Here is a 57,671-nt window from a genome sequence, read left to right on the forward strand (position 1 = left end):
ACTTCGGACAGCGGGTTTTGTACTGGCGGCTACGCTCATTCGGCCGGCAGGCGGCTATTTGGCAGACCGGTTCGGCAGCAGGAAAGTATTAACGTATGTCTTCTGCGGAGTTATGGTTGCAGCGGCGCTTTTATCTTTTTCGCTTAATCAGTTTGTCTATTTCAGCTCCTTATGCTTGTTTATTTCCTTACTGCTTGGTTTAGGTAATGGGGCTGTGTTCAAAATGGTGCCCGAGGTATCTTCCGGCAATACGGGAGCGGTTACGGGAATTGTCGGCGCCGCAGGCGGCATTGGCGGATTTTTTCCGCCGATTGTACTCGGAATCGTCAAAGATATGACAGGACATTACAATTTGGGCTTTATTTTTATGATGATATTTGCCACGGCATGTTTAATCCTTAATTACACTGCCCTGAGGCCGAAACAAACGGGAGTAAAGAAGGGCATGGAATACACAGCATAGATGCCCGGTGCCGGCTGCGCGTACCGGAAAAACCGGATTGCGAACGGGACCGCTCTTTTTGATAAGGGCGGTGCTGTCGTTTCGATCTAAATGGAGGTTTCATGATGGCGAAAAGAAAATTAGTGGTGATCGGAAACGGAATGGCCGGCGTACGCTGCGTCGAAGAAATATTAAATATAGACCCGGAAGCTTTTGAGATTACGATTTTCGGCAAAGAGCCCCATCCGAACTATAACCGCATTTTGTTATCGAAGGTGCTGCAGGGCGATACGACTATAGAAGACATCACGATCAATGACTGGCAGTGGTACAAAGATAATCATATCCAGCTTTTCACGAATGAAACGGTTACGAATGTAGACATTGAACGCAAGAGGGTCGTTACCGAATCCGGGAAAAGCGTCATCTATGATGAGCTTATTTTTGCAACGGGCTCTTTGCCTTTTATGCTGCCCCTGCCGGGTGCAAATAAAAAGGGCGTTACCGCTTTCCGGGATATTCGCGATTGTGAAACGATGGTCGAAACCTCCAAAAAGTATGAAAAGGCTGTTGTCATCGGCGGAGGATTGCTTGGGCTCGAGGCGGCTCGCGGATTGTTAAACCTCGGCATGAGAGTGGATGTCGTTCATATATTTGACAGTATTATGGAAAGACAGCTCGACCGCACAGCAGCCAAAATGCTGCAAGCTGAGCTCGAAAAGCAAGGGATGCGTTTTTTGCTTGAGAAGCAATCGGAAGAGATTATCGGACGGAGCCGCATCGTGGGGCTGAAGTTCAAAGACGGCACCAAAACCGATGCCGACCTGCTTGTTATGGCAGTAGGCGTTAGGCCTAACGTGCAGCTGGCAAAAGACGGTAAGATCGAAACAAACCGCGCTATTGTGGTTAACGATTATATGCAGACGAATGTACCTAATGTTTATGCGGTCGGCGAATGCGCGGAACATCGCGGTATTGTGTATGGGCTTGTCGCACCGCTATATGAGCAGGGGAAAGTACTTGCAAAAACGATTTGCGGTACGGAAAACGAAGGCTATCATGGCTCAGTGCTGGCAACCCAGCTGAAAGTATCGGGAGTAGACGTATTCTCTGCCGGCGAATTTATGGACAGCGACGAGGTAAAGTCGTTGAAATGGATTGACGGTATCCGTAACACATACAAAAAAATTGTCATCCGCGATAATAAAATTGTCGGAGCGGTTTTGTTTGGCGATATTAGCGAGGGTACGAAGCTGCTCGGCATGATCAAGCAGCAGACGGATATTTCGGTCTACGAGAAAGAAATGAACGGTGCCGGAGCACGCGGCCAGGAAGCGGGGGACTCTTTAATCGCGGCCATGTCCGATAAGGAACTGGTGTGCTCTTGCAACGGGGTAACTAAAGGGACGATTATGCAGGCAATTAAAGAGCAAGGCTTGCAAACGGTCGATGAAGTGAAAAAATGTACGAAAGCATCCAGTTCTTGCGGAAGCTGCAAAACGATGGTCAGCAGCATTTTGGATTATGTGCACCTTCACGGCTTCGAGCAAACGGTCGAGAAAGAGACCGTCTGCGCCTGCACAACATATAGCCATGATGAGCTTATGCTGGAGATTCAGAACCGCCGCTTCGCAGATACGGCTGAAATTAGAAGCGCATTGGATTGGCAAACGGAGTCGGGTTGCGATGTATGCCGCCCTGCGCTGCATTACTATCTAAGTGTGCATGGTTCGGCTGTGCTGCAAGCAGACGAGAATGTGACGACGGGAAGGCAAGCCGACGGCACCTATGCGGTTATGCCTAAAATGTATGGAGGCATAACGACCGCGGAACAGCTGCGGCAAATTGCCGACATCGTTGAGAAATTTGGAATTCCGCTCGTGAAGCTGCTGGAAGGACCACAGCTTGGCCTGCTCGGCATTGCTGCTGCGGATGTTAAGGGCGTAATGACAGATCTGAATTTACCAAACAGCGGACCGTTATACGGTAAATCAGTGGGCACGGTTGGAACATGCAGCGGTATTAAATATGCCGTAGATGCTATGCATGATTCGATCGCACTAGGTGTCGCTTTGGAGAAGAAATTAGAACGGCTGCAAGTGCCGCATGAAATAAAAATCGGGGTATCTGCGAGCCCTCATAACCATGCAGGATCGCTTACGAAGGATATCGGAATCGTAGGAGCGCCCGGTGGATGGGAAATTTATGTAGGCGGCAGCGGAGAACGGCATGTTAAACCGGGTCAGCTGTTATATACGGCCGCAACGGATGAGGAGCTGCTGACGCTTGCAGCTGCCTTCCTGCAATATTACAGGGAGACGGGATATTATGCGGAACGGGTGCCGCAATGGATCGAACGGCTCGGCCTGATGCAGATCAGAGAAGCGTTATTTGATCCGTATCTCTTGCAGATATTAGGAAGCCGCATGGAAAAGGCGCTTTCAGATTCGCCGGAGCAAGCAAATCAGCAGCCGACAGCTGCAGTGATAAGGTGATCAGATGAAACCATTAACGGTACTTACTAATAAAGCAGAAGCTGGCGCACAATATGATCATATCATGGACACACAGTGCCCTTTTTGCAGCGTGCAATGTAAAATGCAGGTCATGGAGCATTTTGGCGAAGAACGAAATACGTATACCGTTGTTCCAAAGCCGAATGCCGCTTCGGAAGGCCGGTTATGCATCAAAGGCATGAACGCTTATCAGCATGCTCTCAGCAGCGAACGTATTACTTACCCGATGGCCAAAGTGGATGGAGCATTCGTGAGAATCAGTTGGGAGGAAGCATACCGGCTGATTCAATCCAACTTTACGGAAATTGGACAGCAGTTCGGAAACGATACGATTGGCGTATACGGCGGAGGATCACTGACTAATGAATCCGCATATTTGCTTGGAAAATTCGCGCGGGTCGCGCTGCGAACCAAATATATCGATTACAATGGCCGGTTTTGTATGTCCGCGGCAGCGTCGGCCGGCAATAAGGCGTTCGGAATTGACCGTGGTTTGACCAACCAACTATCTGAAATTTCATCTGCAAAGTGTATCATTTTGGCGGGGACAAATATTGCGGAATGCCAGCCTACGTTAATGCCTTATTTCACAAGGGCGAAGGAGAACGGCTCTTACATTATTGTCATTGACCCAAGAAATACAGGCACAACCGAGTTGGCGGATTTGCATTTAAAAGTAAAACCGGGGATGGACGCCGCTTTAGTCAACGGCATGCTGAAGGTGCTGATGGACGAAGGTTATGTGGATGAATCGTTTACCCGCGACCGAACCAATGGCTTTAATGAGCTGAAGGAGCATCTTGCGGCTGTTGACTTAAACGAAATCGCGGAAATTACGGGCGTTCCGCTTGCGCAAATTCGCCAAGCAGCTGAAGCTTTCGGCAAAGCAGCAACCGGTATGGTGTTTACCGCTAGAGGCGTGGAACAGCAGACGGATGGTTATATGGCCGTGCGGAACTTCCTTAATATGGTGCTGATAACCGGCAAGATCGGGAAAGAAGGCTGCGGTTACGGCGCGGTTACCGGCCAAGCTAATGGCCAAGGGGGCAGAGAGCACGGACAAAAGGCCGATCAGCTTCCGGGTTACCGTTCGATTGAAAATCCGGCTGATCGTGCTTATATCGCCGATGTATGGGGCGTGCAGCCTGAAGATTTGCCTGGAAAAGGCGTCTCCGCTTATGAAATGATGGAGAAAATCCACGAAGAGGAGATTCGTGCGCTGTTTGTCATGGGCTCCAATCCGATCGTCTCCAATCCTAACGCAAACTTGGTGGAAGAGGGTCTGCGTAAGCTGCAGTTCCTTGTGGTTGCCGACATGTTCCTTTCGGAAACGGCGCGGTTGGCTGATTTAATTTTGCCGACTTCCTCTTATTTGGAGAATGAAGGCACGTTAACGAACTTGGAAGGCCGTGTTCTGCTGCGAGAGGCTAGCCGGGCAGTGACGGGCGAAGTGAAGCATGATTGGGAGATTTTATGCGGCGTTGCCCATGCACTTGGAAAAGGAGAGTATTTCTCCTATCAGGATGCAGAGCAGATCTTCGAGGAGCTTCGGATTGCGAGCCGCGGCGGAATTGCTGATTACTATGGCATCACCTATGATAGGCTGCGGCGGGAAGAAGGAGTTTATTGGCCTTGCCCGAGCCTCGATCACCCCGGTGAGAAACGGTTATTCGAGAAGTCATTCGCGCATCAAGGCGGTAAGGCGGAGCTGATTGCTGTCAATAATCATTTCCCTGACGAGCAGGTAAGCGGGGAGTTTCCGCTATATTTGACAACCGGTCGCGTCCTCTCCCATTATTTGACCGGCGTTCAAACCCGGAGAAGCCAAACGCTTGCGGCGCGCAGCTTTGAATCTTTCATGGAAATTCACCCGAAAACAGCTCGGAAATACCGGATCGAGGATGATTCGTTAATACGGCTGGAGTCGAAGCGCGGAAGTATCGTAGTCCGCAGCAAGCTGACAAGGGAGATTCGGGAGGATACCGTATTTGTTCCCATGCATTGGGGCGATATTCAAAACGTTAACAAAATTACGAATCAAGCGTTGGATCCGACATGCAGAATGCCTGGCTTTAAAGTGTGCGCAGTAAATGCAAGGCCGCTTGTGCAATCCATGTAAGATCTGGTGAAAAAGTGAATGTGAAATATCCAAAGCCCCGAAGGAATACTTCCTTTGGGGCTTTTTTACATACAACAAAAGAAGGCGGCGGCATTTACTTGGTTCCTAATGCTGTAACAGCGCTATACCCGATTCAACTTCCGGTATTCTGAGGGGCTAATCTTCATTTTTTTTGAAAAAATACGGCTTAAATAAAATCCGTTACTGTAGCCGCATGCCTGGGCAATCTGCTCCAGGGACAAGTGGGTTTCGGTCAGCAGCGATTTGGCCTTATCTAATCGAAGAGCGGTCAGGTAACGGGACGGCGCTGATCCTACACTCCTCTGGAACCTGCGGCTAAGCTGTACCGGGCTGATGCCGAGCTCAGCTGCAAGATTGTGCATGCTAATATCCTCGTAGCGATTTTGCTGAATAAAGCTCATGGCCTGTTCAATAAGCGGATCAGGTTTCATCTCCTGAATGACTGGGGCGGTATCCGTCTGCCGGCAAAATTGCCAAATATCGTTCAACACATGATTTTGCCAATATGAATTCCGGTTTTCGGTATTTAGGGCATACTGCTTCAAGCTCTTCAAGTTATCGGCCAAACGATTGCGTTGCTGAATGTTCAGCTTGTACGCCGATTCGGCTAGCTGAAGTTGAACGCTCTGTTCGCATTCAGCCTTGCCGGGCATACCGCTTGAAAGCGAGCCGAGCGTAAAACCGATGAAATGAAAAGTTAACGCATGGATTATGCAGCGATGAAAGCTGAGGCCCGGCGGACAGACGATAACGTCTCCCATACGGGCTGTTCCCTCCGCTTCGCCTATCCGATAGTCGAAGCTCCCGCTTTCGACTGCAAACATCACCCAATGCTCATACGTATCCACGCTTAATTGAAACCGGGATTTGCTATTCCAAAATATATGATGCGAAAGAACAGGATAAAAGCTCGAGCTTTGAAGTGTCATTTATCTGCACCTCCAAGTGTGAAATAAAGTATATGGTTATATGATAGCGCAGTGCATGTTAAAGCACTAGCCTTCCATATTATGATGAATTCAAATCTATGTAATGGAGGTATAGCCTTATGAGGAGTGAACAAATTGTATCCGATATTACCGTTATTGGCGGAGGGCTTGCAGGGGTATGCGCCGCTGTCGCGGCTGCCCGTCTTGGGCAGACCGTATCCTTAGTGAATAACAGACCGGTTCTCGGAGGCAATTCCAGCAGTGAGGTCCGGGTATGGGTATGCGGCGCAACGGCGCATGGAACGCAGCGTTTTGCAAGAGAGACCGGCATCATGGGCGAGATGTTTGTCGAAAACCAATACCGCAACCCCGAAGGGAATCCATATTTATGGGATCTAGTCGTGCTTGAGACCGTTCGCGCAGAGAAAAATATCCGATTGTTTCTCAACACGGATGTTCATGAGGTGGAGGCGGACGGACCGGAGAATGATCGGGTCATACAATCCGTAACAGGCTGGATGATGGGCTCGGAGCGTAAAATCCGGTTCGACAGCAGGATGTATATCGATTGTACCGGAGATGGTCTAGTCGGTTTCCTTGCCGGAGCGAAATATCGAATCGGCCGTGAAGCGAAGGATGAATACAATGAGGATTGGGCGCCGGAGGAAGCTGATGACATTACGCTCGGCAGCACGCTGCTCTTTTATACGAAGGAGGCCGACCGGCCGGTCAAATTTATCCCGCCCGGCTTTGCCAAGGACATAACGCAAACGACGATTCCGATGAAGCGGGTAATCCGCAGCGGGGATTCGGGATGTCACTATTGGTGGATCGAATGGGGCGGAGAATTGGATACGGTCCATGACAATGAAAGAATACGCGACGAGCTGTGGTCGGTTATTTACGGGATATGGGATTATATTAAAAATTCAGGCCAGTTCGATGCAGAGAAGATGACGCTCGAATGGGTCGGATCGATTCCCGGCAAGCGGGAATACCGGCGTTTTCTCGGGGATTATGTGCTGAACCAAAACGATATTATCGCGCAGGAGCCATTCGAAGACCGTATCGCCTTCGGGGGCTGGTCGATCGACCTTCATCCGCCGCAAGGCATGTACTCGGCAGAAAGCGGTTCCAAGCATCTCTATTCGGACGGTATCTATCATATCCCGTTCAGAAGCTTATATTCAAGCAATGTTCGCAATATGCTGTTCGCTGGCCGGGACATTAGCGCGACTCATGTCGCCTTCGGCACGACAAGAGTGATGGCGACCTGTGCTGTTATCGGGGAAGCGGCAGGCAGCGGTGCTGCGCTTTCCGTGCAGAAAGGGATTACTCCGCGTATGCTTCACCGCGAATATATGAATGAATTCCAGCAGGTTATGCTGAAGCAGGATGCGTCAATTATCGGAGTGGCCAGTGATGATCCGAAGGACCTGGCGAAATCCGCCGGTGTTACCGCATCCAGCACGCTGGAACGCATTGCGATAGAAAACGCTGCAGATCGAAATCCGCTCGATAAGGATATCGGCATCTTGTTCCCGGTTCATCCCGAGCTGGCTTCGCTTGAGCTGCTCGTCGATGCAAAGCAAATGACGACGCTTGAGGCGGAGCTGTGGCATACAGGCAGGGGGGAGAATTATGTGCCCAAACAATTGGTGAAGTCAGCTTCCGCAGCGGTTGCCGCGGGCAATAACCAGTGGGTTAAGCTCGACCTGGATTGGCAGCCGGGGTCAGCTTGCAATGCTTTTGTTATTGTCAAAACGAATGAGGCCATATCGCTGCACGTATCGGATGAACCGTTAACCGGCGTGCTTTGCTTCGAGAAGGGACCCCGGCCGGTCGTATCCACGCTGCTGGAGGATCATCAGCCCGATCAGCCGGTGGCGCAATGGAGCATGCGTAATTGGAACCGCCGGCCGGTATGTTTGCGTGTAACGCCAAATACGGAAGCATACGCGGCAAATCAGGTTACCGACGGCTATATTCGGCCTTTTGCAGGCCCGCATATCTGGATATCCAGTCCATTATCCGTAGGTTCTGAGGAGTGGATACAATTAATTTGGGAGAAGGAGCAGGAAATTGGCGAGATTCATCTAACTTTTAATGATGACGTAAATGAAGATTTAATTAATCTTCATCATCATCGAACACCGTTTGCGGCCATTCCCGAAGTTGTGCAAAGCTATCGGATTCAAGCTTACATGGGCGGAGAATGGGTTACGATCCTAACGGAGCAAAATAATTATAAACGAAAAAAAGTTCATCGCCTCAAAGATGCGATTATATCTGACAAAATAAAACTATGCGTTGAAGCAACGAATGGTAGTCCGCATGCGGAGATTTCCGAGATCAGAGTCTATGGTTTATCTTAACCTTTACTATTAGAATCGCTTGCGTCATAAACTAGTAAATGGCTTTAGCGAATTGAAAGGAGAGGGTATCATGACTGCGAAACCGTTGAACGTTCTAATTGTCGATGACGAGGCTCCACTAAGGCAGGAGCTTCGCCTTTTCCCATGGGAGAGCTGCGGCGCCGTCTTAATCGGCGAGGCCGGCAATGGCGAAGAAGCGCTTCAAATGTGCGGGGTCTGCGCGCCGGATGTCGTCGTTACGGATATCACGATGCCGATTATGGACGGAATTACACTCATACGGGAGCTTAGGCAAAAATATCCTGCCATTCAAATTATTTTGCTGACCTGTCACAGCGATTTTCATTATGTTCAGGATGCGCTCCGGCTTGGAGCGCTTGAATATCTATTAAAGGTATCGATGGAAGAAGAGGAAATGAAGCAGGCGTTGATCAAAGTAAGAGAAGTGATCGGCAAGGAACGCCGTTTGCGGGAAAATGATAAATTTGAACGCCGGCTGCTGCAAGCGGCATCGTTCGGAATGCTCCTGCACGGTCATGAGCTCAGCAGCGCGGATTGGAAGCTTATCGGGCTGGATGGAGCGGTGCCTTATTTGTTAGCACGCCTGATCATTGATGCGCCGGATGCGGCTTACATTTCTGCGAGGCAGCGAATGGAGCAGACTTTGAATGAGAGAGAAGAAGTAGATCCCAACTGGCTGACTTGGCTGTCGACTGGCGAGAAGGAATATTTCATCCTTGTGGCGGTGCAGCAATCCGAAGCTGTAGAGCATACGGTTGAATCACTCAGCGGCGTCGTGCATGCGCTCACCGTCATCATGAAGGAATATGCGGAGCTGCCTGAACCATTCGTAACGGTGCATGCGGTTGTCAGCGAACCGTTCACTTCGCAGGAAGAGCTTGCCTATTCACTAGCCGATACGACCGAATGGAAGGAAGCGCTTTTCTATGACGGCTCGCCTGTGAGCGGCGTGTTGATAGGCAGACCGCTTCCTTTGACAGAGCTGACGGATAAGCAAACGAAGGAAATGAACGAGCTGTTAAGAATGGCCAGCAGGTCTGCTGCACTTCTAAAGGACTGCCTGCAAGGGGAGTTTCCCGAGTGGTGTGCAGCGCGGCGCATCCGGCCTCAGCAGCTCAAGCAGCGCATGCTGAATTGGCAATTGGAATGGCTGAAGGTGCATGAGGGTGCCGAGCTCGACAGCCGGGCCATTACGCATTTGATGGGAGCGCAATCCTTGAAGCAAATGATTGCATGCCTGGTTCATAATATTTCCGTAACCGAGAGCGGCGGGACGTGCTCGCGCATCGAAATCCGCTCCGCGATACAATGGATTCAAGCGAACATGAAGCAGCCTATTTCACTTCCGATCATTGCTGAGCAGGTCGGCTTAAGTCCGCATTATGTCAGCCGTTTATTTCGTGAAGAGACGGGCGACACGGTTAATCAATACATTACCCGTCTGCGAATGGAAAAGGCGGTCGAGCTGCTGAAACGAACGAACAAAAAGGTGTACGAGATCGCGGAAGAGGTCGGAATTCCGAGCTATCGCTATTTTACCGTTACGTTTCGTAATTGGACAGGGGTGTCTCCGACGGATTATAAACGGAATCCTTAAACGGCCTGCGAGCTCGGATACGGGGGGATAGCGGATATGTTTAGGTTGGTCAATTGGTACAGCGGCCTCGGTCTTGCCACGAAGCAGTTTATCTATTTATTCGTTGTGACGCTTGTGCTCGTGATGGTGCTTGCGTGGCGCAATCTCAGCGAGGCTGAAAATCTGTTGAAAAATCAAGTCATTCGCGATGCCGAGCTGCTTGTAGGCCGGACGAATCAATATATTGATGCCAGCCTCGACAATGTTGAAAATATGCTCCTGCAGCTGTCTACCCGTTCCGATCTGCTCGAGGATGGCAACGAGGCGCTTGCCGCCGACACCTTGCGAAAATTTGCGAGTTATAACAGTTCGATAGCAAAGACGCTTTATTTGATCCGTACCGACGGAAAAGTGTTTTCGAATGCACAGGTAAATTACGATATTATAGGCAATCCGATGCTGCCGGAGCTGTATAAGTTTGCGCTGGAAAATTACGGAGCGATTAATGTAAGCGAGCCCTATTATTCACCGATGTCCGGCCAAACGCTGGCCTATGTTTTGCCGGTTACCGATTTAAACAGACAAGTGAAGGGCGTTATCGTTGCCGAGGTGAATCTGGGTATTCTTACGGAGCGAATCGCTCCGATGATCTATCAATCGTATGCTTTAATTACGAGAGACGGAAATATTATTAACCAGCTTGAACCCCAAGATAAGCTGCTTCCTTTTAAACCGGGAACATATCCCCCTCTGCTGCAGGATGGCTTTCGGAAGCAGCTGGCTTCACTTAAGATCGGGGTCAGCGGAATCGAAGGAACCGGCTCCGAGCTGCTTGTGGTCGTGAAGTCGGCGAAAAATCGTCTCGGCTGGTCCTTGGCCGCGTTTATTGAGGAAGACTATTTCTATCAGGATTTGCAGAAGCTTTATAACAATTACCGTACGGCCAGCATCGTGTGGATGATTGTACTGCTATTAAGCGCCTACCTGCTCAGCCGCTCGTTTACGAAGCCGATCCGCCGGTTCGTGGAGAAGATGGACCGGTTGAACGATGTCCAGGTTGTCGCTAAGCTGCCGGTTACTAGAATGGATGAAATCGGCCGGCTGACGCAGAGCTATAACGGCATGCTGGAGCGGATTCAAACGCTGCTGCAAAAGACGAAGTCGGCGGAGGAGCAAAAAAAGGAATACGAGCTGAAAATGCTGCGGAGCCAAATCGCGCCTCATTTTCTGTATAACACGCTTGCCTGCATAAGCAGCCTTGCCAAGCAGCAGAGAATTCATGAGGTGCGCGAGACGATCCGATCGCTGGTCAAGCTGTTAGCTTTCAGCTTCGATAAACAATCGGAATACGTCTCGATCGAAGAAGAACTGGAAGGGCTGCGCATGTACATGCACATCCAACAGGTGCGGTACGGCAAGCAGTATAAATACGAGCTGGATATCGAGCCCTGCCTGCTGCAGTACCGGATACTTAAACTGACGCTGCAGCCGCTTGTAGAGAATGCCTTGTTTCATGGCATTTTGCCGCATAAGGGAGGGCTCATTACGATAAAAGGGAAGCTGGAGCGGGGCATAATCAGGCTCTATGTTCGGGACAACGGCATCGGTATTGCACAAACCGAGGTTCGCAAAGCGCTGCATGACCATTTTGAACAGGAACGCTCCAAATACCGGTTTACCGGAATCGGCTTACACAATGTGCATGAAAGGATCCGTATTCATCATGGCGAGCCATATGGCTTGCGAATAGGAAGCGCTCATGGTGTTGGAACCGTTATCCGCGTGGACATCCCTGTAATTACCGAAAATGATGAGCTGTTAGGCGTTATCAGCTAAACGGCATTCATAGATTTGAAGCTGTCCATCGGACGGCTTTTTTTGTTGGCACAAAATAAAAGAACAACGTAAAGCTTGTCATAAATTCATACACTTTTTACGTTATTATGTATATCGGCAGTTTGCAGCAGTGCTTATACTTAAAACATAGATTGGAAGCGCATTCATAAAAGGAGGGATTTCATGCAAGCCAATCGAAGCTATATAACCACCGCACGGATACAGCCTGTCCGGCAAACGAAGCTGCATTCGGTTCTGAGAACCGTCTGGCGTTTCCGGGCTTTCTATATCATGCTGCTCCCGGGTGTGATTTATTTTATAATTTTCCGGTATTTTCCGATGTACGGGGTCATTATTGCTTTCAAAGACTTCTCGATCATGGACGGCATAACGGGAAGCGCCTGGGCGGACCCTTGGTACAAGCATTTCCAGGATTTTTATCAGTCGCCCTATTTCAGCCAGCTATTGACTAATACGTTGTTAATTAGCTGCTACAAGCTGATCTTCGGAACCTTTCCGCCGATTCTGCTGGCCCTGCTGCTGAACGAATGCCGCATTCGCTGGCTGAAGTCAATTGTCCAAACGTTCACTTATTTGCCGCATTTCTTATCGTGGGTCATTATTTTCGGTATTTTGCTGACGCTGTTATCCCAGAATGGGGGGCTCGTAAATCGATTGATCGTGGATGCAGGCGGACAGTCCATTCCTTTCTTGACCTCGACGGACTATTTCCGGAGCATTCTGGTCGGTTCCGAAGTGTGGCAAAATCTGGGCTGGGGCGCAATCATCTACTTGGCAGCTATGGCAGGCATCGATCCTACGCTTTACGAGGCGGCTAAGGTCGATGGCGCAAGCCGGCTGCGGATGATATGGCATATCTCGCTTCCTGGCATTCAAAGCATCATTATTCTGCTCTTCATTTTGAAGCTGGGCCAGCTGCTCGACGCCGGCTTCGATCAAATCTATATCTTGTACAACATTCAGGTGTACCCGGTTGCCGACATTCTGGATACTTGGGTATATCGTACAGGCTTGCAGCAATTAAACTTCAGCTTGGCTTCGGCGGTCGGATTGTTCAAATCTCTCATCGGACTGATACTGGTGCTCGGAGCTAACCGGCTGGCGAAAAAGTGGGGTGGCGGAATATGGTAAAAAGCTTGGACGATAAAATATTCAATGGCATCGTATATATCATTCTCGGGATTTGCGCTCTTGCCGCCATTCTTCCGATGCTTTATGTAATATCGGTATCCATCACTCCATTCGGTGAAGTACTGCGCAACGGCGGATTTATTCTGTTCCCGAGGGAGATCACTTTCACCGCTTACCGCACGCTGTTAACGGAGTCGAATATTCCGAAGGCATTTCAAATCACGGTTCTTATTACGGTTATCGGCACGGCTGTCAATATCGTATTGACCGGATTAATGGCTTATCCGCTCAGCCGTAAAAATCTGCCGGGCAGACAGTTTTTTCTTCTCATGATCGTGTTTACCTTATTGTTCAGCGGAGGAATTATTCCAACCTACCTGGTTGTAAAATCGATGGGACTGCTCGACTCGATCTGGGCGATGATCCTGCCAAACGCTGTATGGAGCTTTAACGTGCTCATTATGAAGAGCTTCTTCGAGGGGCTTCCCGAGGAATTGTTCGAATCCGCAAGGATGGACGGCGCCAAGGAATTCCGGATTCTGCTCCAGATCATCATACCGCTCTCGATTCCTGTACTGCTAACTGTCGGATTGTTTTATTTAGTCGGTCATTGGAACGAGTTTTTTCAAGCGATCTTCTATGTGACGGACCGGACACTGTTCCCGCTGCAGGTCATCGTCAGAGAAATTTTGATACAAAGCCAGCAGCCGCTTGAGAATGCAGAGAACATGATGCCTACCCAGACGATGCAGATGGCTTCCGTCATGATTGCGAGTTTGCCTATTATCGTTATTTATCCTTTCCTTCAGAAGCACTTTACGAAGGGAATGCTTCTCGGATCGATTAAAGGTTGATCTAGCTGCCGTATAAATCAGCTATACGGAGCTATTCAATAGATAGGGATAAGAAAGGGGATAAAATAATGAGAAAAGTGTTTTCTTTCCTGTTAACCATTTCACTGTTAGGGGCTCTGCTTGCTGGCTGTTCTGGAGGCGGCGATACAAAGACCAATAGCAACGCTTCAAGCAGCGCAGGCGATCCGGTCAAGGAAGCAAATGGCAAGCCGGTTAAGCTGGAAATTATCGGGATCGGCAATAACCTCCCAACGCCAGATAAGGATATCATTAAGCAGGAGCTGGACAAGGCGCTAAACATTGACCTGGGCCTGACCGTCTATCCTTCGAAAGATGATTATGTTAACCAGTTGAATGTCCGCATGTCCTCCGGCAATTTTCCGGACTTGTTCATTGTGGACAACCGGCAGCAGCTCGTTCAATATGCCAATCAAGGCTTGCTGCTTGATTTGACGCCTTATATGGATAAATTGCAGCAGACGGTCAACTACATCGGCGAAGACAGCGTTAAGAAGGGCATGGTGGACGGAAAAGTTTTTGCCATTACCAAATCGCCGCAAATTCCTTATAACACCCTTTGGGTCCGCAAAGATTGGCTGGATAAGCTGAAGCTGCAGGTACCGACGACGATCGAACAATTAAAGGACGTAGCGGTCGCTTTCACGACGCAGGATCCGGACGGAAACGGAAAGCCGGACACGTACGGTTTGACGGGAAGCAAGCTGCTCGCATTTTCTACCGTATTCGGAGCTTTCGGCGTCGGTATGCCTGTCGACGTCGGTATGCCTGGAAATTTCTACGAGAAGGATGGAGCTGTCGTTAATGCCTTATACGATCCGGCGATGAAAGACGCACTATCGTTCATTCAGCAGATGATCGCTTCGGGTGCGGTTGATCCTGAGCTGATGGCCAACAACGCGCTTCAGCATCAGGAGAAGGCGATTAAGGGGCAAGCGGGCATTGTCTATATCGATTGGCCGAATATGACGAAGCAGCAATTCGTTGATCAAATCAAGACCGTTAATCCGAATGCGGAGTGGGTGCAGATTGCCGCGCCGAGCGGACCTGGCGGACAATTCGACGGCCCGTGGGATATTGGCGCGGCACCGGGGCGGGTTGCTATTCCGAAGGCATTGGAGAAGGATCCGGAGAAGCTGCAGCACGTCTTCGATCTGCTGAACTATATCTCGAATCCGGACGGCGGCTCGATGCTCGTTCAATTCGGAGTGAAGGACACGCATTTCACCCTCAACAACGGAAAGCCGACAATGACGGATAAGGCAGGCGACGTCGGCTATTCCTGGCTGTATCAATTTACCGGAAGGCCGGAAATGGAATATTTGCAGGCAAAATTCGCCACGCAGTCCGATTTCATCAAGTTCGCGAACGACGAGCCTCGCATCAAAGCGCTCAACGGATTCATCGATAATCCCGAAGGCTTTAATTCGGCTGACGCCATCCGGTATATCGAGGAAGAGATCGCGAAATTTATTTATAACAAGCGTCCGCTTAGCGAATACGACGCGTTCATCAAAACGCTGGAGACATCCATGAATTATAAAGCGTACCTGGATAGCGGATTCGAGCAGTTGAAGGCGCTCGGATACGGCAACTAAGCCGAATGAAGCGGGACGAACGTAAAGCTTTAGGTTAAGCAGGTGAAATAAGCGCCTATCCATACGGCAGTTTGCCGATGGGTGGGCGTTTTTTATTTGGAAAGAAAAGCATGAACCAAACACTTGCAGCAGATGATTATTAAACCGCATTTTTTGGGAGATATTAACGTTAGAGAGGGTGGATAAAGCTCCGGATAGTAGTGCGAAGATTAAGCGCTGCCAAAACTTAAGCGGAAAAGGGCAGGAAATCGCAGTAACGGTGCACATCTAAATCTATGTATGGTATCATGATAAATATATTAGTAAAATAAGCTAAAGCCAAGCTGCCATGATGAAGGAGTTTTTATCTTGAATGATGCAATGATCATGTTAAAGAAAACGAGCCGAACTTTTTATATTCCCATTAACCGTTTAAAAGAAGGATTAAAAGAAGCCGTCGCGTCTGCTTATCTATGCATGAGGGCTATTGATGAAATCGAGGATCATGAAGTAATTGCGGATGATTTGAAGGTGGAGCTGTTACTCAGAATCCATGATATATTCCAATCCACAGACGTTATCGCGGGCACGCAAAAGCTGATGGCCCCATATAGCAAAGTGCTGCCTGCCGTTACCTTGCAGTTGGACGAGTGGGCACAGCTTTGTCCTCCTTCTGTTGCTGAAGTCGTATACCGTTATATTGCAATGATGGCCAAGCAGATGGCTGATTGGGTTCATGTGAGCTGGAACATTCGGACGGAGGATGATCTGGACCGTTACACCTATAGCGTAGCCGGTATGGTAGGCGAAATGCTGTCTGAAATATGGTTCTGGTATGACGGTACGAAAACCGATAATATAAAAGCGGTTGCTTTTGGCAGAGGGCTGCAAGCCGTTAATATTCTCCGCAATCGCAAAGAAGATTTGGAACGCGGCGTAGACTTCTTTCCTGACGGCTGGGGGCCGAAAGAGATGATCCAGTATACGCGCCGCAATCTGAAATTGGCGGATGCTTATATCGTGGAATTAAATGGCGGACCGGCCTTGGATTTCTGCAAAATTCCGCTTACCTTAGCGCATGCAACGGTTAATTTAATAGCGGCCGGCGGCAATAAATTAACGAGAGATGCCGTTATGAAGCTTGTGAACAGCATCAATTAAACAGCTTGCCTAACAAAAAAACGCAAAGCCCATCGTGGTCATGGGCTTTGCGTTTTTTTGTTTTTGCTTGGGCGACGGGCAATTAAGCGGACGAGTTCAACCAATAATAACGGCAATGAGACGGAAGAGGGATAGGCGAGATAGCGCGGCTCCCAGTCCGGAGAAAATTTTTGCTTATACCTTCTTAGACCTACGAAGCCATACCAGCTGCCGCCATATTGGAATAGGATGCGTGCCAGCTTTTCTTCCTTAATCGCCTTCTGGCTTTGTCCTACACTCGAAAGGGGAGCCATGCCCAGATTAAAGCGGGTATAACCTTGAGACTTGGCCCACTCGAGCAAACAGATGAAGAGCTGATCCATCGTTCCATTCGGTGTGGCCTTCAAATAGCGCATCAGATCGACGGACAGCGTAGCGTCGTCATAACCTGGAGCTAATGAAGCGAACGCGATAATGTCATCGTCAGTATTTTTCAGCAGCGCGACTGGCGCCGTCTGCATGTAGCCTGCCTCGAACCACCCAAGGGAATAGCCCTTTTCATGCTTGCCATCCAGCCATTGGTTTGAAATATATGCCAATCTTTCCACAAGTAATGGATTATGCGGCGGCTGAGCGACTTCAAACCGAAAGCCTTCGCGCTCAAAGCGGTTTTTGACCGTCCGCAGGTTCGTATTTTGTTTTCCTGCTAGTGTAAAGCTATCCAGATGAACGAGAGCTTCCTCGCCCAGCTTGAAAAAGCGGTAGCCATTTTCATGATAGAGCGGCAAATAATCCGGCGCAGCCTGATAAAACACGACCTCTAAAGCAAATTGATCCGAAAATTTTTGGAATTGCTGTACAGCCGCGTTCAGCAGGGTTTTGGGACCAATCGGATCACCCAGTACGACAAGCTTATTTCTAATTTTGGCATATGGAATTAATACGCGGTTATCCATAGCCCAGAAGAAGCTTTTGTCGCCAGTAAAGAGCATATGCGTCAATAAATTTCCTTGTTCATGTTCCAGAAAAGTTTTTAATTTGGCTTGTTCTTCCGGAGAGGCTCCGTTAATCGTTAAACGCTTTGGCCGGAATAGATAAAGCAGCGAAAGCATTAGCCAAGCGACTAAGAGACCGAATACCGCAACGATAGTATGCTCGTCAGGCTCTAACAGCCATGCAGCATTAGCCGTGGCAGGCAGATGCTTTAGAAATGCCGGATGCGTATGTGAGCCGATCAGATAATAGCCATAGACGATAAGGAGAGTGATTAAGCCCCAGCTGGCGACATTATATTTTCCGAGCGGCACTGCAAGACGGTAAAACCGGTGCCTCGCTATCCACAGCAGCAATGCTACGATAAGGAGAAAGAGCGCCTCCTCGTAATCGAACGCTTTGGCTAAAGTGAACAAGGAGCCTGCGCACAGCAGCAAGAGTGTCCAGTAATAGGCTCGTTTGACCCTAAGCGATATTCCGCGGGACAGCACGATGAGCATGATGCCGATAATGACGCTGAGCTGATGGGAAAGCCTCATAATGGGGAGCGATAATAGTTCTTCCGCATAATGAAGCCGGTAGAGCATACCGGGCGTTGCAGCGGACAGCAGCAATATGACCCCGCTTGCGAATACAAGCTTGCCGAGCGACCAAGCGCCTATTTCGCCAATAAACCCGAACTGCCCCGGCCAGCGCCAAACCGTCTGCCATATATTCAGAGCGCGTTCCATTATGCTTCCGTCCGCCTGGTCATTGCGTTTGAGGCTGATGGGGAACTCGAACGCAGCCATCATGAGGCCGATTAACCAAGGCACGATGTAATAGAGCAGCCTGAATAATACAAGAACGACAGCGCATTTGTCAGGAGAGAAGCCTAACAGCTGCAAACCGAGCATGGCCGTTAGGTCAAAGCCTCCAATCCCCCCGGGTGCCATACTGATGATACCGGCTATTGCAGCGATCGTATAAATGCCGAGCGCATGCGTAAAGGTGAGATCTGGAAGCAACATCGCCCCGATAACCCAGAAGGTCATCCCTGCAAAAAACCATTCCAAAAAAGAAGCGCCGACTGAAGCGGTCATTGTTCGCCAGCCCAGCTGCCCTTGATTCCGGTTAAACCATTTGGAGAACAGCGACGTTCGCTGCAGCAGCACGAATAGCGGTAAATATAGTCCGATTGCCCACAGGGCATAAGCGAGCCATCGATGAGCTGCGATCATTGGTTTTATTGGAAAAATACCGATGATGCTGCACCATGCCAGCAGAGATAAGCCGGTAAACGTAATCGTAGAAAGAAAAGCAACCGATGCAGCAATGCTTGCAATCGGGATATCGCGATTGCGATAGAGGATGGTTCGAAGCCCAGCCCCTGTTAGACCCGCGAAGCCTATGAGATTGTTGGAGGTGTTCGCAATCCATCCATAACGGAATGTATCCCATAAGCCTATGGAAAATTGAAAATGTTTTCGGATCAAAAAATCATATGTACTCATTACAGATACTGCAAGCAGGGAAAAGATTAACATAAGAAAGATCGTCTTGGGATGTATATGGTGAAGATGGTGCAGCGTTGTGCCCCAATCGATCGCTCGGAATTCTTTCTGCCCTTCCCAGTAAACAAGAGCGATAATAGCGAAGGGGATGAGAATCCGCAGCAGCCTAGCGCGGTATAGGATAGAAAGAAGCTTAATGAGTTGCAGCTTTTGCGCTATTTCACGAAACCAGTTCATTGAATATCCCCTTCTGTGTGATTTGACCATTATTATTTATTATCTTGCCATGCCGGAATCGTGTGGTCATATGCTTTCTAATCATTCGCTTTCTACGCGAGGCAGTGTTTTTATAAACGCGTGCAGGGCGCTGCTTACAAAAGAATCCTTGCGCGTAATAAATTCCGTCTTCATATGCTTGATCGACTCCGGAATGACATGCGTTCGGATAGAGCCCTCCGCTTCTTGCTTCGTAACGACAATCTTCGGCATCAATGAAATGCCTAGTCCAGCTGACACGCCGCCAACGATCGCTTCAAGCGTGCCAAATTCCATGATCGGCGGATGAGTTAAGCCGCTCGCTTGCAGCCATTTTTCCAAGACGGCCCGATAGGAGCAGCCAGTACTATACACAAGGATGGGCTTCGTCATCGCTTCTTCAATACTGCTTACGGATTCATGAGATACAATGACCAGCTCTTCATTAAAAACGGGAAAGGACTGGAGCTCCGGGTGATCGCACTCGCATCCGATAAAAGCGCCGTCAAGCTCATATTGAAGCACTTTCTCCATTAAAGCTTGCGTATGTCCTGTCGTCAAGGAGAGCAGCACCTTTGGATGCTGTCCGTAATAGGAAGCCAGCAGCGCAGGCAGCCGAACTGCTGCTGCCGTCTGCGTTGAGCCGATCGTAAGCGGGCCGCTGGGTTCGTCCGAGGAGGTCAGCGCCTGCGTCGCTTCCTCTAACAGGCCGATAATTTTGCCAGCGTAAGCAAGCAGCGTTTTGCCGCTTGAGGAAAGGGTCATTCCCCTGTTATGGCGGAGAAAAAGAGCTGTGCCAAGCTCGGATTCAAGGTTGCGAATTCTTGCGGTTACGTTGGATTGCACATAGCCGAGCCTAAGAGCTGCCTTCGTAATGGAGCCTTCACGAGCAACCATATGAAAAACGCGTAAATCTGCACTCTCCATCGTTACCGGCCTCCTAAAGGTTGATTTTGATGTGGAAGTCGCCGCTAGCTATCATAAATTATGATATCCAGTATCTTTTATGATCATTATACATAAAACCAATGACTGATTACAATGAATGTAGAACCAATGAGAGCTCTAGGATAAAGCGGATTTGTATTAAAAAAGTCAGAGGAGAGGTATGGATGGAACTAATAAATAAGGCAGCTTTAGTTACCGGCGGGGGGACTGGAATCGGAAGGGCTACAAGTATAGCTCTTGCTGATAGAGGTGTCAAAGTTGCCGTCAACTATTCCCGTTCTATTGACGAAGCGGAAGAAACAGTCGAGCTGATCCGGCATAGGGGGGGCAGGGCGATCGCGATACAAGCAGATGTGTCAAAAGATAGGGAGGTACGGGAAATGGTCCATACCATGGCGCAGCAATTTGGGACCGTTGATTTACTCGTTAATAATGCAAGCATAACGCGCCATATTCCGCTAGATGATTTAGAGGGGGTAACAGAGGAGGCTTGGGATGAGCTCTATGATGTTAACGTGAAAGGCATGTTTTATTGCGCGCGGGCAGTTAGTCCTTATATGAAGGCAAATAAACAGGGAGCCATCGTTAATGTCGGCAGCATAGCCGGTTTAACCGGTTTGGGATCATCGCTTCCTTATGCCGTTTCCAAAGCCGCGGTGCATGGCTTAACGAAATCGTTGGCTCGCGCTCTTGCCCCTGAAATACGGGTATGCAGCGTCGTTCCAGGCGCGGTTGCTACAAGATGGTGGGAGGGAAGGGAAGAGGCCATGCACCTTCTAGCGGGCCATATTTTGCTGCAGCGAATTTCGACACCCGAGGATATCGCCAGCTTAATTAGCTCGGTGTTGCAGCAAGAATCCATGACCGGCCAACTCATTACCGTGGATGGCGGACAAACGCTATAATTTTACGCACCTCCCTTTTATAGAGCGGAGACTGTCAGTTTACATTGACAAATTATCCGCTCCATTTTATTATTAGTTTGAATTCAAACTAGTTTAAGGCGGTGAAGCTCCATATGGGAAAACAAAGTCATATAACCCGTTTCCCTTGGGAGCTTGAGGATAGCAATACGCTGCTCATCAAGCTTGCTTTCATTAATATTCGGCGTGAAATTGAAGCAGCCCTCAGGCCGCTTGGATTAACTCCTCAGCAATCGCAGTCTCTCCATTTGCTGTCGATGATGCCTGGCGCGATGAATGCCGATTTGGAGAAGCTGCTTTTCATAGATAAATCGAGCGTTACGAGCTTGATCAACGGAATGGTGAGGAGGGAATGGGTCGTTCGGCGTGACCACGACCAGGATGCGAGAATGAAAAGGATCTATTTGACGGAACAAGGGAAAGAGATGCACCAGAAGTCATCTAACGCTGTCAAGCAGGCGAAGGATAAATCCAATCAACTGCTGACGGATGAAGAATCCGCTACTCTGCAGGCGTTGCTGAGAAAAATCATTAACGCTTACGAGTAGGCTTATTTCTAATTATGAATTTTTTTTGCCGATTTAGTTTGAATTCAAACAATAATGGATTTTTATCTGGAGAGGGTGTTTAAGGGAGATGGAAACTGCCAGCGTACAAAACAACGGCGAGAAGCTCTTGCCCGTATTGGCGTTCACATTAGTGTTCTCGATTATGAATGCTTCTATGTTTAATGTCGTTATGCCGGTCATCAGCAAGGAGTTTGGCATTACGCCCTCGCAGGTGAGCTGGCTGCTTACCGGTTATATGATCGTATACGCTGTTGGCTCCGTTACATACGGAAAGCTTGCCGATAAGTACCGTTTGAAGGACTTACTGACCTTCGGATTGATTTTCTTTGCGCTTGGCTCAGTCGTAGGGATGACAGCAACCGAATATTGGATGATTGTGTTTGGACGAATATTGCAAGCCAGCGGAGCCGCCGTTATCCCTGCTACGGCAATGATCGTTCCCGTAAGATACTTCTCTCCCGAGAAGCGCGGCAGGGCACTTGGCACTGTAGCTTCAGGATTGGCGCTCGGTACCGCGCTGGCTCCCATTGTATCGGGATTAATAACGGGCTTCGCCAGCTGGAGATTCCTGTTCCTGCTATCGTTAATTCCGCTGCTTGCACTGCCGTTCTTCAGAAAATATTTAGACGATCAAAAAGGCGAAGCGAAAAGGATTGATTTCTACGGGGGCATTCTGCTAGGAGGATCGGTCGCTTTACTGCTGCTATCGATCTCGCTGGGAAATGGGTTGTTTTGCATCAGCGGCGTCGTATCGCTTATTCTGTTTATCATTCGTATCCGGACGGCAGCGGAGCCCTTTATCCAGCCTAAGCTGTTCAGCAATAAAAAATATTCCTTCGGTTTATTTATTACCTTTCTCGCGACTGCTATGAGCTTCGGCATGCCATTTGTTACTCCGCAGTTTTTGGCGGGTCTGAATAATCTGTCTCCGGCTGTTATCGGTCTTGTTATGTTTCCGGCTGCTATTACCTCGGCATTCATGGGACGAAGAGGGGGCAGACTGGCGGATGAGAAGGGTAACTCTTTCTTAGTTTACACGGCAATTTCGCTTAGCTTTGTTTGCTTCGTTCTGCTCTCTGTATTTGTTGGAGCTTCGCCATATCTGATTTTATTTTTGCTTATATTCGGCAACATGGGCCAAACCTTCATGCAAATAGCCATGTCAAACACCATCTCGCGGACCCTGGCGAAGGAACAGATCGGTGTCGGGATGGGGTTGATGTCTTTGCTTAACTTTATCTCGGGCGCGATGACGACAAGCATTATCGGCAAGCTGCTGGACGCGAAGAAAACGGCATTCCATCTTAACCCGCTCGCTGTCCATGGCGGGGCTTATCTGTACAGCAATATTTTCTTTGCACTGGCCATCCTGGCCGCAATCATTGTCGGCATTTATTATTTTTCATTCAGTTCGTCCGGCGGTAAAGCGGGGATGAAGGCAAAGCTGAAGGAGAGTAAGTCATCCTCCAGAACGGCGTAGTACATGGCAATTTAATCGGCAGCGCGAAGAGAACATTTTGAGCCTAGCGGTTCAGAATGTTTTTTTTGGTTGACATCTCTAACTGTATAAACTAATATTACAGTATTGAAAAAAGTTACAGTTAAGGGCTTCGTATGAATAAACAGCATAACGGGAGAGAGGTATAGAATGAATTCAAATTATAAGCCATTATTCGAATCGATTGCTTTTAAGAGCGGCGTTCAATTAAAAAATCGTGTTGTGATGGCGCCTATGACCAATTTCTCCTCTAACGAAGATGGAACAGTGTCGGGTCCTGAGCTGGATTATTATGGACGCAGATCGGGCGGCGTTGGTATGGTCATTACGGCCTGCGTCTATGTATCGCCGAACGGCAAAGGATTCCAAGGTGAATTTGCAAGCGACAGCGATGAGATGATTCCCAGCCTGCGGCGTTTGGCCTCTGCGATCAAAGAAAAAGGAGCTAAGGCGGTGCTTCAAATTTTCCATGGCGGCAGAGAATGTCCGCCTGGTCTTGTGCCGCATGGCGATGTGGTCAGCGCCAGCGCGGTAGCTTCCGAACAAAACGCCGGCGTTGTTCCCAGAGCATTGCTGGATACGGAAATCGAGGCAATCATTCGCGACTTCGGAGAAACGACAAGAAGAGCGATCGAAGCGGGTTTTGACGGTGTTGAAATCCATGGCGCCAACGGGTATCTCGTGCAGCAGTTTTTCTCTGCCCATTCGAATACGCGGGATGATCGCTGGGGCGGGAGTATTGACAAGCGTCTGAGCTTCCCGCTTGCCATCGTTGATGAAGTGAAGCGAATCGTCGCTGCTCATTCGAAGCAGCCGTTTCTTGTCGGCTACCGTTTTTCGCCGGAGGAAGCGACGACGCCTGGCATAACGATGGAGGATACGTTCAGACTCGTTGATGAGCTGGCAAGCAAAGAGCTCGATTATCTTCATGTGTCTTTACAGGATTTCTGGTCGCTGCCTAGACGCGGCGCGGATGAGACCAAAGCTCGCATTGAGTGGATACAAGAGCGGGTAGGACATTTGGTGCCTATCATCGGTGTCGGTTCCATTCATACGCCGGATGATGCGGTAAAAGCTCTGGGCACAGGCATTCCGCTTGTTGCTATTGGCCGGGAACTCATTATAGAGCCGGACTGGGTCGAGAAGGTGACCGAAGGACGGGAAGCAGAAATCAAAACAACGCTTAGCAAGGACGATCAGGAACGTTTGGTCGTACCGGCACCACTCTGGGAGACTATCGTTCATATGCCAGGTTGGTTTCCGCTAGGCGATTAATATAGATATGCGTAAGAAGAACGGGTCAGAGTTTTCTCTGGCCTGTTTTTTTATGTTCTTATGAGCGGTCATTTAATGTTTTGCCCTTTTAGAAACGATTTGGCAGTTGTTTTAGTACTAAAGTTATTGTATCATCATATAATAGGTAGGCAACCTAATTAAATTTTCAAAAAAAGTAGTTTGGCTGCCAATCGGTCATAATAAATTAAGTGGTTTAGGAGTGTAAGACATATGGAGCAATTGACTCAAAAGAAGAAGGTTACCATCATGATTGCTCTGATGGCAGCAATGTTCTTTGCCGCCATCAATCAGACGATCGTAAGTACGGCAATGCCGCGCATTATTGCAATGCTGGGGGGAATCGAGTATTACACTTGGGTAATTACCATTTATATGCTCACCTCTACGATTGCCACCGTTCTTGTAGGGAAGCTGTCTGATATTTATGGACGTAAGCCTTTTCTGTTAACCGGGATTGTGTTTTTTATAATCGGCGCTTTTCTTTGCGGGACATCGACGACGGTCTTTCAGCTTATTGCTTACCGGGGCATTCAAGGCTTGGGAGGCGGTATTCTGATGTCTGCTACCATCACAGCGGTTGGTGATTTGTTCGCGCCGAGGGAGAGGGCGAAATGGACCGGCGTGATGATGGCTGTGTTTGGCTTCTCAAGCGTAATCGGCCCGACACTCGGCGGTTTCATGGTTGATCATATCGCATGGAAATGGATTTTCTGGATTTTCCTGCCGCTTGGACTTGTTGCATTTGGGATGATTTGGTCGATGTTTCCGAAAACAGCGCGGAAAACGACGGAATCGATTGATTACTTTGGCTCATTGTTTCTTACGCTGACGCTTATCGCCTTGCTACTCGGCTTCTCGTGGGCGGGCACAAAATATGATTGGGATTCGCCGCAAATTATCGGTATGCTGGCAGCTGCGGCCGTTTTCTTAGTTATACTGCTTCTCGTCGAACGTAAAGCAAAAAGTCCGGTACTGCCATTGTCCATGTTTAAAAACAGTATCGTCACGATTTCCAATACAATCGGCTTCCTTATGAACGCCGGGATGATGGGCGCAATGATGTATTTGCCATTTTTCGTACAGGGGGTTCTGGGCATTTCGCCAACTTATTCGGGCTTCGTTAATATGCCGATGTCGATTGCGATGATTTTCCTCAGCACCTTATCGGGACGTTGGATTTCGAAATCAGGCAAGTACAAACGTTTTGCGATAGCCGGTATGCCGTTTATGGTCATAGGAATGCTCATGATGGCCCTTATGAATAATGTGGGCGTTGCGGTTGCTGCCATGATTGTTTTCGGTATCGGCCTCGGCATTTCAATGCCTGTATTTACGTTAACGGTTCAAAACGCAGTTGCTCCAGCGCAGCTAGGCGTAGCTACGGCAACAGCTACCTTGTTCCGCAACTTAGGCGGTACGATCGGAATCGCTGTAATGGGTACAGTGATGAACTCTGCCATGACAAGCAGGCTGGAGTCTGCCGTTAAAGCCGGCGAAGGCCCGGATTTGTCAAAAGTAGATGCTGCGACGGCCGAGAAATTGTCGAGCTTCCTCAACCCGCAAATGCTGCTCGATCAACCGAAATTAAAGGAACTGCATGCGACGCTGCCGGAGCAGATTCAGCCTATATTTACGCATATCATTGACATGGTGCGTTCGGTATTAAGCGAATCGCTAACGGTTGTATTTCTATTCGGCATGTCTTTACTGATCGTTGCGTTCGTTCTCGTACTGTTCTTGAAAGAAATTCCGCTCCGTTCCTCGAATGATATGAAAGCCAAAGTGAACGAGGAGCAGAAGGAACAGATGAAAAATGAGCCTGCTCTTAATTAATGTTTAGAGAGGATCATCTTGTAGGGATTTCGCTAGCTGCCGCAGCCGCAGCAGGCGAAATCCCCTTTCTGCATTAAAGCTCTTCGTTATTTTGTGCGGACTCGAGATATTGAAAAACCTGATTCAGCAAGCCGACAAGCTGATCGCTTTGCTCTTTCCCCAAGTGATCAATCATCCCTGTGAATATTGCAAGGTACCGCTCTGTCGCTTTCTGGGCAAGCTGCTCGCCTTTTTCGGTTAATGTGATCTCCGTCATTCTCCGGTCTGTCTTATCAGCGGAGCGAATCACATAGCCGGCGGCGATTAAGCTGTTAAGCATTTGCGTAACGGTAGGCGAGGTTACCTGGAGCATTTTGCTGATTTCCGACACGGTCGTGCCGGATGCGCCTTTGTCATTGCTCTGCTTCACGCATACGAGCATTCTAATTTCGCTGGCTTTAAGTCCGCCCCACATCGTTTTTTTACGCCAGTCTGCTCTTGCAAACCGTTGGAATACATCTATTAAATCTGTAACATTTTCATATTTATCGGTGCTCATTCGATTCACCTCGGTGAATTTATTTTTTAGATTAATTAGGTTACCAACGCAATTATAGTTAGGATGTGACCCGGAAGTCAACCAAGCATGAGAGATGAGGTGCAGGATGAACAACTATGAGGAATGGAAGGAGCTGTTTCCGCTTTTAAAGGGTGTTTATAAAAAAATAAAAACGGAATGGTTTAAGGACATTGATTACAGCTTCTCTGTTAATCAAACGAGAATGATTCAATATTTGAATAGGCAGAGTCCGATGAAGTCTACGGACATTGCGGAATTGCTTTTTATTACGGCTGGCGGAGTTACGCTAATGGGAGATAAGTTAGTTGAAAAAGGGCTTATCCGCAGATATCGCGGCGATGAGGACAGGCGTGTCGTTTATGTAGAAATTACAGATGAGGGCAAGCGGTATATCGAGTCGTTTAAAGCAAATGACGAAGCTATCATCCGCTATATGAGCGAGCGAATTTCTTTGGAAGATTTAGCGCATTTAAAACGTATATTTACACTTCTCAATGAATAGCTGCCAAACAAGGCAGCGATGCGACAGCCGGCTAAAATAATAGTCGTGAACCTTTTATCAGCGACATAGAGTGAAAGTAGTGCGATAAATGCTACCGAGCGCAAAGCGTTGATGAAGGGTGGACATGCGGCGATGGTCATTTCTAGCTTTCAAGCATTCATTCAGGTGTTTGGTTTGTCAATCTCGATGAGCTTAGTGGGCGGTCTAATTGGACATTTCGTTAAAAATGGCATTATCGAAATGCCAAAGCTCGTCATAGAATATGATGAAGAAGATTTGAAGCTTTCTTCAAATTGGTTTATAAAGTGGTTTCAACGGCTTTATTATTTTGTGATCTTCGTTATTGGCTTTAGAAACCATAGCAACGCGAAGAAAAAGATTTTTTTCGATCTAGGCTTTCTAGGCGATCTATTAATCGCAATAGGAACGGGCATCCTTGCAAAGACGGCGCTATCCATGGCGGATACGACGGACAATTTTGCAGTAGTGAGCAGCTCGCTGCTGGCGGGCTATGCCGGCTTAGCCTATCTGAAGAACAAACAGAATAAAGAGCTAGCAGAACTGTTTCCGGAAGAAATAGATGACTCAAATCCGCGAACGGATGCCAAATAATATGCAAGTTTGCTTGCGTACTGCGTATAATGACCATAGAAAAAACGTTAAGGAGGGTGATGCGCATGGGGAAAATAACGGTCAAAGTGACTTCAGAAGAGATGCAGGAGCTTAAGAAGCTAGCTAAGATTGTCAAAAACCCGTACCTTCCGATGTCGGACCGCCGTATAGCTAAGACGCAATACGAATCCATTATTTATTTTGCAAGAAAATGCAACCGCGGCATTATATCATCTGTTTAGTGGAGAAGTTTTTAAGCTAAAGGGACTGCTTCAAGAGGTCAATGACCAAATGACGCAGTCCCTTTGTTATTAAGGCAATTCGATCGCAACCTCACGTTTGCTTGCAGCCGAGCGGAGCACACCGTCGATGATCGCCTGGTTATACAAGATTTCCGCTCCGGGAATAGGGGCTGGACGATTGTCGGCAATGGCTGCGACAAAGTCCTTTACCTTCTCGTCGAATAAATTCAGACCGTGCGTTATAACCGGAATAGTAGACTGTATATGCTGATCGACGACATCATGATAAAGCGTCATGCTGCCCACGCTTCCGTCCCATACGCCGCTCCAAGGTCCGCTGCCTGCCGGCGTAACCTTGAGGCCGCCTTCTGTTCCAAGAAACATCGTTGCTCCGAGCGAATCCATATGCATGGCCCAGCTAATTTTGTAATTCAGCACGATGTCGCCCTCAAGGCGAATCATCGCTACGCCGAAATCCTCCACGTCAAAATTGTCCGCTTCTTTATGGTATTTCGGGTTTGTTCCAAAATGGTTCGACGTATATGCCGACACGGTTAGCGGTTTAGGATAGCCAAGCGCATTAAGCGCCATATCGAGCGAGTAGCAGCCGATATCGGCCATGGCGCCCGCACCCGCAAGCTCCTTGCGGATGAACGTGCCGCCGGGCATGCCGCGGCGTCTTCCGCCGCCAGTCTCCACAAAATAAACGTTGCCGAGCTTGCCTGATTGAACGATTTCTTGAATCAAGGACATATTTGGGTCGTATCTGGGCTGGAAGCCTACGGTCAGCATTTTGCCGCTGCGTTCAGCCGCCTCGACCATTTCGATGGATTGCTGCAGCGTGACGGACATCGGCTTCTCGACCAGCACATGCTTGCCGGCGTTTAAAGCGTTTACTGAAGTCTCATGATGAGCAATGTTCGGCGTACAGATGCTGACACCGTCAAGATCAAGCTCCAGCAGCCGCCTATGATCCTCGAATGCCGCTGCATGTACAAGCTCCTCCTGCCGGATGAACGCCTGCGCTCTTCCCGCCAGGCTGTCTGCTACCGCAACGATCTCTACATGAGGTATTTTCTTATAAGCCGAAGCATGCGCTCTAGCAATGCCGCCGCTTCCTATAATTCCAATCCGTATCGTTCTTGCCATGATTTGTCCCTCTTTTCATCGTGTTGCTTCTACTTTAGCACAGCCTTACCGGGCTTTAAATTGCGAGAAAAGGACAAATCAACTACAAAATCATGACATGGGTCAGACGCCATACAGCTGCCGGTACAAGGTAGGCGTCATTCCTTCATGCTCCATAAACCTTTTGTTGAAATAGCTGACGCTTGGATAGCCGGCATCGCCTGCTATCTGACCGATGTTGGCCTCTTTGCGCTCCAGCAGCCACTGCTTCGCCATCTGAAGCCGGCAGCGCGTAATGAAATCCATAGGTGTCATTTCCATGACGCTGCGAAATAATTTACAGAAATAGTACGGGCTGACACCCGCCTGCTCGGCCCATTGCTCAAGAATGAAAGGCTGCGTCGCTTCCTGCTGCATGAGCGGGAGCAGCTCCAGTATGCGGTTGCCGGACGAGCTCGCTTTGCTTCCCGAGATGGGCACGGCTTGCTCGACAAACACCGCGACGACCGCATAGGTCAGCGCGGAAAGCTTCGTCGGACGCAGCATCCGGTGCGTCTCGGCTTCGACCAGAAGCTCCTCATGCACTTGTTCCCATGCGGCGGGCTGGCGAATCGTCCAAAGCTGGCTTTTGTGAAAGCCTCTTTCTATCATATAATCCTGCAAGCCTGTGCCGTAGAAATGGACCCATCTGATATCCCACGGATCGTCCTTGCTGCTGTAGTAATGCTGCCGCTGCAAGGGGAAATAAAGCACGGCCTCCCCAGCCTCTAGCGTATGCGCCTTACCGTCTACTTCCACATAGCCTTTGCCGGAAACGACATAATGGATATTAAAGTTGTTTAGCGAGCCTGCTGTCCGCATTGCGAAATGTTCGGGGTGGTCCCAGTAATTTCCGACTGATTCAGGAAAGCAAAAGAACGGGTTTTGCGGCAGCGTGAGCAGGTGGGATTGCCTTTGCATGATCGTTCACCTCAATGACAATATTGTTATAACTCATAGCAAAATAATATCATTTTATTTTTGGCAGTTCTACTTTAAACTGAAGGAAAGCATAGGTTATCCGTTCAGTTTCTACTTTTATAACATCGCTTAAGCTGCTTTGTTGAAATTGAACGTTAGTTTCTCTCTATGCTTGTGATCACAATATAGTAATAAAAAAATGCTGAGGTGACGATAGGGATGACAATGAAAAAGCTGAGATGGGGCATATTAGGCTGCGCAGGTATCGCGAAAAGAGCGGTAATACCCGGCCTTCATCTTTCTGAATTAAACGAGGTTGCAGCGATTGCCAGCCGCGATGCGGACAACGCGAAGAAGACGGCGGAAGAGCATAACATTCCAAACGCCTACGGCAGCTACGAGGCGCTGCTTGCAGATGACTCGATCGATGTTATATACATTCCGCTTCCAAATCATTTACATAGGGAGTGGACCATACGCGCAGCCGAGGCGGGTAAACATATTTTGTGCGAGAAGCCGCTTGCCCTGACGGAGAAGGAAGCGGCGGAGATGGTTGAAGCTTGCGCGGGCGCAGGCGTACTGCTCTCGGAAGCCTTCATGTATAGATACCATCCGCGATACCAGATGATGAAGGAGATTATCGCTGCTGGAGAAATAGGCGAGGTTCGCGGCATTCGCAGCGCTTTTACGTTCAATAATGCGGGACATAAGGAAAACGTAAGATACCGCAAGGATTGGGGCGGCGGCTCGATTTACGATGTCGGATGCTATCCGATCAACGCCGCCCGCCTGCTGCTTGGGAAGGAACCCGAGGCGGTAACGGTTCAAGCTTTATTTTCGCCGGAGCATGACGATGTCGATATGATGGCATCCGGATTAGTCGAGTTTGAAGGAGCGGTCTCGCTGACTTTCGATTGCGGCATGTGGGCAGCGTTCCGGAACCCGCTTGAGGTGCTGGGCACGGATGGGGTCATAGAGGTTCCATCCGCTTATGTGACCGGCGAGCCTGGCAGCGCTAATTTCTTCGTAAGCTCCAAAGGGGAGCGCAAAGAAATTGAGGTGCCGTATGTGAACGCTTATACCGCGCAAGCCGATCATTTGGCGCGTGCCATCAAAGGTGAGACAACGCTGCAATTCGGCTCAGCGGATGCTTTGAGCAATATGAAAGTCATAGACGCTTGTCTGCTCTCGGCTCGCGAGCGCACAAGAATTACTCTATAAGAAACGATAATCGAGGAGGCTAAAAAAGATGGAATACATTCAAATTGAAGGATCACCAAAACCGGTATCGCGTTTAATGAAGGGCTCGGATTATTTTTTCCACCACTCCTACGAAAAAGCGGCAGCTAATCTGGATGCTTTTCTGGCGATTGGGGGCAATTCGGTTGACACGGCACATATTTACTGCGGCGGACAAAGCGAGGAGGTCATCGGCCGTTACATGCAGGAGCGCGGCAACCGGGAGCAAATGGTCATTTTGACTAAAGGCGCGCATCATGATCAAACCGGTCCGCGTGTCAACAAAGAAGCGATCCGGCAGGATTTGGCCGATAGCCTCGTGCGTCTGCAAACCGATTATGTCGACCTCTATGCGCTGCATCGCGATGATACCTCCGTCCCGGCAGGAGAAGTCATCGATATTCTGAATGAGCATGTTCAGTCGGGCAGCATCAGAGCGATTGGCGTATCGAACTGGTCTTGGCAGCGGATTAAGGAAGCGAATGAATATGCAGCGGCGAAAGGACTTGTCGGCTTCTCGTTCAGCAGTCCGAACCTAAGCCTCGCGAAAGCGAATGAACCGTTCTGGGCAGGCTGCGTGTCCGCCGATGAGGAAACCTGCGCGTGGCATGAGGAACAGCAGTTTCCGCTGCTATCCTGGTCGTCGCAGGCAAGGGGTTTCTTTACGGGCAGATTCTCTCCGGAAATTCGCGATAATGCTGATTTGGTCCGCGTTTTTTACAGCGACGACAACTGGGAGCGGCTTGAGCGCGCAAAGCAGCTGGCAGCGGAGAAAAACGTTAGCGCGATTCAAATTGCGCTTGCATACGTGCTTAATCAGCCGTTTCCTACCTGCGCCTTGATCGGTGCGCAATCAGCGGAAGAACTGCATTCCTGCGATGCGGGCTCGCTCATTAAGCTGACGAAGGAAGAGCTGAGCTGGCTCGATCTGGCGACGCAGAAGGTTTAATGCGGCTGGCAATCGAATCAATGGTTCAAGAGGACAAAGCTACTCTATTTGAGCAGCTTTGTCCTTTTTGTACGCTCTTGGACTGATCCCGTACGTTTTGCGGAATAAAGCGGCAAAATGATTGTAATTGTTGAATCCGACATCCAGTGCGGCTTCGGTAGCCGTTCGGCCCATACGCTCCATTAACAGCGCAGCTTGCTGGAGCCGCAGCCGATTCAGATGGTCGAGCACGCTAGCGCCTGTTTCTTGTTTGAAGAGATGGGACAGCCTGGAGAGCGAAAGCCCAACCGATTTGGCTATATCCTCGATACGAATCGTTTTATTCATGTTGCGGGATAAATATTGCAGGGCGAGCTCGATTCGGGGGTCCAGCCGCCGCTCCAGCAGCTGGGCTGTAAGCAAAATAATTTCCCGCAGGCCATTTTCGCACAGCGCATGCCAGAAGCTTGCCCTCTCGCGGGAATCATTCAGAATATGATGGAAGGCTTGCTGAATTCTGCTTTGCATATCGCCTTCCGGTATGGTGGCGACGATGCTTTCCTCATTCGGCAGGTAGTCGATTTCCGGCAGTTTCTGAAAATGCACCCAATAAAAGATCCAGCGGCTGCCCGGCACGGTTCCGTACTCATGAGGAATGCCGGAGCGAAGCAGTCCGATCTGTCCGCTGCGGCAGCGCTTTTCTCCTTCGGGCGTGCGCAAATAGCCCTCCCCCTGCAGGGTGAAAAAAATAAGCCAATCACTCATTCCGTTCGGCCTTCGATAGCGATAGGAGTCGGATTGTTCAAAAAGACCGCTTAGCAAAACCCCTCCAGGCGAATCATTACCGGCCTCGTTTCCGATAGACGGGTACAAGCCAATCTCCTCCAATGCAATCAAAATAGCAGAATACCAGTACTTTTCAGCAGTAATCATTCTTCCTTAAAAATAACGAAAGCTCTATGATGATGTCAAGAGCAAGGAATTCATCAGAGAAGGAGTGCTGTGCGATGGCCAGAACTTTGAACGTATTAACGGAGGAGCAGATCAATCAGTTTATTACAGAGGGCTATATTATTATTAAGGATCTTTTCTCGCAGGAGGACATTCGTACGATCGAGGATACATTTGAGGAGATCAGCCATACGGCTGTGCCGGGCTTTTTCGAGCCGGATTTGTCAGGAACTGCGATTGATCCATTAAAGCGGTTTCCGCGTGTGATGCATCCTCACCGCTTCAATGAAACGGCCAAAAAATATTTGCTGCATAAACCGGTTATGGCTGTACTAGCCGATCTATATGGCGAAGAGGCGCTGGCAGCCCAAAGTATGTTTTATTACAAGCCGCCGGGCTCACGCGGTCAAGCTTTGCATCAAGACAATTTTTATTTGCAGGTGGAACCTGGCAATTGCATTGCCGCATGGACGGCAATCGATGCTGCGAATGAAGAGAACGGCGGTTTGCTTGTCGTTCCGAAGACGAGCGAGCATGAGATTAGCTGCCCTGAACTAGCGGATTCGACCGAATCCTTCACGACCCATTACGTCAAGCCGCCGAAGGATCAGAAAGCGATGCCGGTCGTTATGGATAAGGGCGATGTTTTATTTTTTAACGGAAATCTTATTCATGGCTCTTACCGGAACAAGACGAAGGATCAATTCCGCCGTGCTTTTATTTGCCACTATGCGAACTCGTCGGCAACCCGTATCAATACCCACTACCGCCCATTGTTCCGGGAAGACGGCACGACTATCGATTTGGAAATCAACACCGACGGAGGCCCTTGCGGAATGGAATTCGAAATGGCTTATCCGCACTAAACGAGGATGAAAATGAACGATAAATTACGGGTTGAGATGTCATGGTGGGGAATGAACGGGCTCCAAGGAACGGCGGGGCATGGGGCTGCAATCGAGGAGAAATTCGAGCTCATTGCGATGAACGGCTTTGACGGCATAAACGCATTTGTGCCGGGACCAGAGGAGAGCGGCCTTTGGAAGGAGCTGCTTCATCAATACGGCTTATCGTTTAGCGTAAATGCCTACCCTACCTCGTTAGTGGAAATGTCTGAATTTTTGGATAGAGCAGCGGCTTTTGGTCAAATTGACTATATCAATGCGCAAGTGATGAAGCCCTTTCTGACCGGCGATTCGGCGGTCGAGCTGCTCTCGGGCATCGACGCGCTGTCTCGGCAAGCGGGCATTCCGGTCTATGTCGAGACGCATCGCGGTACGATCACGCAGGATCTTATCCGCACGCAGCAGTTTTTAGAGGCACTGCCAATGCTTAAGCTTACAATTGATTATTCCCATTACGTCGTGGCAGGCGAGCTGCACACGGTGTCGCCCGAAGCGGAGCAAATGCTGCAGAGCTTGCTGCCGAACGCATACAGCATTCATACGCGTATTTCAAACGGCGAGCAAATTCAGATCGATCCTGGCGAAGCGGGCAATCATCCGATGCTGCACCATTTTGCCAGATGGTGGGAAAGCGCCATGCGGCATTGGCGCAGCGTTCCAAGAGAAGAGGGCGAAACCTTTCCCGTCGTTATTGAGCTGGGTCCGCCGCCCTATGCGATAACCGCAGACGAGGCCGGCTCCAGACAATCTGAGATCAGCGACCGCTGGTCGCAGTCTCTTTATTTGAAGCAATTGGTGCAGCAGCTTTGGCAAAAAGCATGCCTGTAACGGGAACCCGACTTGGACATCATTCGTCCAGTCGGGTTTTTGCTTGTAAAGCGCCAACTGGTTTAATATTGTCCAAGAGCAAAGTCTAATTTTGTCCAATTAAACGCTTTCATGTTCAGGCTATAATGAAAAAAACGCTTACAAGGAGTTGGGTTTGCAGTTATGGAACAGAAACGGATACAATGGTTTGCAAGCACGGAAACCGAGCTTTGGACCGATAAGCATATAGAGGAAGCGGTTAGCGGAAACGCCAATTTAGCGTTCACGGACGAGAGGTTTCAGCAGTTAGAAGGATTCGGGGGCTGCTTTAACGAGCTTGGTTATGTCGCGCTGCAGCATTTGCCTGAAGAAGAACGGAGCAGCGTAATGCACGCGCTCTTCCATCCGGAAGGTGAGCATAAATTCAGCATTTGCAGACTTCCGATCGGAGCGAGCGACTATGCGCTTGAATGGTACAGCTTGAACGAAACAGACGGGGATTTGGAAATGGAGCATTTTTCGATCGCCCGCGATCAAAAATATTTGATTCCTTATATTAAAGAAGCGATGCAGCTCAATCCGGATTTGAAGCTGTTCGCTTCTCCTTGGAGCCCTCCGACATGGATGAAATTTCCGAAGTCATACAATTACGGCACGCTGCGCTGGGAAAAGGAAATTTTGGAGGCGTACGCGCTGTACTTCGTAAAGTTTGTTGAAGCGTATAAGGCGGAAGGCATTACGATTCATCAGGTTCACGTTCAAAACGAGGTTGTCGCGGATCAAAAATTCCCTTCCTGCGTTTGGACGGGCGAGCAGCTCCGCGAATTTATCCGCGATTATTTGGGCCCGGCCTTCGAGAAGCATGGCCTGGATACGGAAATATGGCTGGGCACGATCAATGCTCCCGAGGCTTGGGATGAATGGATCAAGAAAAAAGCGACAGATTTCGATGCCTATGCGAATACGGTTCTAAGCGATCCGGAAGCCTACAAATATGTGAAGGGCGTAGGCTACCAATGGGCAGGGAAGCATGCCATACAGCGCACGGTTCAAAGCTATCCGGAGCTTCGGTACATGCAAACGGAGAATGAATGCGGCGACGGCGAGAACACTTGGTTCTATGCGAGGTACGTATTTAATCTCTATCAGCATTATTTCACTAACGGCGTGAATGCCTACATCTACTGGAACATGGTGCTTGAGCCAAAGGGCAGAAGCACATGGGGCTGGGAGCAAAATGCGATGCTAACGGTCGATAAGGAGAAGAAAGCTGCAACGCGCAATCCGGAATTTTATGTGATGAAGCATTTTGCCCATTTCACATCGCCAAATGACAGAAGAGTTGGGCTTAAGGGGCCATGGGCCGGCAATGCGGTCGCCTTCGAGAAGCCGGACGGCACCCGGATTATTGTCCTCACGAATCCATTTAAGGACACTAGGGAGCTGCGCTTGTCCATCGATACGAAGCAACAGCTGTTCCGGCTTGAACCAGAATCCTTTCATACGATCATCATTCCTCGCGGATGACGAAAGCATACGGACTAACGCCAGCAATTCAATGGGGCGTTAGTTTTTTGCTCAGAAATAAGCTTTTATTATACGGAATCGGTTAAGCTATGGGCATAAAAGAATCGGGAGGTGAAGAGTATCCATGTTTGCCAAGCTTTCGCGCATGTTGACGGATCCCTTCCGGCGCAGCATTCGCAATAAATTGATTTTTACGATGATCATCTTGTCCGTCATTCCAATCATCGCGGTCACTGTGCTGGCTGCCGAAAATAACCGGAAGTCGATGGAAGCGGAAGTGATCGGCACTAACTTATCTAATATGAAGTGGACGGGCATTCATCTGGGAGAGCAATTCTCGCAATTAAACAATCTCATTTACACCGTGCTTATTAGTCCGCATCTAAGCGATTATTTGGCAAGCACGGAGGGGGCTTCGCTCTACAACCAGTTTGCAGCGCAAAAAAATATTATGGATACGCTCAGCAATTTGTTTTATTCCGCGGGAAACAAAGTCATCGGCGTGGAGCTTTACCTGAAGGAGCCGGGCAAATTGTTCACGATTAACGCTTCTCAAAATGATCTTGAATCCACACCGGTCATTCCATCCCCCTATAAGCAGCTATTCGAGCAAAATAAGGATTTTTTCATCCAGCCATCGGACGGGGGAAATGGCGAGTTCCAGCTTATACGCAGTATCAACCGCTTTGAGAACCGCGATAAGCTCGGCGGAATTTCCTTAGTCATCCGGTGGTCTATGCTCGATCAGACATTGGATTTAATCGGCCGCGGCGAGGAGCATAAGGTGCTCATTGCCGGGGAGGACGGAAAAATTTTGTATCAGCCATATGGCGATAAGCCGTCGGAGGAGCTTATGCTCCGGGTCAAGCAAACTGACGATGGGCAAGGCTACTTCCGGACACCGGAGGAATATGTCTTCTACAATACGATTGACCCGGTCGGCTTGAAGCTCGTTACGATCGTACCGACCAGTTTTATTAATAAGAGCGCGCAGTCTACGATGCATTTTGGCCTTATTGTAGGCGGCATATCTGTTGCGCTATCGATACTGATCGCTTTTCTGCTGGCATGGCGCATGGCAACTCCGATCGTCAGCCTGGCAAGATCGATGCAAGGGCTTGGCATCATCAAGGACACCGAGCATCCGCAAAGCAAGCGCGTGGACGAGATCGGCTTGCTCGAGACGAAGCTGTATAACATGTCTTATCGAATAAGAGAGCATATTAAAACCGAATACAGCATGAATCTCGAGAAGAAGACAGCGGAGCTCAAGGCGCTTCAAGCGCAAATTAACCCGCATTTTTTGCAAAATACGCTTCAAATGATCGGCAGCATGCTGTTTACGAAAAAACCGGCTGAAAGCTATGAAATCATTCGTTCGCTTAGCGATATGTTTCGTTATGTCATCCGGGATCCGGATGATCTCGCAACCTTAAAAGCGGAAATCGATCATTTAAACAATTACATGCTTATACAAAAGCAGCGTTTTTCATCCCGGCTCAGTTACACGACCGATATCGACGAGTCGGCTATGCGCTGCGCTATTCCGAAGCTGACGCTGCAGCCAATTGTGGAAAATGCTTTTTTCCATGGATTGGAAAACAAATCAGGCGACTGGCAGCTAAACATATCCGTCGTACGCGAGCCGTATGCGGTGCGCATCCGAATTCGCGATAATGGCATAGGGATACGTGCGGATAAGCTCGACGAGCTTCGCAAGCGGATAACGAATCAAAGCGGACAAGTATGGACGCTGGGCGATCGGATCGGGATCCAAAATGTGGCCTCGCGCCTTTATATGCATTTTGGCCCGTCGTACGGGATAACGATTGATAGCGAGCCGGGCACGGGAACGACGGTAACCGTGACTGTTCCGATGGAATCAAGGGGGGAGCTTCATGATTAAAGTGTTAATTGTCGATGATGAGAGCTGGACAAGGGACATCATCAAGGCATTCGGAGAATGGGATAGGCTTGAAATGGAAGTTATTGGCGAAGCTGCGGACGGCCAGGAGGCGCTTCAAATGACCGAGGAATTGCAGCCGCATATTGTCATTACGGACATGCGGATGACTGGAACGGATGGTGTTCAACTGCTTCAATTGCTTAATGACCGGCATCCGGACATTAAGGCCATCGTCGTTAGCGGCTATGATGACTTTCAATATGCGAAGCATGCGCTGCGGTATAAAGCAGTCGATTATTTGCTTAAGCCGGTTGATCCGAAGGAGCTGAACACGGCGCTGCAAAATTGCAAGAGCGGACTGGAAGCAGATCAAGCGGATCGCAGCCCTCTGTCGCTGGATCTCGATATTTCCTATTCGATAGCGAGCTATAAGCAGTTGCTGAAGTCCCATTTCAATGAGTTGAACAAAGAAGGCGTAGCGGCAACGCTCGGCCATATGATGGAGGAGCTTGAGCGAAACGGGATTACGAAAGCGGCTATGCTTGAGCAAGTCATTCAGGAATTGCTCTTGCTGCTCAAGGAATTGATGGCTGCCAACTCGCAGGACAGCGAAGGCCTGCATGCTCCCTATAGTCACGAGGTAGTTGCGTCATGCTCGGAAACATCTGTATTTCTCACCCATCATTATTTGGCTGCGTTAGAGCAGCTTATTCAGCAGCGGAAGTTCAAGAATAAATTAAATTTAGACGAGGTCAGGCTATACATGGAGAAGCATTATACCGAGCCGGTTACGCTGGAGCAGCTGGCGAGAGCCTTCTTCGTGAGCAAGGAATATTTGAGCAAAATGTTTAAGCAGGAATACGGCCGTAACGTTACCGATTATATGCTTCATTTGCGGATGGTGAAAGCGAAGGAGTGGCTGCTTGACGAGAGTATTCCGATCAAAGCGATTGCGGAAATGGCCGGCTATGAGGATATCACTTACTTTTATCGTGTATTTAAAAAGCATTTTGGCATCGCGCCAGGTGAAATGAGAAAGAATGCCGAGGTTTAATATTGTCCAACGAAAGAGTCTAATTCCGTCCAATTAAACGCTTTCATTTTTTAGGTACAATGAAAGCGTAAACAAAACAAGCTTCTGGGAGGTCAATTAGATGAAAAAAATGATTAAAGGTCTACTCGTCACCGTGCTTGCGACATCGCTGCTTGCCGGCTGCGGAAACAATGCTAATAACGCGGGCAGCACGGATAATGCGGCAAGCGGCGGCGAAGCCAAAAGCGTGAACCTTAAAATGTTTATCGCACAGCCGCGGTTTAAAGAACACTACGATAAATATATTGCGGATTTTGTTGCGAAGGAGAAAGCGGAGAAAAATATCGACGTAACGGTACAGCTCGAAATGCCGACTGCCGATAACGCGGCGCAAATTTTAAAAACGCGTTTGGCATCCAACGATGCGCCGGATATTTTCGCACTTCATGCCATCAACGAAATTCCTTCCTACTATAAAGCGGGCTACTTAGAGGATTTATCCGATCAGCCTTTTGTAGGCAAGCTTCTGGATAGCGTCAAGCCATCCGTTACGACGACAGACGGCAAGGTTGTAGCCGTTCCTCTGGAAACTTTATCGTGGGGCTACTTGTACAACAAAAAGATTTTTACGGATCTGGGGCTGACGCCTCCAACGACTTTGACCGAAATGAAAGCGGTTATTGAGAAGCTAAAGGCGAATAAAGTAACGCCATTCGTACTGTCTTACAAAGAATCTTGGATTCCGCAGCTTATACTGCCTCTGACTGCAGGCGCGCTCATCAGTACCGAAAATCCCGATTTCATTGAGCGGATGAATAAGGACGAAGGCTCGTTTACTGAAATGAAATCGATGTTTGACATCTTTGATCTCATTAATGCGAACGGAACGGAAAAAGCGACGGAAGTCGGCGGCGATGACGGCGCTGCAGCGTTTGCGGCAGGTAAAGGCGCGATGTGGCTGCAAGGTCCATGGTATGCAGAAACGATTCTTAAATCCAATCCTGATCTTGATTTTGGCGTAGCACCGCTGCCGATCAACGACAATCCAAAAGCAACGCTCATTAACCTAAGCGCATCCACTTCATTAGCTTTATCGAAAACGACGAAAAACAAAGAAGTGGCGCTTGATTTCATCAACTATGTGCTCGATGATACCGCTTCTAACGCGTTCTTCCAAGCGCTTAAATTTAATCCGATCGCCACTGTGCATACGTATGAAAGCTACCCTTGGGTAAACGATGCAACTGCATATGTCAAAGAGGGCAAATCGTATCAGGATCCAGCTATTCCGCAGTCTGTAAAGGACGAGGTTGGTAAAGGGCTGCAGGCTTATTATGCCGGTCAAATTTCACAGGATGATGTGCTGAAGGCGCTCGACAAGGCTTGGAAATCGTTCAATAAAGTAAACAAGTAATTGATTTTAGTCCGGGATGCAGGGGAGAGGTGATTCCTGCTTCTCCCATCCCGGTTTAATAGAGACACATAAGGAGAGGGGCTGAAACTGTGCCGATCAAAAGCTACAAAAAATACATCTCGTTACTGACTTTTGTTGCACCCGCATTTGTTTTATATGCGATCTTCCTGCTGATACCGACGCTCGGCGGAATGTTCTACAGCTTTACCGACTGGAACGGCTTGAATACTAACTATGAGTTTATTGGCTTAGGCAACTTTATCGAAGCGCTTAAGGAAGATCCCGATTTCATCAGTTCGATATTTTTCACTTTGAAATACGTGCTGTTTATGGTCGTTCTGCAAAATGTATTCGCTTTGCTGCTCGCCGTATTTATTGAATCACGCGCAAAAAGCAAAGGTTTCTTCCGGACGATTTTCTTTATGCCGAACATGATAAGCACGATTATCAGCGCATTTATGTGGACGTTCGTATTCGCTCAGGTGCTGCCGCAGCTCGCTGAGAAGACAGCGCTTACGTTTCTGGACCAATCATGGATCGGAGATCCGCAAGTGTCCTTCTACTCCATTCTGATCGTATCGCTCTGGAATGGCGTCGGCTACATGATGATTATTTATTTGGCTGGCCTGCAGGGCGTGCCGCAGAGCTTGAAGGAAGCGGCTGTCATTGATGGCGCTACCGCATTCCAAACGTTCCGCAACGTGACGCTTCCGATGATTACGCATGCGATTACCATTTGCTTCTTCCTGACGCTGAACGGCGCGTTTAAAGTGTTTGAGGTCGTATATGGTTTAACGGGCGGGGGTCCTGGCCGGAGCACGCAGGTTATTACGATGAATATTTACGAAGAAGCGTTCTCGAATAATTTCCGTTACGGCTATGCCAGCGCAAAATCAGTCATTCTATTCGTAATTATCCTAATATTCACGCTTATCCAAATCCGTGTCATGAAGAAAAGAGAGGTGGAAGCATGAGTCAGAAAAAATCAACCTCCCTGCTTATTACCGTTATGCTGTCGATCGGGGCTGCTGTTTCCTTCTTCCCGATTTACTTAGCTGTCATTAACTCGTTTAAGACGCAAGGCGAAATGTTCCGCTCGTTCGTTGCGCTGCCTTCGAAGATTCATTTCAGCAACTATGCCGATGCTTTTCGTCAAATTCATTTGCTGCACAGCACGCTAAACTCGATTATTATCTCGGTGGTCGGGATCGGCGGGATCGTATTTTGCGCCGCTTTGGCTGGTTACAAGCTTTCCCGTACGAGCGGCAGACTAAGCAATATCATCTTCTTCTTATTTATTGCTTCGATGCTCGTTCCGTTTCATTCGATTATGATTCCGTTGACTAGAATGGCCAAAGCCTTGTCCGTTCAAGGCAGTACGTATGGGCTTGCAATCATATATATCGGACTGGGCGTTAATATGGCGATCTTTCTCTACCATGGCTTCGTGAAATCGATCCCTAGGGAGCTGGAGGAAGCTGCACAAATTGACGGCTGTAATGAATTCCAAACCTTCTTCAAAATTATTTTTCCGCTGCTTGTGCCGATTACCGTAACGATTGCTATTCTTGACTTCCTTTGGATCTGGAATGATTTCTTGTTGCCATTGCTTATGCTGACAGATGTGGACAATTACACGCTCATTTTATCTACAAACACTTTGTTCGGCGAGTATAACAAGGAGTGGTCGCTCATTTTGGCGGCGCTTGTGCTGACGGCGATTCCTGTCATTATTATTTATTCGTTCTTCCAAAAGTTCATTATGCACGGAATTGCGGAGGGTGCGATCAAGGGCTAATGTCAAGTGGCGCTGAATCCGGGCGGCTAGAGAATAATCAGCTATAGAGAAGGAGCTCTTATGATGAAAAAACTGTTATACGGCGTTGCTTATTATGATGAATATATGCCCTGCGAGCGGCTTGAAGATGATATTCGCATGATGAAGGAAGCGGGCATTAATGTCGTCCGGATCGCGGAATCAACCTGGAGCACGCATGAGCCGCAAAACGGCGTCTTCGATTTCTCCTCTGTCGATAAGGTGCTGGATGCGATGCATGGCGCAGGCATCAAGGTGATTGTCGGGACGCCGACCTATGCGGTTCCGACATGGATGGTGAAGGAGCATCCGGATGTGCTGGCGGTCACTGCGCGCGGACCCGGCTCCTACGGAGCCCGCCAAATTATGGACATTACTAATCCGGCTTATCTTTTTTATTCCGAACGTATCATTCGTAAGCTCATTAGCCGAGTAAGTGCACATCCAGCCGTTATCGGGTATCAGACGGACAATGAGACAAAGCACTACGATACGGCCGGGCCGAATGTTCAGCTGCAGTTCGTCAAATATATGCGCGAGACGTATGAATCGTTAGACCGTGTCAATGAGCTGTTCGGTCTTGATTATTGGAGCAACCGCATTAATAGCTGGGAGGACTTTCCGTCCATGGTCGGCACGATCAATGGAAGCCTTGGAGCGGAGTTCGCAAAATTCCAGCGGAAGCTGGTTAACGAATTTTTGGCATGGCAGGTAGCTATTGTGAACGAATACAAGCAGCCCGGACAATTCGTGACACAAAACTTCGATTTCGAATGGCGCGGCTATTCATTCGGCGTACAGCCTTCCGTTGATCATTTTGCGGCTTCGGAACCATTCGATATTGCAGGCGTCGATATTTATCATCCTTCTCAGGACGACTTGACCGGCATTGAAATTTCGTTCGGCGGCGACATGACGCGTTCGCTGAAAAACAGCAATTATTTGGTTTTAGAGACGCAAGCGCAGGCCTTCCCTCATTGGACGCCATATCCCGGCCAATTGCGGCTGCAAGCATTCAGCCATCTCGCATCCGGAGCGAATATGGTCGCTTATTGGCACTGGCATTCGATTCACAATTCGGCGGAGACGTATTGGAAAGGGCTGCTGAGCCATGACTTCAAGCCGAATCCGGTGTATAACGAAGCGAAAACGATTGGAGCCGATTTTGCAAGACTAAGCGATGAGCTTATTAACTTGCGGAAAAGCAATCAGGTAGCCGTAATGGTCAGCAACGAGGCATTGTCGGCGATGGAGTGGTTCAAGCTGCCCGACGGAAAAACGTACAATGATGTCGTTCGTGCCTTGTATGATGAATTGTACAAGCTAAATGTCGAGGTTGATTTTATCCAGCCTACCCATACTAATTTGAATGACTATAAGCTAATCGTCGTTCCTGCGCTTTACGCGGCAGCTGATGAATGTCTTGTGCGGTTAAATGAGTTTGTCCGCAGCGGCGGGCATGTCGTCTATTCATTCAAGAGCGGCTTTGCCGATGAAGTCGTTAAGGTACGCGCTGCGCAGCAGCCTGGTATTATACATGAGGCATGCGGCATCACTTACAGCATGTTTGTATCGCCGAATAATGTTAGTTTGAAGGGTGAGCTGGTCTTGGAAGGCACGGAGAGCAGCCGGGTTGAAGCATGGATGGAGCTCATTACACCAACGACCGCCGAAGTGCTTGCTTATTACGATCATTCGCATTGGGGCGAATATGCGGCGATTACGCGCAACAAATTTGGCAGAGGAACCGCGACCTATATCGGATGTTTGCCAGGGGCCGATATTGTCAGACGCGTACTGAGCGGCGCTTTGCAGGATGCCGGGTTATGGGGCGTAAATCAGGAGCTTTCTTTCCCGATTATCGTGAAATCAGGCTTGAACACAAATGGAGAACAAATCCGTTATTATTTTAACTATTCGAATGAGCCTGCCGCTTTCAATTATACGCATCAAGCTGGTACGGAGCTGCTGACGGGCAGCAGCATCGCAAGCGGTCAACAGCTGGAGCTTGCGCCTTGGGGCTTTCTTATTATTAAAGAATAGATAAGGTTAAGGCTGAAACAAGCGGGACTTGTTTCAGCCTTATTTGTGTATGCTAAAGCGAATGAGAAGGACAGCTGCGCGCTGCTCCTGAGCTTGACGATATTCAATAACTTATGTATCATTACTTACAATAAGTAACTAGAAGCTACCTAAAGAGACGTTACCCGTCTTTGGATATAATGTAAGAAAGCGGTGTTTGTCATCAAAGAAGAAACACAGATTGGCGTTCCGTTAAAAGAGGGGCGATCGGGACAGTTTGAGTTTGGCATTTATACGTTAGGCGATATTAGCGCTGATCCTGTAAGCGGACAGCTGCCAAGTGCCGGTGATCGCATGAAGGAGATCGTTGCAGCAGCGAAGCTTGCCGATGAGGCCGGCCTTGATGTGTTTGGAGTCGGCGAGCATCATCGCTTAGACTTTGTTATTTCGTCGCCGCCAGTCGTATTAGCGGCGATCGCGCAAGCTACGAGGCAGATTCGGTTAACGAGTGCCACTACGGTGCTTGGAACCTCTGATCCGGTAAGAGTGTTTGAGGATTTCTCAACGTTGGATTTGCTGTCCGATGGCCGGGCGGAAATTATCGCGGGACGCGGGGCTTACGTGGAATCGTTCCCGCTGTTCGGATATGAGCTGGACGATTATAAGGATTTATTTTACGAGAAAATCAACCTGCTGCTCCGGCTGAACGAAAACGAGCGCATTAGTTGGAACGGCCGTTTTCGCACCGGCTTGCACAATGCTGAAATTGCCCCTCGTCCGCTGCAGCCCCGTCTGCCCGTATGGGTCGGAGTCGGGGGTACTCCGCAAAGTGCGGAGCTGGCCGGAAAGCTGGGCGCGGGAATGGCTCTTGCCATCCTTGGAGGCGATCCGGCTAAATTTAAGCCGCTTGTCGATGTGTACCGGGCCGCAGCCATTCAGGCGGGACATCAACGGGAAGCGCTTAAGGTAGCGATAACGAGCCATGGCTGTATCGCCAATTCGTCTCAGCAGGCGAAGGACGAGTATTATCCTTATTACGCTAATTACGCCGGTCAGTTCATGGGCGGAAATGCGCGGGGCGAGAGGCTGGCGCGAGAGCAGTTCGAACAGCTGGCGAATCCCTTGCATGCATTAGCTGTCGGCAGTCCCGAGCAGATTATCGAGAAAATTTTGGCGCAGCATGAGCTGTTTGGGCATAACCGGTTCATGGCTCAATTCGATATCGGAGGAATCCCTTTCTCCAAGGTAGCGGCATCGATCGAGCTGCTGGCGGTTAAGGTCGCGCCGGTTGTCCGGAGAGAACTGAGCAAATCCGGCTTATACGCGGCGCAGCGCTAGAACGAATAGAAATGGAAGAGGAGACTGTCCAAGGCGGCGCATCGGCTGCGGGAAGTCTCTTTTTTATTGCGGCACCTAAAAAAAGCAGACATGATCCGAAAATAACGGCGATGCTCAAAACTGTTGAATTCGCTTACAATAATGGAAGATGGGCATAGTATCTTTATTAGTTAGAGGATGGATCGTTATGGATAAAGGCGGGGTGATTATGTATTGGCAAAAATTAGTTCAATTTATAAACCATTATCGTCCTCGTAAGCTTAGAAGCCGGTTTGTGCTTGCAATGATCAGCCTTTCTGTACCCCCATTATTTGTACTTGGCTATATTTCGTATGACGTGGCTAGAGATACCCTTGTTCAAAATCATACAGACAATAATGCGTATCATCTGAAAACGGCCAGCGAGGTAGCGGATCTCTTATTTCGTAATCTGATCAATATGAATCGGTTAATCTTAGCGAATGATGATCTCCGCCGCGAGGTAAGGGAGAGCGGAATGGACGGTCATCCAGTCATTAATTTACGAACCGCGAATCGTCTTCATAACGTCGTTGTCAACAATCTGGTTGACACTCGCCATATCGAATCGATTTGTATATTTGACCGCGATTACCGTTCCGTTTGCTATGGCAGTACCCCGGAGCGTGCCGGCATTTACGGCAACGATGAAGGAAGAGCGAGCCTTGCTGATACGGTTTGGTACCGGAAGGCGCTTGCAGCACAGGGAAAGGAGCAGTTTTTCAGCTATAACGTGCTTCAGGGAACCTCGAACGGGAGCGCATTCTCGAGCGTGAAGCTGCTGCGTGATCCCTCCAATTACGAGACTATCGGCTTGTTAGTCATTAATATAAAAAAAACGTTATTTGAACAGGTCATCAATGAAGGCGGAGATAGCGGCTTTGTCGTGTTTGATCCATCGGACAATCATTTGAATATCATTTATGACCGATTCCCGGCTTTAACGTCTCTTTTCCCTTCGGCAAATACGGAATCGACCTTCTTAAAGCAGCTGCAGGAGAAGGGATACCTGACGACAACCTATACGAACAGAACGACCGGCTGGACGTTTCTGCATTTCGTAGCGGAGAAAACGCTGCTTAAGGATTCCGACCGGATTGGAGTCGCTACGACACTGATTGCAAGTCTCATTGCTTTAATTGCTTTATTGTTATCCTTGTTTTTATCGGGTACGATAATCCGTCCGCTCCTGCAGGTCAAAAAAATGATGGTCGACTGGTCGAAAGGGACGCAAAGCACGCGGGAGTCGTTCGAGGAGGATGAGGTTGGCGTGATCGGCGAGACGTTCAAGCGCATAACCTCTGAAAATGTTCAGCTCAACGAGCGGCTGATTCACTCGCAGTTAAAGGAGCGCGAAGCCGAGCTGAGAACGCTGCAAGCGCAGATCAAGCCTCATTTCCTGTACAATACGTTGGATTCTATTTATTGGATGGCTGTTATACAAAAGAACGAGGATATCGCCAAAATGGCCGTATCCCTCTCGGAAAGCTTCAAGCTCAGCTTGAACAAAGGGAAGGAAACCATTCCGGTTTTTAAGGAATTAAAGCATATCGAGCATTATATGACCATTCAAAATTTACGCTATAACGAGCGCTTTCAATATATCCAAGAGGTGGAGTCTTCGCTGATGGGTTTGGAAATATTAAAGCTTATGCTGCAGCCGCTTGTAGAGAACGCGATCTATCACGGGCTGGAGCCGAAGGTAGGGGAAGGAACGATTCGCTTGACCGGGAAGCTGGAGGCTGGAATGGTTGTTTTCACGGTAGAGGACGACGGAATCGGCATTGCGGATTTGGAAGTGACGAAGCAGGGTTACGGCCTCGGAAACGTTCGGGAAAGATTGCAATTATACTACGGGCCAAGCAGCTCGCTCGATATTTCGAGCGAGCCTAATGCAGGCACCAAGATAACGATTCGATTCCGGCCAGAAGGCAGAAGAGAGGGATAACAGATGTTGAAGGCAGTTGTGTTTGACGATGAGTATATCGTGCTGCAGGGGCTGCGAACGATGATCGATTGGCCGCAGTACGGCATAGAATTGGCCGGTACGGCGGGTGACGGCAAAACGGCGTTCGACATGTTCCGCGAACTAACGCCTGATATCGTGATGACCGATATACGGATGCCCGGTATGGATGGCTTGCAGCTCGTTGAAGCGATCTTGCAGGAGTCACCCGAGACGTTATGCATCGTGTTCAGCGGCTTTAATGAATTCGAGTATGTAAGAAAGGCCATTAATCTCGGTGTTCTTGACTATCTGGAGAAACCAATCACAATCGCAAAAATCGACGAAGTACTGAAGAAAACGATCGGACGTATAGGTGAGCAGCAGGAATTGACGAATCTGAAATCAAAGTGGGAAGCAAGCCGCAATGAGCTGCTTGAGAAAGCGACGCTTGACTTGCTTCTTGTAGGCGGGGAGGCTGAACCGAAATGGCGGGAGAGCTTTGGGCTTGACGCGGAGCGGGTCGTCGGCGTGACCGTCATTGCATTCCTAGAGCTTAATCAAGCACTCCGGGAGCAACCAGCTTATCGCATCGTTCACGTTTGGAACGGTTTGGAGCGGCTTTCGGTCGTGTTTCACTTTGACCTGTCGCCTGACGTCATTGCGGAGCAGCTGTATGCGCAGATGAAGCAGATGTCTTGCACTGCCGGATCGGGAAAAACGTACCCATCCGTATCGGACGCTCCCAAGAGCTATAAGGAAGCGCTGCGGGCTTTGCGGTATGGCAGGTTTCAAGAAGAGAAGGGCTGGGTGAGATTTGAGGATGCCGGCCAAAATGATACGTTTCAGGGGGGCTCGACGGAGCGGGAGGAAGCGATCATATTTCACATGCGAAAGGGTGACAAGGACGGGCTGCTGAAGCAGCTGGAAGCTTTCTGTCAGTGGATGGAAGAGGAGAAGCTAAGCCCTGAGCTTGCGGAGCAAGAAATTTTAAAACTCGCCTTTTTAAGTGCAGGAGTAGCGAAGGAATCGGGCATCGATCTCCGGCAAGCGGGCAGCATTTCAGCTGTATCCCATCAGGAGCTGAGCGAGATGCATTCTCGTTCGGAGATGTTTCAGTGGCTCAGCAATCAAATGATGGCGGCATTGCATTTGACGACAGAAACGAGGGCTTCTTCCAAGCATAGCGCGGTAGAGAAAGCGCTGCGTTATATGAACGAGCATTACAGCCGCGACTTATCCTTGCAGGAGGTAGCGGAGCAGGCGAGCTTGAATGCGACTTATTTCAGCTTGCTGTTCAAGGAGGAGGTCGGAATTTCTTATATTAAGCATTTGACCAAAATCCGTTTGGAGCATGCGAAAGCGCTGCTGTCGGAAGGGGCGAGAGTCAATGAGGTAAGCGAGAAGGTCGGCTATCATAATTACAGACATTTTACGGAGATGTTCAAGAAGATCTACGGGATTACGCCTGGTCAATACCGGGAATCGATGGAGCAAACGCAAACCCGCGAGGCAATGCCTATGAAAGGGAGGGGGCTGGAGTGAAACGGTTGTTGCAATTTATTCCAGTAGTACTGGTTTTGATGATCCTCTTGACGTCCTGTATGTCCGCCAGCGGTCCTTCTGTCCTGAAGCTGCCGCAGCAGCGAACGATTCATTATGTCTCATCCAATCAGGGAAATGAGGGTAGTGCCAAAATTATCGGACAGCTGGCGGACAAATATTCGGCAGCACATCCCAATGTGAAGTATGAGTTTGAAAATGTGACGACCTCGGCTCTGCTGCAAAAAATCCAATTGCTTGCCGCGTCTAACGATTTGCCCGATCTATTTTCCTTCGAGTCTGGGAATCCGCTCAAGCAGCTCGCAGAAAGCGGCTTTGTATTGGATCTGGAAAAGACCTTTAAGGAGCTTGGCCTCTATGACCAATTGAACCCGGCAGCCGTAGCTTTATTGAAGTCCATGGTCGGCGGTAAGGGGTTATATGCGCTGCCGCTTGAGATGAATATTGAAGGCTTCTGGTACAATAAGGAGCTGTTTGCGAAGTATGGCCTGAAGGAACCGCTCACCTGGGACGAGATGCTGCGTGCCGCAGAAACGTTTAAGCAGCACGGCATTCAGCCTTTCTCGGTCGGCGGGGAGCATAAGTGGCCGATTACGCGGCTCATTAACGGCTATGTCATACGAAAGTACGGCTTTGACGCGATGCAAAGGGTAAACAGAGGCGAGCTGCGGGTCACGGAGCCAGGGTTTGTTGAAGCCGCTCAGGTTGTACAGGATATGGGCTTGAAAGGGTACTTCGGCAGCAACGTCAACTCCGTGGATAACGATTTGTCCGTACAAATGTTTTTGACGGGGAAGAGCGCGATGTTTTATGTGGGCAGTTGGATTTTGCGGGACTTGAATGACCTTGATAAAAATAAGATCGGGGCAGAGAATATCGGCTTTTTCAATATTCCGCTCGTGAAGGGAGGCAAGGGGACACTAGATGATTGGTCCATGAATGCCGGACTGACGACGTCTTTCTCCGCAGCGGCTTACGATGATACGATGAAAGATTGGATCAAAGAAGTGTTCACTGGTTATGGGGATGAGGCTTTGAATGAATTAGGCATTATTCCCGGCTTTCGGGTAGAGCAAGTGCCGGACAATATTCCGCCGCTTACCCGTATGGTTCAGCAGAAGATGAATGGCGTCAAGAACAGCGCACTGTGGTTTGAAGCCTTCTTCAATACGAGGACGCAAACCGTGGCCTGGAATAATGCCCAGCTGCTTGTCTCGAGTGAGATGCTGACCCCCCGGCAGTATATGGAGGAGCTTCAGCGGGCGATCGATGAGCAGCGGAATGAATAAAGATCGGCACCGAAGCCGTATGCAGCGCATACGGCTCCGGTGCCTTCTTACATTTCGCCGCTAATGTTATTGTCCGTCCAATAAATATTTGCGGATAAAATAAGTCGGCGTGCAGCTCCATGCGTGACAGTAGCTGTTGATGAGATTGCTGCCGTAAGGGGACTGCTTCTTGTCCATCGGGTTGTAAAGCTCCCAGAAGCAATCCGCGCCGTCCTGCATCATTTCTCCCCAATAAGCGCGCATTTGCCCGATTGCCAATTCGCGATTGCCGCTTTCAAATAATGCTTCGATGAAGTGATGGTACATATATGGAGTCGTCATGCCGATGCTTGGCGGTTCTACGAATAAACGCTCCAGCATCGCTTTCGTTTGCGCTGGACTGTGTACTTCGGCAAGCGCCATCCACACCTGGGAAGCCCATGAAATTTGCTCGTTCTCACCGCTTACGAAATAGCCTTTACCGGCATCCCAGAGATGGGTGATTGCAGCCTGCACCGTTCTTTCTATTTGGCCGGAGAGGAAAGCTTGCTCCGCAGCTGATTCCAATATGGACGCCAGCTTAAGTCCCTTTCTCAGACAATAAATAAGCACGGCCTGTGCCGGAGCTTGCTTATTTAAATCCGGATGCCAGTCTGTGAAGCAATACCAGGAGGGGTCGTCGACAACGATGCCCCGTTCATCCAGCCGGTCTAAACCGAGCTCCAACTGCTTCATCGCAATCGGCCAAAGCTCGATGAGCGCCGCCTTGTCGCCTGAGGCCTCGTAATAATCAAATAAGGTAGCGACGAAAAATAAGGAATAATCATAGAGCAGCGTATCGTCAACATGCGGCTGCGGCTTTTCGAACACGCATGCCCCAACCGCTCCGTTCCCGAGCGTCATGCCGCCGAATAAATAGAGGCAGCGCTTGACGAGATCAAAGTTGCGGAATGTATAGTAATTGGCTTGCGCCTGCAGCCGCAAATCGCCGATCCACAACCTGCGGTCACGCTTCGGACCGTCCTCGAACACGGTTTGCATGCAATCCTGCAAGGTTTTGATGGCGATTTGGTCCATTTGCTTCAAGTCTTGGGGGAGACGATCCGGGAGCGGCGGTATCTGCGTTACGTCTCCCGAGGTTACGGCCAAGCAAACGGCATCCTCGAACGAAACCTTATATTTACGTGAAGTGTCCATGACGATGACCTTCATATAACGGAAGCAATAACGCCTTGGGAGCTTGATAACGGCAGGCAAAATATCGACGAATACGAGCTCCTCCTGCAGCCAGGAGCTGCTTAACCAGCCTTCATAAGACTCGAAGGGCTCAGCGGTTTCGCAGGGCATTTCTCCAAAAATAAGCTTCAGTTTGAGCGGTGCGTCCGGCGGACTTCCGACCGGCTTAACCGACAGGGTCAAATAGCCAACCTGATGATCGCCGAAGTCGAGCGTAAAGCTGTCGTTTTTGCCATAGGACGCTTGCTTCCACTCTTCAATCGTTGCCGCATGCTCCGTCCTCCAGCCTTGGAAAGCATCGTCGTCTGCCGTCATCTTTACGAGCCGGGTCGGTCGCACCTCGGAGGTATACAGATCAGGCGTTAACTGCTCGGCAATTTGGACAAGTTCTTTATTCGTATTCATAATCTTCATCTCCAATCCATTCTATCAAGTTGGGTTAGCCTTTTACCGCGCCTGCTGTCATGCCTGAAACGATCTTCTTGTTGAAGATCATAAACAGAAGAAGCGGCGGTATGGAAATGAGCACAACGTCGGCAAAGAGCAGGTTCCAGGATGTGTTATACATGCTGGTGAAGTTGTAGAGCGTGAGCTGAATAGTAGCATTTTTGGCGCCCGGGAAAAAATACAACGGATTCACAAAGTCGTTATAAATGCCTACGGCGGACAAAACGATAACGGTCGAGGTAACCGGCATAAGCAGCGGCAATATCATTTGAAAGAACATCCGGAAGCTGCCGCAGCCATCAACCACTGCCGCCTCGTCGATTTCGCGGGGGATCGTTACCATGAAGCCTTTGTAGAGAATCGTCGAGAACGAAATGGATAGTGCAACCTCAATCAGTACGATTCCTGTCATCGTTTTGAACAGGTGAATGGAATCGAGCACCCAAATCGTCGGCACGATAGCCGGAGGAATCATAAGGCCGGCAAGAATGAGAAAATTGATCCAGCTGGACCATTTGTCTGTCCGGCGCTGCAGCACATAGCCCGCCATCGCGCAAACGATAATAAGAACAATAATGGATAGAAACGTAATGACGGTGCTGTTGAAGAAGGCGAGCAGAACGAGGCCGTCCTGCGCAGTCAGCACCTCCTTGTAATTGTCCCAAATCGGAAAGGAAGTCGGCCAATTAAGCGACAGCTCAGCTGATTCCGTACGATTTTTGAACGAGTTAATCAGGACGAAATATAACGGAATAATGAATATGACGATAGACAGCAAAACGGCAGCCGATTCGGCAATAAACTTCGTAACTCCTTTTTTCATAGGTCAACCTCTCTTTTCGTAAGAAACTTATACAACGGGAAGGCAAGCAGCGATACACCTAGGAACAAAATAACGTTGCCCGCCGTTGCCAGACCATAGAAGCCTCCCTGGTATTGCTTGTAAATGATTGAGGCGATAAGGTCGGTGCTGAAGCCGGGGCCGCCCTTGGTCATTGCCCAAACGAGATCGAAGGAACGGAGACCGCCGATAAAAGCAAGAATGATAACGGAATTCATCGCCGAACGGGAAAGCGGGAGCATAATATGAAGGAATTTATCGAATCCGTTGCCGCCATCGATCTGCAGCGCCTCGTAGTATTCCTCGGGTATGGACATGATGCCTGCCAGGAAAATGACAGTGGCCATGCCGACGCCTTTCCATACATCGACTAAAGCAACCGATAATAATGCGATGCTGGTGTCGCCCAGCCAATCGGGACCGGCTAAGCCGACGGCGGCAATCGCTTTGTTAATGATGCCTTGGCTCGGATGCATCATGCTGCTGAAGGCGATGCCGACAGCAATCGTGCTGAGCAGAGTCGGAAAGAAAACGACAGAGCGCAAATAACCTCTCGTCTTCAGCTTTGATGCAAGCAGCACGCCTAGCAAAAGACCGAACACAACCTTCAAGATGCAAGTAACTACTGCATAAATGATCGTATTGCGGAAACCGATATTAAGCGACGATTCCGAGAAGAACGTCACGTAGTTTTCGAAGCCAATAAATTCCCAGTCCACGAGATCCCATCTCGTCATGCTGAAGAAAAACGACATAATCGTTGGCAGTAGGAAAAGCATAAAGTAAATCAAGCCTGCAGGCAGCAGAAACGCATAGGTATATAACTTCCTTGATGCTTTTGTCATCGTTATCTCTCCTAGATCAGTGTAAAAAATCGGCCCTGCGAGCGAACTTCACAGGGCCATGTCAATGGTCAGAACGGCTTGCATCCATAAGCTGACTTCAAGCTAATACTTCTTGCTATGCTTACCAGCCTTCAATGCCAAGCTGCTTCGCTTGCTTCTCGACATCCTTGTCATAAGCATTCGCGCTTTGTTCAGGCGTCTTCATGCCGGCACCGTTCTCGACCATAATTTGCGGAAGATTCGGTCCTTTAAGAGGTGACAGAAATTCAAGTGCCGGAGCGGTATTGCCGCTATCAAAATAAGGCATCATATCCAGTACAGCGCCGTAAGTGCCTTCAGGGAGCTTGGCATCTTTCACCAAATAAGGACCTTCCGGCTTACGTTTGCTCGACATAAGCGCGATGCCCTCTGTGGAAGCATAGAACGAGAGCCATTTTTTTGCGGCTTCGAGGTTTTTGCTATCCTTCGAGATCGAGATTGCACCCGGCATCCAGACGGTTAAGCCATTTGTATCCGCGCTGTCGCTCGGTTGGGCAAACATGCCGATATCATCCATTTGCTCAGGGAAGTTGGCATATAAGGTCGCGAGTGCGAATGTAAGCATCGGATAGTGTACGCCAGTGCCTTCCGCCAGCATTTTTAGAGCCGTATCATACGTTGTAGCCAAATAATCCTCGTTCATGTAGCCTTTTGTTTTGATTTCCTGCATTTTCTCGAAAGCGCGCAGCGCCTCAGGCGTCGTCGCGAACTTCGCCTTGTTGTTTGTGAAATCATCGGCAAACGCCGGCACTTTCTTCTGCAGATTGTAGTAGTCTGCGAGCAAAATCAATTGGGCAGTCCAGCTGTCCTTATAGGAACCGATGACCGCTGTTTTGCCGGATGCTTTGATCTTCTCGTTGTTTGCCATCAGCTCGGCCCATGTTTTCGGAACAGACAAACCCAGCTCGGCGTAAACTTTTTTATTGTAAAGCCAGCCGCCCGCTTGGGAGGAGCCGCTAGGGGCGCCGTATATTTTACCGTCAACCGTCACCGTTCCTTTGAATGTATCCAGCACGTTAGCCATAAAAGGCTCATTCGTCAGATCGACGAAATATTTCTCGGGCTTTAAGGCTTTGAATAAGGAGCCGGCGTTGTAGAAATTCAAGTCATCCATTTCGCCTGTAGCAAGCTTCGTTTTTACGAGGTTATCGCCTTCCGAGCCGCCTGGACGCAGGTCGTATTCCGTTTTGATGTTATATTTATTTTCGATTTCTTCCGCTACTGCTTTAATGCCGTCAAGCGAGGTTTGATTGTCGATCAGCAGCTTGAGCGTAACGGGTTCCACGTAGCGCTCCCCGTCCATGGCCGCTTGACCGTCGCTTGCGGCTGGCGAGTTGCTGCTGCCGCTTCCGCAGCCTGCAAGCAGGGAAGACAATACGATGAAGCTTGATACGATCGTGAGCAGCTTTTTCTTTGATTTACTCATGTGAATACATCCCCCTAACGATTTGTGTAGCCTTACTAATTTCTAAACTGCGGTTTATTTCTGTTATGCGCCGGGGAATTGTTCATCCCCGTGGCCTTATTGTAAGCGGTATAAAATTTGTTTGTAAGCGCTGCATTTTTTGTGCGGTGTCTGTTTTTTTTAGGGAAGAACGGCAGCCCCCTGAATGAGCTTTTTTGTTTTTGGCTGCTGATAAGAGCTGATATCCGCATGATTATTGCGAAAGTCCATAGCCGGTCGGGCGGAGGAGATGGTACAATTATAAAAAAAATGATGAATAAGGGAGAGGCGCATGGAAGCTTCCAGACTCGATGAATTAAGACAAGGCATTGATCAATTGGATCATAAAATTATTTCTTTGCTTGCAGAACGGTTTCAATTAACAGAAGAGGTGGGTATTTATAAAGCAATAAATAAGCTGGCAGCTCAGGATACGGGCCGCGAATTGAAGCAATTTGATAAAATAGCGAAGCTTGCGGATAGTAAAGAGCTAAATCCGGAATATGCAGCCGCCATTTATAGGTGTCTGATTGACGTTGTTATTTTACGGCATCAAGAAATACAGCAATCGTATGAGCAAAACAGCCGGATTGGACAAATTGAAGCCTACTAATCGATCGTTTTGTCATGAAGGAAGGGATGGTAACGATGATTGTGTACGAGAAGGAAGAAGCGTTTATACTCATTGCGCAGCATGATCATGCCCGTATATCCGGAGATCTTGTTTCTGCATGGCAAGGCGAATTATTTCTTAGCAATGAGCGCAGAGAAGAGTTAGCCTACGCAGCCTATGAGCATGATAGCAGCTGGATTGAGCTTGACCGCATTCCGCTCTGGAATGATGCAGCTCATACTCCTTTTTCATTCCGGGATTTTCCGGGAAATATTAGATTTTTCTTCTATTCCAAAGGGCTGGACCGCGTTCAGGAAACGAGCGAATATGCAGCGCTGCTGGGCAGCATCCTCTATACGACGCTTGCCGAGAGATTCAGAAACGCGGATACGGTTGCGTTCGTAGAACGTGAATTTGCTAGACAGAGCGCGATTATAGAGCGGCAGCAGCTTGATGTGAAGCTGCTTCAGCTGCATGCGAAAGCGCTTCTGCTTTGCGATGAGCTCTCGCTTTTTGCATGCATGGAGCAGCCGGGCACGCCGCGGGAGCGCTATGAGTGGTTTGCTGACGGATTTCCGTATTGGTTCGACCGTACAAGACAAACGTCCTTGCTTGCCGATTGGAAGAATCAAACGACGATAGAATTGAATCCGTTTCCTTTCAGCAGAGAAGTGGAAACGAAGCTTGCTTACAAAGAAGTCAGCAAGGCTGACATTGCGAAATACGGCGTTGCGGAAGCTTATCAGCGGGAGCAATTACGGGAGCATAAGCTGCTGTTCAAAGAGAAAACAGAGTAAAATCAACAGCATGCGAGAACAAAGGAACACCGCCCGAACTAAAGTGCATCCCTTAAAGTTGACATTGGAAAATCCCAAATGGGAAACCGGTGATCCTTTTGGGGGTGTATTTTTTATGAGAAAGAACGAGCTATTAAGCATAAGACGTATCTACTACGCCTATCTATCCCCATTTAAGGTTGGATAGAACTCAGACTCGTTAAATAGACCCCTGCACTTCCCGACTTGAGTCTCATTTTATTCGTTTACTTTTTTTGTATACTGGATGCCTGAGCCAATTTAAGGAAAGACGAGGAGGCAAAAGGATGAAATACGCAGTATTGGGCCAATCAGGCTTGCTTG

At 49.0% G+C, this 57,671-nt stretch carries 48 protein-coding genes (2 of these 48 running past the window's edge); 37 read left to right on the forward strand and 11 right to left on the reverse strand.

The features are described from left to right. From AC0YNZ_RS15960 to nasC, 3 genes are all read left to right on the forward strand, one after another. Window positions 1–463, forward strand: partial view of an MFS transporter gene (locus AC0YNZ_RS15960; protein ID WP_475827596.1) — the final stretch only. The gene continues 716 nt to the left of window position 1, outside the view; 463 of the gene's 1,179 nt are visible here — the last part of the coding sequence; the start codon falls outside the window, past its left edge; the stop codon is at window positions 461–463. A gap of 104 nt (window positions 464–567) precedes the next feature. Continuing rightward, complete coding sequence (gene nirB / locus AC0YNZ_RS15965) at window positions 568–2,937, forward strand: nitrite reductase large subunit NirB (RefSeq protein ID WP_475827543.1); 2,370 nt, start codon at window positions 568–570, stop codon at window positions 2,935–2,937. Between the two features lie 4 nt (window positions 2,938–2,941). Continuing rightward, window positions 2,942–5,077: an assimilatory nitrate reductase catalytic subunit NasC gene (gene nasC / locus AC0YNZ_RS15970; RefSeq protein WP_475827544.1), complete on the forward strand. Its 2,136-nt coding sequence runs from the start codon at window positions 2,942–2,944 to the stop codon at window positions 5,075–5,077. 122 nt (window positions 5,078–5,199) lie between these two features. On the opposite strand, the gene AC0YNZ_RS15975 is transcribed toward nasC, so the two are convergent. Continuing rightward, window positions 5,200–6,027 carry a helix-turn-helix domain-containing protein gene (locus AC0YNZ_RS15975; RefSeq protein WP_475827545.1) on the reverse strand — a complete coding sequence of 276 codons (828 nt, stop codon included), beginning with the start codon at window positions 6,025–6,027 and terminating at the stop codon, window positions 5,200–5,202. Between the two features lie 119 nt (window positions 6,028–6,146). Between AC0YNZ_RS15975 and AC0YNZ_RS15980 the strand changes: the two genes are divergently transcribed. The 7 genes from AC0YNZ_RS15980 (at window position 6,147) to AC0YNZ_RS16010 (ending at window position 16,597) form a co-directional block, all read left to right on the forward strand. Further along, complete coding sequence (locus AC0YNZ_RS15980) at window positions 6,147–8,402, forward strand: FAD-dependent oxidoreductase (RefSeq protein WP_475827546.1); 2,256 nt, start codon at window positions 6,147–6,149, stop codon at window positions 8,400–8,402. A gap of 70 nt (window positions 8,403–8,472) precedes the next feature. Then, the gene (locus AC0YNZ_RS15985; RefSeq protein ID WP_475827547.1) at window positions 8,473–10,020 is read left to right on the forward strand and encodes a response regulator transcription factor; all 1,548 of its coding nucleotides are present in this window, start codon (window positions 8,473–8,475) and stop codon (window positions 10,018–10,020) included. A 36-nt stretch (window positions 10,021–10,056) separates the two neighbouring features. Further along, window positions 10,057–11,835: a sensor histidine kinase gene (locus AC0YNZ_RS15990; protein ID WP_475827548.1), complete on the forward strand. Its 1,779-nt coding sequence runs from the start codon at window positions 10,057–10,059 to the stop codon at window positions 11,833–11,835. A gap of 291 nt (window positions 11,836–12,126) precedes the next feature. After that, window positions 12,127–12,987 (forward strand): ABC transporter permease, encoded by an 861-nt coding sequence (locus tag AC0YNZ_RS15995; RefSeq protein ID WP_475827597.1) that lies wholly within the window; start codon window positions 12,127–12,129, stop codon window positions 12,985–12,987. Next, on the forward strand, window positions 12,981–13,841 hold the full coding sequence (locus AC0YNZ_RS16000) for a carbohydrate ABC transporter permease (protein WP_475827549.1): 861 nt from the start codon (window positions 12,981–12,983) through the stop codon (window positions 13,839–13,841). The genes AC0YNZ_RS15995 and AC0YNZ_RS16000 overlap by 7 nt, the downstream gene beginning before the upstream one ends. A gap of 68 nt (window positions 13,842–13,909) precedes the next feature. Further along, on the forward strand, window positions 13,910–15,457 hold the full coding sequence (locus AC0YNZ_RS16005; RefSeq protein WP_475827550.1) for an extracellular solute-binding protein: 1,548 nt from the start codon (window positions 13,910–13,912) through the stop codon (window positions 15,455–15,457). Window positions 15,458–15,817: 360 nt separating this feature from the next. Beyond that, complete coding sequence (locus AC0YNZ_RS16010) at window positions 15,818–16,597, forward strand: squalene/phytoene synthase family protein (RefSeq protein WP_475827598.1); 780 nt, start codon at window positions 15,818–15,820, stop codon at window positions 16,595–16,597. 38 nt (window positions 16,598–16,635) lie between these two features. On the opposite strand, the gene mprF is transcribed toward AC0YNZ_RS16010, so the two are convergent. Together mprF and AC0YNZ_RS16020 are read right to left on the reverse strand one after the other, a co-directional pair. Then, window positions 16,636–19,299 carry a bifunctional lysylphosphatidylglycerol flippase/synthetase MprF gene (mprF, locus tag AC0YNZ_RS16015; protein WP_475827551.1) on the reverse strand — a complete coding sequence of 888 codons (2,664 nt, stop codon included), beginning with the start codon at window positions 19,297–19,299 and terminating at the stop codon, window positions 16,636–16,638. A gap of 81 nt (window positions 19,300–19,380) precedes the next feature. Continuing rightward, window positions 19,381–20,244, reverse strand: coding sequence for a LysR family transcriptional regulator (locus tag AC0YNZ_RS16020; protein ID WP_475827552.1), 864 nt, complete (start codon window positions 20,242–20,244; stop codon window positions 19,381–19,383). A 185-nt stretch (window positions 20,245–20,429) separates the two neighbouring features. Here AC0YNZ_RS16020 and AC0YNZ_RS16025 point away from each other — a divergent pair, with 185 nt between their 5' ends. The 5 genes from AC0YNZ_RS16025 (at window position 20,430) to AC0YNZ_RS16045 (ending at window position 26,384) form a co-directional block, all read left to right on the forward strand. After that, on the forward strand, window positions 20,430–21,170 hold the full coding sequence (locus tag AC0YNZ_RS16025) for an SDR family NAD(P)-dependent oxidoreductase (RefSeq protein ID WP_475827553.1): 741 nt from the start codon (window positions 20,430–20,432) through the stop codon (window positions 21,168–21,170). Between the two features lie 113 nt (window positions 21,171–21,283). After that, entirely contained in the window at window positions 21,284–21,736 is a 453-nt protein-coding gene (locus tag AC0YNZ_RS16030) for a MarR family winged helix-turn-helix transcriptional regulator (RefSeq protein WP_475827554.1), read from the forward strand. 88 nt (window positions 21,737–21,824) lie between these two features. Continuing rightward, window positions 21,825–23,237, forward strand: coding sequence for an MFS transporter (locus AC0YNZ_RS16035; protein ID WP_475827555.1), 1,413 nt, complete (start codon window positions 21,825–21,827; stop codon window positions 23,235–23,237). Between the two features lie 168 nt (window positions 23,238–23,405). Continuing rightward, complete coding sequence (locus AC0YNZ_RS16040) at window positions 23,406–24,530, forward strand: NADH-dependent flavin oxidoreductase (protein WP_475827556.1); 1,125 nt, start codon at window positions 23,406–23,408, stop codon at window positions 24,528–24,530. Window positions 24,531–24,761: 231 nt separating this feature from the next. Continuing rightward, window positions 24,762–26,384, forward strand: a complete 1,623-nt coding sequence (locus tag AC0YNZ_RS16045; protein WP_475827557.1) for an MDR family MFS transporter — start codon at window positions 24,762–24,764, stop codon at window positions 26,382–26,384. A gap of 73 nt (window positions 26,385–26,457) precedes the next feature. On the opposite strand, the gene AC0YNZ_RS16050 is transcribed toward AC0YNZ_RS16045, so the two are convergent. Continuing rightward, window positions 26,458–26,922, reverse strand: a complete 465-nt coding sequence (locus AC0YNZ_RS16050) for a MarR family winged helix-turn-helix transcriptional regulator (protein WP_475827558.1) — start codon at window positions 26,920–26,922, stop codon at window positions 26,458–26,460. A gap of 106 nt (window positions 26,923–27,028) precedes the next feature. Here AC0YNZ_RS16050 and AC0YNZ_RS16055 point away from each other — a divergent pair, with 106 nt between their 5' ends. The 3 genes from AC0YNZ_RS16055 (at window position 27,029) to AC0YNZ_RS16065 (ending at window position 28,299) form a co-directional block, all read left to right on the forward strand. Next, complete coding sequence (locus tag AC0YNZ_RS16055) at window positions 27,029–27,445, forward strand: MarR family winged helix-turn-helix transcriptional regulator (RefSeq protein WP_475827559.1); 417 nt, start codon at window positions 27,029–27,031, stop codon at window positions 27,443–27,445. Between the two features lie 132 nt (window positions 27,446–27,577). Beyond that, window positions 27,578–28,057, forward strand: a complete 480-nt coding sequence (locus AC0YNZ_RS16060) for a hypothetical protein (RefSeq protein WP_475827560.1) — start codon at window positions 27,578–27,580, stop codon at window positions 28,055–28,057. Window positions 28,058–28,122: 65 nt separating this feature from the next. Next, a complete protein-coding gene (locus tag AC0YNZ_RS16065; RefSeq protein ID WP_475827561.1) occupies window positions 28,123–28,299 on the forward strand; it encodes a hypothetical protein in 177 nt (58 codons plus the stop codon). Window positions 28,300–28,368: 69 nt separating this feature from the next. Here the strand turns inward: AC0YNZ_RS16065 and AC0YNZ_RS16070 are convergent, their stop codons facing one another. Both AC0YNZ_RS16070 and AC0YNZ_RS16075 read right to left on the reverse strand, forming a co-directional pair. Further along, window positions 28,369–29,448 (reverse strand): Gfo/Idh/MocA family protein, encoded by a 1,080-nt coding sequence (locus tag AC0YNZ_RS16070; protein ID WP_475827562.1) that lies wholly within the window; start codon window positions 29,446–29,448, stop codon window positions 28,369–28,371. 102 nt (window positions 29,449–29,550) lie between these two features. Beyond that, window positions 29,551–30,387, reverse strand: coding sequence for a helix-turn-helix transcriptional regulator (locus tag AC0YNZ_RS16075; RefSeq protein WP_475827563.1), 837 nt, complete (start codon window positions 30,385–30,387; stop codon window positions 29,551–29,553). A gap of 219 nt (window positions 30,388–30,606) precedes the next feature. Here AC0YNZ_RS16075 and AC0YNZ_RS16080 point away from each other — a divergent pair, with 219 nt between their 5' ends. Both AC0YNZ_RS16080 and AC0YNZ_RS16085 read left to right on the forward strand, forming a co-directional pair. Beyond that, on the forward strand, window positions 30,607–31,608 hold the full coding sequence (locus AC0YNZ_RS16080) for a Gfo/Idh/MocA family protein (protein ID WP_475827564.1): 1,002 nt from the start codon (window positions 30,607–30,609) through the stop codon (window positions 31,606–31,608). Between the two features lie 28 nt (window positions 31,609–31,636). Further along, on the forward strand, window positions 31,637–32,575 hold the full coding sequence (locus AC0YNZ_RS16085; protein ID WP_110771878.1) for an aldo/keto reductase: 939 nt from the start codon (window positions 31,637–31,639) through the stop codon (window positions 32,573–32,575). Between the two features lie 39 nt (window positions 32,576–32,614). Here the strand turns inward: AC0YNZ_RS16085 and AC0YNZ_RS16090 are convergent, their stop codons facing one another. Beyond that, window positions 32,615–33,487, reverse strand: coding sequence for a helix-turn-helix domain-containing protein (locus AC0YNZ_RS16090; protein WP_475827565.1), 873 nt, complete (start codon window positions 33,485–33,487; stop codon window positions 32,615–32,617). 74 nt (window positions 33,488–33,561) lie between these two features. Between AC0YNZ_RS16090 and AC0YNZ_RS16095 the strand changes: the two genes are divergently transcribed. The 14 genes from AC0YNZ_RS16095 (at window position 33,562) to AC0YNZ_RS16160 (ending at window position 51,088) form a co-directional block, all read left to right on the forward strand. Continuing rightward, complete coding sequence (locus AC0YNZ_RS16095; protein WP_475827566.1) at window positions 33,562–34,371, forward strand: phytanoyl-CoA dioxygenase family protein; 810 nt, start codon at window positions 33,562–33,564, stop codon at window positions 34,369–34,371. Between the two features lie 12 nt (window positions 34,372–34,383). Further along, window positions 34,384–35,238, forward strand: coding sequence for a sugar phosphate isomerase/epimerase family protein (locus AC0YNZ_RS16100; RefSeq protein WP_475827567.1), 855 nt, complete (start codon window positions 34,384–34,386; stop codon window positions 35,236–35,238). Window positions 35,239–35,400: 162 nt separating this feature from the next. Next, window positions 35,401–36,744, forward strand: a complete 1,344-nt coding sequence (locus AC0YNZ_RS16105) for a glycoside hydrolase family 30 protein (RefSeq protein WP_475827568.1) — start codon at window positions 35,401–35,403, stop codon at window positions 36,742–36,744. 124 nt (window positions 36,745–36,868) lie between these two features. Further along, window positions 36,869–38,650 carry a sensor histidine kinase gene (locus AC0YNZ_RS16110; protein ID WP_475827569.1) on the forward strand — a complete coding sequence of 594 codons (1,782 nt, stop codon included), beginning with the start codon at window positions 36,869–36,871 and terminating at the stop codon, window positions 38,648–38,650. Beyond that, window positions 38,643–39,704, forward strand: a complete 1,062-nt coding sequence (locus tag AC0YNZ_RS16115) for a response regulator transcription factor (protein ID WP_475827570.1) — start codon at window positions 38,643–38,645, stop codon at window positions 39,702–39,704. The genes AC0YNZ_RS16110 and AC0YNZ_RS16115 overlap by 8 nt, the downstream gene beginning before the upstream one ends. A gap of 100 nt (window positions 39,705–39,804) precedes the next feature. Continuing rightward, entirely contained in the window at window positions 39,805–41,097 is a 1,293-nt protein-coding gene (locus AC0YNZ_RS16120) for an ABC transporter substrate-binding protein (RefSeq protein WP_475827571.1), read from the forward strand. Window positions 41,098–41,186: 89 nt separating this feature from the next. Further along, window positions 41,187–42,071: a carbohydrate ABC transporter permease gene (locus AC0YNZ_RS16125; RefSeq protein WP_475827572.1), complete on the forward strand. Its 885-nt coding sequence runs from the start codon at window positions 41,187–41,189 to the stop codon at window positions 42,069–42,071. Continuing rightward, window positions 42,068–42,895 carry a carbohydrate ABC transporter permease gene (locus AC0YNZ_RS16130; RefSeq protein ID WP_475827573.1) on the forward strand — a complete coding sequence of 276 codons (828 nt, stop codon included), beginning with the start codon at window positions 42,068–42,070 and terminating at the stop codon, window positions 42,893–42,895. The genes AC0YNZ_RS16125 and AC0YNZ_RS16130 overlap by 4 nt, the downstream gene beginning before the upstream one ends. 63 nt (window positions 42,896–42,958) lie before the next feature. Further along, window positions 42,959–44,956, forward strand: coding sequence for a beta-galactosidase (locus AC0YNZ_RS16135; RefSeq protein WP_475827599.1), 1,998 nt, complete (start codon window positions 42,959–42,961; stop codon window positions 44,954–44,956). A 201-nt stretch (window positions 44,957–45,157) separates the two neighbouring features. Next, a complete protein-coding gene (locus AC0YNZ_RS16140; protein WP_475827600.1) occupies window positions 45,158–46,273 on the forward strand; it encodes an LLM class flavin-dependent oxidoreductase in 1,116 nt (371 codons plus the stop codon). Window positions 46,274–46,284: 11 nt separating this feature from the next. Continuing rightward, complete coding sequence (locus tag AC0YNZ_RS16145) at window positions 46,285–46,431, forward strand: hypothetical protein (protein WP_475827574.1); 147 nt, start codon at window positions 46,285–46,287, stop codon at window positions 46,429–46,431. Window positions 46,432–46,460: 29 nt separating this feature from the next. Continuing rightward, window positions 46,461–48,239, forward strand: a complete 1,779-nt coding sequence (locus AC0YNZ_RS16150; RefSeq protein WP_475827575.1) for a cache domain-containing sensor histidine kinase — start codon at window positions 46,461–46,463, stop codon at window positions 48,237–48,239. A gap of 3 nt (window positions 48,240–48,242) precedes the next feature. Continuing rightward, window positions 48,243–49,781 (forward strand): response regulator, encoded by a 1,539-nt coding sequence (locus tag AC0YNZ_RS16155; protein ID WP_475827576.1) that lies wholly within the window; start codon window positions 48,243–48,245, stop codon window positions 49,779–49,781. Next, window positions 49,778–51,088 carry an ABC transporter substrate-binding protein gene (locus tag AC0YNZ_RS16160; RefSeq protein WP_475827577.1) on the forward strand — a complete coding sequence of 437 codons (1,311 nt, stop codon included), beginning with the start codon at window positions 49,778–49,780 and terminating at the stop codon, window positions 51,086–51,088. Before AC0YNZ_RS16155 ends, AC0YNZ_RS16160 begins: the two co-directional genes overlap by 4 nt. Window positions 51,089–51,154: 66 nt before the next feature. On the opposite strand, the gene AC0YNZ_RS16165 is transcribed toward AC0YNZ_RS16160, so the two are convergent. The 4 genes from AC0YNZ_RS16165 to AC0YNZ_RS16180 all read right to left on the reverse strand — a co-directional run bounded on the left by AC0YNZ_RS16165 (window position 51,155) and on the right by AC0YNZ_RS16180 (window position 55,901). Beyond that, window positions 51,155–52,708: an alpha-L-rhamnosidase-related protein gene (locus AC0YNZ_RS16165; RefSeq protein ID WP_475827578.1), complete on the reverse strand. Its 1,554-nt coding sequence runs from the start codon at window positions 52,706–52,708 to the stop codon at window positions 51,155–51,157. 34 nt (window positions 52,709–52,742) lie between these two features. Next, a complete protein-coding gene (locus tag AC0YNZ_RS16170; RefSeq protein ID WP_475827579.1) occupies window positions 52,743–53,573 on the reverse strand; it encodes a carbohydrate ABC transporter permease in 831 nt (276 codons plus the stop codon). Further along, on the reverse strand, window positions 53,570–54,436 hold the full coding sequence (locus AC0YNZ_RS16175; RefSeq protein WP_475827580.1) for a carbohydrate ABC transporter permease: 867 nt from the start codon (window positions 54,434–54,436) through the stop codon (window positions 53,570–53,572). The genes AC0YNZ_RS16170 and AC0YNZ_RS16175 overlap by 4 nt, the downstream gene beginning before the upstream one ends. 121 nt (window positions 54,437–54,557) lie before the next feature. After that, on the reverse strand, window positions 54,558–55,901 hold the full coding sequence (locus AC0YNZ_RS16180) for an ABC transporter substrate-binding protein (protein WP_475827581.1): 1,344 nt from the start codon (window positions 55,899–55,901) through the stop codon (window positions 54,558–54,560). A gap of 310 nt (window positions 55,902–56,211) precedes the next feature. Between AC0YNZ_RS16180 and AC0YNZ_RS16185 the strand changes: the two genes are divergently transcribed. The 3 genes from AC0YNZ_RS16185 to AC0YNZ_RS16195 all read left to right on the forward strand — a co-directional run. Further along, window positions 56,212–56,532 carry a chorismate mutase gene (locus tag AC0YNZ_RS16185; protein ID WP_475827582.1) on the forward strand — a complete coding sequence of 107 codons (321 nt, stop codon included), beginning with the start codon at window positions 56,212–56,214 and terminating at the stop codon, window positions 56,530–56,532. A gap of 26 nt (window positions 56,533–56,558) precedes the next feature. Then, complete coding sequence (locus tag AC0YNZ_RS16190; RefSeq protein ID WP_475827583.1) at window positions 56,559–57,329, forward strand: DUF3891 family protein; 771 nt, start codon at window positions 56,559–56,561, stop codon at window positions 57,327–57,329. Window positions 57,330–57,634: 305 nt separating this feature from the next. Then, window positions 57,635–57,671, forward strand: the 5' end (the start) of a protein-coding gene (locus tag AC0YNZ_RS16195; protein WP_475827584.1) for an aldo/keto reductase. The gene runs 986 nt beyond the window's last position; the window shows 37 of its 1,023 coding nt (coding positions 1–37); its start codon is at window positions 57,635–57,637; its stop codon lies beyond the right edge, outside the window.

The organism is Paenibacillus sp. J2L1-98 (assembly GCF_056269405.1).

What these genes read in the sequence shown, in the direction of transcription:
- nirB (WP_475827543.1), top strand. Translation starts at nt 568, where the DNA reads ATGGCGAAAAGAAAATTAGTGGTGATCGGAAACGGAATGGCCGGCGTA.
- nasC (WP_475827544.1), top strand. Translation starts at nt 2,942, where the DNA reads ATGAAACCATTAACGGTACTTACTAATAAAGCAGAAGCTGGCGCACAA.
- AC0YNZ_RS15975 (WP_475827545.1), bottom strand. Translation starts at nt 6,027, where the DNA reads ATGACACTTCAAAGCTCGAGCTTTTATCCTGTTCTTTCGCATCATATA.
- AC0YNZ_RS15980 (WP_475827546.1), top strand. Translation starts at nt 6,147, where the DNA reads ATGAGGAGTGAACAAATTGTATCCGATATTACCGTTATTGGCGGAGGG.
- AC0YNZ_RS15985 (WP_475827547.1), top strand. Translation starts at nt 8,473, where the DNA reads ATGACTGCGAAACCGTTGAACGTTCTAATTGTCGATGACGAGGCTCCA.
- AC0YNZ_RS15990 (WP_475827548.1), top strand. Translation starts at nt 10,057, where the DNA reads ATGTTTAGGTTGGTCAATTGGTACAGCGGCCTCGGTCTTGCCACGAAG.
- AC0YNZ_RS15995 (WP_475827597.1), top strand. Translation starts at nt 12,127, where the DNA reads ATGCTGCTCCCGGGTGTGATTTATTTTATAATTTTCCGGTATTTTCCG.
- AC0YNZ_RS16000 (WP_475827549.1), top strand. Translation starts at nt 12,981, where the DNA reads ATGGTAAAAAGCTTGGACGATAAAATATTCAATGGCATCGTATATATC.
- AC0YNZ_RS16005 (WP_475827550.1), top strand. Translation starts at nt 13,910, where the DNA reads ATGAGAAAAGTGTTTTCTTTCCTGTTAACCATTTCACTGTTAGGGGCT.
- AC0YNZ_RS16010 (WP_475827598.1), top strand. Translation starts at nt 15,818, where the DNA reads ATGATCATGTTAAAGAAAACGAGCCGAACTTTTTATATTCCCATTAAC.
- mprF (WP_475827551.1), bottom strand. Translation starts at nt 19,299, where the DNA reads ATGAACTGGTTTCGTGAAATAGCGCAAAAGCTGCAACTCATTAAGCTT.
- AC0YNZ_RS16020 (WP_475827552.1), bottom strand. Translation starts at nt 20,244, where the DNA reads ATGGAGAGTGCAGATTTACGCGTTTTTCATATGGTTGCTCGTGAAGGC.
- AC0YNZ_RS16025 (WP_475827553.1), top strand. Translation starts at nt 20,430, where the DNA reads ATGGAACTAATAAATAAGGCAGCTTTAGTTACCGGCGGGGGGACTGGA.
- AC0YNZ_RS16030 (WP_475827554.1), top strand. Translation starts at nt 21,284, where the DNA reads ATGGGAAAACAAAGTCATATAACCCGTTTCCCTTGGGAGCTTGAGGAT.
- AC0YNZ_RS16035 (WP_475827555.1), top strand. Translation starts at nt 21,825, where the DNA reads ATGGAAACTGCCAGCGTACAAAACAACGGCGAGAAGCTCTTGCCCGTA.
- AC0YNZ_RS16040 (WP_475827556.1), top strand. Translation starts at nt 23,406, where the DNA reads ATGAATTCAAATTATAAGCCATTATTCGAATCGATTGCTTTTAAGAGC.
- AC0YNZ_RS16045 (WP_475827557.1), top strand. Translation starts at nt 24,762, where the DNA reads ATGGAGCAATTGACTCAAAAGAAGAAGGTTACCATCATGATTGCTCTG.
- AC0YNZ_RS16050 (WP_475827558.1), bottom strand. Translation starts at nt 26,922, where the DNA reads ATGAGCACCGATAAATATGAAAATGTTACAGATTTAATAGATGTATTC.
- AC0YNZ_RS16055 (WP_475827559.1), top strand. Translation starts at nt 27,029, where the DNA reads ATGAACAACTATGAGGAATGGAAGGAGCTGTTTCCGCTTTTAAAGGGT.
- AC0YNZ_RS16060 (WP_475827560.1), top strand. Translation starts at nt 27,578, where the DNA reads ATGGTCATTTCTAGCTTTCAAGCATTCATTCAGGTGTTTGGTTTGTCA.
- AC0YNZ_RS16065 (WP_475827561.1), top strand. Translation starts at nt 28,123, where the DNA reads ATGGGGAAAATAACGGTCAAAGTGACTTCAGAAGAGATGCAGGAGCTT.
- AC0YNZ_RS16070 (WP_475827562.1), bottom strand. Translation starts at nt 29,448, where the DNA reads ATGGCAAGAACGATACGGATTGGAATTATAGGAAGCGGCGGCATTGCT.
- AC0YNZ_RS16075 (WP_475827563.1), bottom strand. Translation starts at nt 30,387, where the DNA reads ATGCAAAGGCAATCCCACCTGCTCACGCTGCCGCAAAACCCGTTCTTT.
- AC0YNZ_RS16080 (WP_475827564.1), top strand. Translation starts at nt 30,607, where the DNA reads ATGACAATGAAAAAGCTGAGATGGGGCATATTAGGCTGCGCAGGTATC.
- AC0YNZ_RS16085 (WP_110771878.1), top strand. Translation starts at nt 31,637, where the DNA reads ATGGAATACATTCAAATTGAAGGATCACCAAAACCGGTATCGCGTTTA.
- AC0YNZ_RS16090 (WP_475827565.1), bottom strand. Translation starts at nt 33,487, where the DNA reads ATGATTACTGCTGAAAAGTACTGGTATTCTGCTATTTTGATTGCATTG.
- AC0YNZ_RS16095 (WP_475827566.1), top strand. Translation starts at nt 33,562, where the DNA reads ATGGCCAGAACTTTGAACGTATTAACGGAGGAGCAGATCAATCAGTTT.
- AC0YNZ_RS16100 (WP_475827567.1), top strand. Translation starts at nt 34,384, where the DNA reads ATGAACGATAAATTACGGGTTGAGATGTCATGGTGGGGAATGAACGGG.
- AC0YNZ_RS16105 (WP_475827568.1), top strand. Translation starts at nt 35,401, where the DNA reads ATGGAACAGAAACGGATACAATGGTTTGCAAGCACGGAAACCGAGCTT.
- AC0YNZ_RS16110 (WP_475827569.1), top strand. Translation starts at nt 36,869, where the DNA reads ATGTTTGCCAAGCTTTCGCGCATGTTGACGGATCCCTTCCGGCGCAGC.
- AC0YNZ_RS16115 (WP_475827570.1), top strand. Translation starts at nt 38,643, where the DNA reads ATGATTAAAGTGTTAATTGTCGATGATGAGAGCTGGACAAGGGACATC.
- AC0YNZ_RS16120 (WP_475827571.1), top strand. Translation starts at nt 39,805, where the DNA reads ATGAAAAAAATGATTAAAGGTCTACTCGTCACCGTGCTTGCGACATCG.
- AC0YNZ_RS16130 (WP_475827573.1), top strand. Translation starts at nt 42,068, where the DNA reads ATGAGTCAGAAAAAATCAACCTCCCTGCTTATTACCGTTATGCTGTCG.
- AC0YNZ_RS16135 (WP_475827599.1), top strand. Translation starts at nt 42,959, where the DNA reads ATGAAAAAACTGTTATACGGCGTTGCTTATTATGATGAATATATGCCC.
- AC0YNZ_RS16145 (WP_475827574.1), top strand. Translation starts at nt 46,285, where the DNA reads ATGGAAGAGGAGACTGTCCAAGGCGGCGCATCGGCTGCGGGAAGTCTC.
- AC0YNZ_RS16150 (WP_475827575.1), top strand. Translation starts at nt 46,461, where the DNA reads ATGGATAAAGGCGGGGTGATTATGTATTGGCAAAAATTAGTTCAATTT.
- AC0YNZ_RS16155 (WP_475827576.1), top strand. Translation starts at nt 48,243, where the DNA reads ATGTTGAAGGCAGTTGTGTTTGACGATGAGTATATCGTGCTGCAGGGG.
- AC0YNZ_RS16165 (WP_475827578.1), bottom strand. Translation starts at nt 52,708, where the DNA reads ATGAATACGAATAAAGAACTTGTCCAAATTGCCGAGCAGTTAACGCCT.
- AC0YNZ_RS16170 (WP_475827579.1), bottom strand. Translation starts at nt 53,573, where the DNA reads ATGAAAAAAGGAGTTACGAAGTTTATTGCCGAATCGGCTGCCGTTTTG.
- AC0YNZ_RS16175 (WP_475827580.1), bottom strand. Translation starts at nt 54,436, where the DNA reads ATGACAAAAGCATCAAGGAAGTTATATACCTATGCGTTTCTGCTGCCT.
- AC0YNZ_RS16180 (WP_475827581.1), bottom strand. Translation starts at nt 55,901, where the DNA reads ATGAGTAAATCAAAGAAAAAGCTGCTCACGATCGTATCAAGCTTCATC.
- AC0YNZ_RS16185 (WP_475827582.1), top strand. Translation starts at nt 56,212, where the DNA reads ATGGAAGCTTCCAGACTCGATGAATTAAGACAAGGCATTGATCAATTG.
- AC0YNZ_RS16190 (WP_475827583.1), top strand. Translation starts at nt 56,559, where the DNA reads ATGGTAACGATGATTGTGTACGAGAAGGAAGAAGCGTTTATACTCATT.